The 56,827-nt window shown below is 39.9% G+C and carries 68 protein-coding genes (2 of these 68 cut by a window edge); 59 read left to right on the top strand and 9 right to left on the bottom strand.

The features are described 5' to 3' along the window. The 3 genes in view from ERX37_RS01880 to ERX37_RS01890 are tightly spaced (at most 44 nt apart) and all read left to right on the top strand, a layout consistent with a single transcriptional unit that may run on beyond the window. Positions 1 to 293 carry the end of a helix-hairpin-helix domain-containing protein gene (locus tag ERX37_RS01880; RefSeq protein WP_229713161.1) on the top strand. It extends 334 nt beyond the left edge of the window, so only the last 293 of its 627 coding nucleotides appear in the window; its start codon lies beyond the left edge, outside the window; it ends in the stop codon at positions 291 to 293. 44 nt (positions 294 to 337) lie between these two features. Next, positions 338 to 802, top strand: a complete 465-nt coding sequence (locus tag ERX37_RS01885) for a ComE operon protein 2 (RefSeq protein WP_133428950.1) — start codon at positions 338 to 340, stop codon at positions 800 to 802. A gap of 13 nt (positions 803 to 815) precedes the next feature. Beyond that, positions 816 to 3,068 (top strand): DNA internalization-related competence protein ComEC/Rec2, encoded by a 2,253-nt coding sequence (locus ERX37_RS01890; RefSeq protein ID WP_133428951.1) that lies wholly within the window; start codon positions 816 to 818, stop codon positions 3,066 to 3,068. Between the two features lie 27 nt (positions 3,069 to 3,095). Here ERX37_RS01890 and ERX37_RS01895 read toward each other — a convergent pair whose 3' ends face one another. Further along, the gene (locus tag ERX37_RS01895; RefSeq protein ID WP_133428952.1) at positions 3,096 to 3,230 is read right to left on the bottom strand and encodes a YqzM family protein; all 135 of its coding nucleotides are present in this window, start codon (positions 3,228 to 3,230) and stop codon (positions 3,096 to 3,098) included. Positions 3,231 to 3,284: 54 nt separating this feature from the next. On the opposite strand from ERX37_RS01895, the gene holA reads away from it, so the two are divergent. Further along, a complete protein-coding gene (gene holA, locus ERX37_RS01900) occupies positions 3,285 to 4,286 on the top strand; it encodes a DNA polymerase III subunit delta (protein ID WP_133428953.1) in 1,002 nt (333 codons plus the stop codon). A 27-nt stretch (positions 4,287 to 4,313) separates the two neighbouring features. On the opposite strand, the gene rpsT is transcribed toward holA, so the two are convergent. After that, positions 4,314 to 4,562 (bottom strand): 30S ribosomal protein S20, encoded by a 249-nt coding sequence (rpsT, locus tag ERX37_RS01905; protein WP_133428954.1) that lies wholly within the window; start codon positions 4,560 to 4,562, stop codon positions 4,314 to 4,316. A gap of 165 nt (positions 4,563 to 4,727) precedes the next feature. Between rpsT and lepA the strand changes: the two genes are divergently transcribed. From lepA to recO, 20 genes are all read left to right on the top strand, one after another. Then, the gene (gene lepA / locus ERX37_RS01910) at positions 4,728 to 6,551 is read left to right on the top strand and encodes a translation elongation factor 4 (RefSeq protein ID WP_133428955.1); all 1,824 of its coding nucleotides are present in this window, start codon (positions 4,728 to 4,730) and stop codon (positions 6,549 to 6,551) included. Positions 6,552 to 6,590: 39 nt separating this feature from the next. Then, positions 6,591 to 7,703, top strand: coding sequence for a radical SAM family heme chaperone HemW (hemW, locus tag ERX37_RS01915; protein WP_133428956.1), 1,113 nt, complete (start codon positions 6,591 to 6,593; stop codon positions 7,701 to 7,703). Positions 7,704 to 7,784: 81 nt separating this feature from the next. After that, on the top strand, positions 7,785 to 8,672 hold the full coding sequence (locus ERX37_RS01920) for a hypothetical protein (RefSeq protein ID WP_133428957.1): 888 nt from the start codon (positions 7,785 to 7,787) through the stop codon (positions 8,670 to 8,672). Between the two features lie 13 nt (positions 8,673 to 8,685). Beyond that, on the top strand, positions 8,686 to 9,231 hold the full coding sequence (grpE, locus tag ERX37_RS01925; protein WP_133428958.1) for a nucleotide exchange factor GrpE: 546 nt from the start codon (positions 8,686 to 8,688) through the stop codon (positions 9,229 to 9,231). Between the two features lie 21 nt (positions 9,232 to 9,252). Next, a complete protein-coding gene (gene dnaK, locus ERX37_RS01930) occupies positions 9,253 to 11,079 on the top strand; it encodes a molecular chaperone DnaK (RefSeq protein ID WP_133428959.1) in 1,827 nt (608 codons plus the stop codon). A gap of 77 nt (positions 11,080 to 11,156) precedes the next feature. Next, on the top strand, positions 11,157 to 12,293 hold the full coding sequence (gene dnaJ / locus ERX37_RS01935; protein WP_133428960.1) for a molecular chaperone DnaJ: 1,137 nt from the start codon (positions 11,157 to 11,159) through the stop codon (positions 12,291 to 12,293). 2 nt (positions 12,294 to 12,295) lie between these two features. Beyond that, positions 12,296 to 13,228, top strand: coding sequence for a 50S ribosomal protein L11 methyltransferase (gene prmA, locus ERX37_RS01940; protein ID WP_133428961.1), 933 nt, complete (start codon positions 12,296 to 12,298; stop codon positions 13,226 to 13,228). Continuing rightward, positions 13,228 to 13,962, top strand: a complete 735-nt coding sequence (locus ERX37_RS01945; protein WP_133428962.1) for a 16S rRNA (uracil(1498)-N(3))-methyltransferase — start codon at positions 13,228 to 13,230, stop codon at positions 13,960 to 13,962. The genes prmA and ERX37_RS01945 overlap by 1 nt, the downstream gene beginning before the upstream one ends. Before the next feature lie 125 nt (positions 13,963 to 14,087). Continuing rightward, positions 14,088 to 15,428 carry a tRNA (N(6)-L-threonylcarbamoyladenosine(37)-C(2))-methylthiotransferase MtaB gene (gene mtaB, locus ERX37_RS01950; RefSeq protein ID WP_133428963.1) on the top strand — a complete coding sequence of 447 codons (1,341 nt, stop codon included), beginning with the start codon at positions 14,088 to 14,090 and terminating at the stop codon, positions 15,426 to 15,428. Between the two features lie 104 nt (positions 15,429 to 15,532). Then, positions 15,533 to 15,709, top strand: a complete 177-nt coding sequence (rpsU, locus tag ERX37_RS01955; RefSeq protein WP_133417242.1) for a 30S ribosomal protein S21 — start codon at positions 15,533 to 15,535, stop codon at positions 15,707 to 15,709. 139 nt (positions 15,710 to 15,848) lie between these two features. After that, positions 15,849 to 16,487, top strand: a complete 639-nt coding sequence (locus ERX37_RS01960; protein WP_229713150.1) for an NfeD family protein — start codon at positions 15,849 to 15,851, stop codon at positions 16,485 to 16,487. Between the two features lie 16 nt (positions 16,488 to 16,503). Continuing rightward, positions 16,504 to 17,493 (top strand): flotillin-like protein FloA, encoded by a 990-nt coding sequence (gene floA, locus ERX37_RS01965; protein ID WP_133428964.1) that lies wholly within the window; start codon positions 16,504 to 16,506, stop codon positions 17,491 to 17,493. Positions 17,494 to 17,503: 10 nt separating this feature from the next. Continuing rightward, on the top strand, positions 17,504 to 17,935 hold the full coding sequence (locus ERX37_RS01970) for a hypothetical protein (protein ID WP_133428965.1): 432 nt from the start codon (positions 17,504 to 17,506) through the stop codon (positions 17,933 to 17,935). 54 nt (positions 17,936 to 17,989) lie between these two features. After that, positions 17,990 to 18,394, top strand: a complete 405-nt coding sequence (locus tag ERX37_RS01975; RefSeq protein ID WP_165981939.1) for a hypothetical protein — start codon at positions 17,990 to 17,992, stop codon at positions 18,392 to 18,394. Between the two features lie 46 nt (positions 18,395 to 18,440). Next, positions 18,441 to 19,385 carry a PhoH family protein gene (locus tag ERX37_RS01980; RefSeq protein WP_133428967.1) on the top strand — a complete coding sequence of 315 codons (945 nt, stop codon included), beginning with the start codon at positions 18,441 to 18,443 and terminating at the stop codon, positions 19,383 to 19,385. Next, entirely contained in the window at positions 19,385 to 19,849 is a 465-nt protein-coding gene (gene ybeY, locus ERX37_RS01985) for an rRNA maturation RNase YbeY (protein WP_133428968.1), read from the top strand. Before ERX37_RS01980 ends, ybeY begins: the two co-directional genes overlap by 1 nt. Next, entirely contained in the window at positions 19,849 to 20,199 is a 351-nt protein-coding gene (locus ERX37_RS01990) for a diacylglycerol kinase family protein (protein WP_133428969.1), read from the top strand. The genes ybeY and ERX37_RS01990 overlap by 1 nt, the downstream gene beginning before the upstream one ends. Before the next feature lie 14 nt (positions 20,200 to 20,213). Continuing rightward, a complete protein-coding gene (cdd, locus tag ERX37_RS01995; protein WP_133428970.1) occupies positions 20,214 to 20,618 on the top strand; it encodes a cytidine deaminase in 405 nt (134 codons plus the stop codon). Continuing rightward, a complete protein-coding gene (gene era / locus ERX37_RS02000; RefSeq protein WP_133428971.1) occupies positions 20,618 to 21,517 on the top strand; it encodes a GTPase Era in 900 nt (299 codons plus the stop codon). The genes cdd and era overlap by 1 nt, the downstream gene beginning before the upstream one ends. After that, entirely contained in the window at positions 21,517 to 22,251 is a 735-nt protein-coding gene (recO, locus tag ERX37_RS02005; protein WP_133428972.1) for a DNA repair protein RecO, read from the top strand. The genes era and recO overlap by 1 nt, the downstream gene beginning before the upstream one ends. Before the next feature lie 37 nt (positions 22,252 to 22,288). Here the strand turns inward: recO and ERX37_RS02010 are convergent, their stop codons facing one another. Next, entirely contained in the window at positions 22,289 to 23,674 is a 1,386-nt protein-coding gene (locus tag ERX37_RS02010) for a glycine--tRNA ligase (RefSeq protein ID WP_133428973.1), read from the bottom strand. Positions 23,675 to 23,953: 279 nt separating this feature from the next. Here ERX37_RS02010 and ccpN point away from each other — a divergent pair, with 279 nt between their 5' ends. The 7 genes from ccpN (at position 23,954) to ERX37_RS02045 (ending at position 30,559) form a co-directional block, all read left to right on the top strand. Then, positions 23,954 to 24,586, top strand: a complete 633-nt coding sequence (ccpN, locus tag ERX37_RS02015) for a transcriptional regulator CcpN (protein ID WP_133428974.1) — start codon at positions 23,954 to 23,956, stop codon at positions 24,584 to 24,586. Between the two features lie 10 nt (positions 24,587 to 24,596). Then, entirely contained in the window at positions 24,597 to 25,421 is an 825-nt protein-coding gene (locus ERX37_RS02020) for a pyruvate, water dikinase regulatory protein (protein ID WP_133428975.1), read from the top strand. A gap of 12 nt (positions 25,422 to 25,433) precedes the next feature. Next, positions 25,434 to 27,185 carry a DNA primase gene (gene dnaG / locus ERX37_RS02025; protein ID WP_133428976.1) on the top strand — a complete coding sequence of 584 codons (1,752 nt, stop codon included), beginning with the start codon at positions 25,434 to 25,436 and terminating at the stop codon, positions 27,183 to 27,185. Between the two features lie 15 nt (positions 27,186 to 27,200). Next, complete coding sequence (gene rpoD, locus ERX37_RS02030) at positions 27,201 to 28,307, top strand: RNA polymerase sigma factor RpoD (RefSeq protein ID WP_373282940.1); 1,107 nt, start codon at positions 27,201 to 27,203, stop codon at positions 28,305 to 28,307. 83 nt (positions 28,308 to 28,390) lie between these two features. Continuing rightward, positions 28,391 to 28,750, top strand: coding sequence for a c-type cytochrome (locus ERX37_RS02035; protein WP_133428978.1), 360 nt, complete (start codon positions 28,391 to 28,393; stop codon positions 28,748 to 28,750). Between the two features lie 53 nt (positions 28,751 to 28,803). After that, the gene (locus tag ERX37_RS02040; RefSeq protein WP_133428979.1) at positions 28,804 to 29,481 is read left to right on the top strand and encodes a tRNA (adenine(22)-N(1))-methyltransferase; all 678 of its coding nucleotides are present in this window, start codon (positions 28,804 to 28,806) and stop codon (positions 29,479 to 29,481) included. Further along, positions 29,471 to 30,559 carry a Nif3-like dinuclear metal center hexameric protein gene (locus tag ERX37_RS02045; protein ID WP_133428980.1) on the top strand — a complete coding sequence of 363 codons (1,089 nt, stop codon included), beginning with the start codon at positions 29,471 to 29,473 and terminating at the stop codon, positions 30,557 to 30,559. The genes ERX37_RS02040 and ERX37_RS02045 overlap by 11 nt, the downstream gene beginning before the upstream one ends. A 28-nt stretch (positions 30,560 to 30,587) precedes the next feature. Here the strand turns inward: ERX37_RS02045 and ERX37_RS02050 are convergent, their stop codons facing one another. Next, on the bottom strand, positions 30,588 to 31,553 hold the full coding sequence (locus ERX37_RS02050) for a 4-hydroxy-3-methylbut-2-enyl diphosphate reductase (protein ID WP_133428981.1): 966 nt from the start codon (positions 31,551 to 31,553) through the stop codon (positions 30,588 to 30,590). A 113-nt stretch (positions 31,554 to 31,666) separates the two neighbouring features. On the opposite strand from ERX37_RS02050, the gene ERX37_RS02055 reads away from it, so the two are divergent. The 5 genes from ERX37_RS02055 to ERX37_RS02075 all read left to right on the top strand — a co-directional run bounded on the left by ERX37_RS02055 (position 31,667) and on the right by ERX37_RS02075 (position 35,993). Then, the gene (locus ERX37_RS02055; protein WP_133428982.1) at positions 31,667 to 32,995 is read left to right on the top strand and encodes a DEAD/DEAH box helicase; all 1,329 of its coding nucleotides are present in this window, start codon (positions 31,667 to 31,669) and stop codon (positions 32,993 to 32,995) included. Between the two features lie 11 nt (positions 32,996 to 33,006). Next, the gene (locus ERX37_RS02060) at positions 33,007 to 33,897 is read left to right on the top strand and encodes a deoxyribonuclease IV (protein WP_133428983.1); all 891 of its coding nucleotides are present in this window, start codon (positions 33,007 to 33,009) and stop codon (positions 33,895 to 33,897) included. A gap of 89 nt (positions 33,898 to 33,986) precedes the next feature. Beyond that, a complete protein-coding gene (locus ERX37_RS02065; protein WP_133428984.1) occupies positions 33,987 to 34,751 on the top strand; it encodes a metal ABC transporter ATP-binding protein in 765 nt (254 codons plus the stop codon). After that, positions 34,748 to 35,596 carry a metal ABC transporter permease gene (locus tag ERX37_RS02070; RefSeq protein ID WP_133428985.1) on the top strand — a complete coding sequence of 283 codons (849 nt, stop codon included), beginning with the start codon at positions 34,748 to 34,750 and terminating at the stop codon, positions 35,594 to 35,596. The genes ERX37_RS02065 and ERX37_RS02070 overlap by 4 nt, the downstream gene beginning before the upstream one ends. Next, a complete protein-coding gene (locus ERX37_RS02075) occupies positions 35,586 to 35,993 on the top strand; it encodes a Fur family transcriptional regulator (protein ID WP_133428986.1) in 408 nt (135 codons plus the stop codon). The genes ERX37_RS02070 and ERX37_RS02075 overlap by 11 nt, the downstream gene beginning before the upstream one ends. Before the next feature lie 34 nt (positions 35,994 to 36,027). On the opposite strand, the gene ERX37_RS02080 is transcribed toward ERX37_RS02075, so the two are convergent. The 3 genes from ERX37_RS02080 to ERX37_RS02090 are packed head-to-tail and all read right to left on the bottom strand — an operon-like array spanning position 36,028 to position 38,439. Continuing rightward, a complete protein-coding gene (locus ERX37_RS02080) occupies positions 36,028 to 36,591 on the bottom strand; it encodes a 5' nucleotidase, NT5C type (protein WP_133428987.1) in 564 nt (187 codons plus the stop codon). Beyond that, positions 36,578 to 37,675: a flavodoxin-dependent (E)-4-hydroxy-3-methylbut-2-enyl-diphosphate synthase gene (gene ispG, locus ERX37_RS02085; protein ID WP_188352351.1), complete on the bottom strand. Its 1,098-nt coding sequence runs from the start codon at positions 37,673 to 37,675 to the stop codon at positions 36,578 to 36,580. Before ispG ends, ERX37_RS02080 begins: the two co-directional genes overlap by 14 nt. A 32-nt stretch (positions 37,676 to 37,707) precedes the next feature. Further along, on the bottom strand, positions 37,708 to 38,439 hold the full coding sequence (locus tag ERX37_RS02090) for a DUF1189 family protein (protein ID WP_133428989.1): 732 nt from the start codon (positions 38,437 to 38,439) through the stop codon (positions 37,708 to 37,710). Positions 38,440 to 38,574: 135 nt separating this feature from the next. Between ERX37_RS02090 and ERX37_RS02095 the strand changes: the two genes are divergently transcribed. The 12 genes from ERX37_RS02095 to ERX37_RS02150 all read left to right on the top strand — a co-directional run bounded on the left by ERX37_RS02095 (position 38,575) and on the right by ERX37_RS02150 (position 48,530). Further along, a complete protein-coding gene (locus ERX37_RS02095; protein WP_133428990.1) occupies positions 38,575 to 39,177 on the top strand; it encodes a superoxide dismutase in 603 nt (200 codons plus the stop codon). Positions 39,178 to 39,273: 96 nt separating this feature from the next. After that, positions 39,274 to 41,316 carry a peptidoglycan D,D-transpeptidase FtsI family protein gene (locus tag ERX37_RS02100; RefSeq protein ID WP_133428991.1) on the top strand — a complete coding sequence of 681 codons (2,043 nt, stop codon included), beginning with the start codon at positions 39,274 to 39,276 and terminating at the stop codon, positions 41,314 to 41,316. 157 nt (positions 41,317 to 41,473) lie between these two features. Then, on the top strand, positions 41,474 to 42,451 hold the full coding sequence (locus tag ERX37_RS02105; RefSeq protein ID WP_133428992.1) for a PstS family phosphate ABC transporter substrate-binding protein: 978 nt from the start codon (positions 41,474 to 41,476) through the stop codon (positions 42,449 to 42,451). 65 nt (positions 42,452 to 42,516) lie between these two features. Next, a complete protein-coding gene (pstC, locus tag ERX37_RS02110) occupies positions 42,517 to 43,572 on the top strand; it encodes a phosphate ABC transporter permease subunit PstC (RefSeq protein WP_279523280.1) in 1,056 nt (351 codons plus the stop codon). Then, entirely contained in the window at positions 43,479 to 44,168 is a 690-nt protein-coding gene (gene pstB, locus ERX37_RS02115; RefSeq protein WP_279523283.1) for a phosphate ABC transporter ATP-binding protein PstB, read from the top strand. The genes pstC and pstB overlap by 94 nt, the downstream gene beginning before the upstream one ends. Next, positions 44,161 to 44,811 (top strand): phosphate signaling complex protein PhoU, encoded by a 651-nt coding sequence (gene phoU / locus ERX37_RS02120; protein WP_229713163.1) that lies wholly within the window; start codon positions 44,161 to 44,163, stop codon positions 44,809 to 44,811. Before pstB ends, phoU begins: the two co-directional genes overlap by 8 nt. Before the next feature lie 71 nt (positions 44,812 to 44,882). Then, positions 44,883 to 45,032: a 50S ribosomal protein L33 gene (gene rpmG, locus ERX37_RS02125; RefSeq protein ID WP_133428994.1), complete on the top strand. Its 150-nt coding sequence runs from the start codon at positions 44,883 to 44,885 to the stop codon at positions 45,030 to 45,032. Between the two features lie 68 nt (positions 45,033 to 45,100). Then, on the top strand, positions 45,101 to 45,652 hold the full coding sequence (locus ERX37_RS02130; protein WP_133428995.1) for a 5-formyltetrahydrofolate cyclo-ligase: 552 nt from the start codon (positions 45,101 to 45,103) through the stop codon (positions 45,650 to 45,652). Then, a complete protein-coding gene (locus ERX37_RS02135; protein ID WP_133428996.1) occupies positions 45,649 to 47,058 on the top strand; it encodes a rhomboid family protein in 1,410 nt (469 codons plus the stop codon). The genes ERX37_RS02130 and ERX37_RS02135 overlap by 4 nt, the downstream gene beginning before the upstream one ends. A 1-nt stretch (position 47,059) precedes the next feature. After that, entirely contained in the window at positions 47,060 to 47,251 is a 192-nt protein-coding gene (locus tag ERX37_RS02140) for a YqgQ family protein (RefSeq protein ID WP_188352343.1), read from the top strand. Further along, the gene (locus ERX37_RS02145; protein ID WP_133428998.1) at positions 47,248 to 48,207 is read left to right on the top strand and encodes an ROK family glucokinase; all 960 of its coding nucleotides are present in this window, start codon (positions 47,248 to 47,250) and stop codon (positions 48,205 to 48,207) included. The genes ERX37_RS02140 and ERX37_RS02145 overlap by 4 nt, the downstream gene beginning before the upstream one ends. An 11-nt stretch (positions 48,208 to 48,218) precedes the next feature. Continuing rightward, positions 48,219 to 48,530, top strand: a complete 312-nt coding sequence (locus ERX37_RS02150) for an MTH1187 family thiamine-binding protein (RefSeq protein WP_133428999.1) — start codon at positions 48,219 to 48,221, stop codon at positions 48,528 to 48,530. Between the two features lie 26 nt (positions 48,531 to 48,556). Here the strand turns inward: ERX37_RS02150 and ERX37_RS02155 are convergent, their stop codons facing one another. After that, a complete protein-coding gene (locus ERX37_RS02155) occupies positions 48,557 to 48,796 on the bottom strand; it encodes a DUF2759 domain-containing protein (protein ID WP_133429000.1) in 240 nt (79 codons plus the stop codon). A gap of 93 nt (positions 48,797 to 48,889) precedes the next feature. On the opposite strand from ERX37_RS02155, the gene ERX37_RS02160 reads away from it, so the two are divergent. Then, positions 48,890 to 49,507, top strand: a complete 618-nt coding sequence (locus tag ERX37_RS02160) for an MBL fold metallo-hydrolase (protein ID WP_133429001.1) — start codon at positions 48,890 to 48,892, stop codon at positions 49,505 to 49,507. Positions 49,508 to 49,538: 31 nt separating this feature from the next. On the opposite strand, the gene ERX37_RS02165 is transcribed toward ERX37_RS02160, so the two are convergent. Next, positions 49,539 to 49,787, bottom strand: coding sequence for a DUF2626 domain-containing protein (locus ERX37_RS02165; RefSeq protein ID WP_133429002.1), 249 nt, complete (start codon positions 49,785 to 49,787; stop codon positions 49,539 to 49,541). Positions 49,788 to 49,986: 199 nt separating this feature from the next. Between ERX37_RS02165 and comGA the strand changes: the two genes are divergently transcribed. The 10 genes from comGA to gcvPB form a co-directional block, all read left to right on the top strand. Beyond that, positions 49,987 to 50,961, top strand: coding sequence for a competence type IV pilus ATPase ComGA (comGA, locus tag ERX37_RS02170; protein ID WP_133429003.1), 975 nt, complete (start codon positions 49,987 to 49,989; stop codon positions 50,959 to 50,961). Next, positions 50,948 to 51,982: a competence type IV pilus assembly protein ComGB gene (gene comGB / locus ERX37_RS02175; protein WP_133429004.1), complete on the top strand. Its 1,035-nt coding sequence runs from the start codon at positions 50,948 to 50,950 to the stop codon at positions 51,980 to 51,982. The genes comGA and comGB overlap by 14 nt, the downstream gene beginning before the upstream one ends. A 34-nt stretch (positions 51,983 to 52,016) precedes the next feature. Further along, positions 52,017 to 52,340 (top strand): competence type IV pilus major pilin ComGC, encoded by a 324-nt coding sequence (comGC, locus tag ERX37_RS02180; RefSeq protein ID WP_133429651.1) that lies wholly within the window; start codon positions 52,017 to 52,019, stop codon positions 52,338 to 52,340. Then, positions 52,309 to 52,761 carry a hypothetical protein gene (locus ERX37_RS02185; protein WP_165981941.1) on the top strand — a complete coding sequence of 151 codons (453 nt, stop codon included), beginning with the start codon at positions 52,309 to 52,311 and terminating at the stop codon, positions 52,759 to 52,761. Before comGC ends, ERX37_RS02185 begins: the two co-directional genes overlap by 32 nt. Continuing rightward, positions 52,748 to 52,978: a type II secretion system protein gene (locus ERX37_RS02190; RefSeq protein ID WP_133429006.1), complete on the top strand. Its 231-nt coding sequence runs from the start codon at positions 52,748 to 52,750 to the stop codon at positions 52,976 to 52,978. The genes ERX37_RS02185 and ERX37_RS02190 overlap by 14 nt, the downstream gene beginning before the upstream one ends. After that, positions 52,929 to 53,384 carry a competence type IV pilus minor pilin ComGF gene (locus tag ERX37_RS02195; protein ID WP_133429007.1) on the top strand — a complete coding sequence of 152 codons (456 nt, stop codon included), beginning with the start codon at positions 52,929 to 52,931 and terminating at the stop codon, positions 53,382 to 53,384. Before ERX37_RS02190 ends, ERX37_RS02195 begins: the two co-directional genes overlap by 50 nt. A gap of 154 nt (positions 53,385 to 53,538) precedes the next feature. Next, entirely contained in the window at positions 53,539 to 54,036 is a 498-nt protein-coding gene (locus tag ERX37_RS02200; protein ID WP_229713151.1) for a shikimate kinase, read from the top strand. A gap of 71 nt (positions 54,037 to 54,107) precedes the next feature. Further along, entirely contained in the window at positions 54,108 to 55,190 is a 1,083-nt protein-coding gene (gene gcvT, locus ERX37_RS02205; protein WP_133429008.1) for a glycine cleavage system aminomethyltransferase GcvT, read from the top strand. 11 nt (positions 55,191 to 55,201) lie between these two features. Beyond that, complete coding sequence (gcvPA, locus tag ERX37_RS02210) at positions 55,202 to 56,545, top strand: aminomethyl-transferring glycine dehydrogenase subunit GcvPA (protein ID WP_133429009.1); 1,344 nt, start codon at positions 55,202 to 55,204, stop codon at positions 56,543 to 56,545. Continuing rightward, positions 56,538 to 56,827, top strand: the beginning of a protein-coding gene (gcvPB, locus tag ERX37_RS02215; RefSeq protein WP_133429010.1) for an aminomethyl-transferring glycine dehydrogenase subunit GcvPB. Its footprint extends 1,180 nt past the window's final position; 290 of the gene's 1,470 nt are visible here — the first part of the coding sequence; the start codon lies at positions 56,538 to 56,540; the stop codon falls past the right edge of the window. Before gcvPA ends, gcvPB begins: the two co-directional genes overlap by 8 nt.

Here is a 56,827-nt window from a genome sequence, read left to right on the forward strand (position 1 = left end):
TAACTGATCAGATGGTCATTTATGTCCCTTATAAAGGAGAAGTTAAAGAAGAGAAGTTTGAGATGTATGGCCAGACTACCACAAAAAATGATTCTGAGGGTCAGGTGGTTAACATCAATACAGCGACAGAGAGTGAGCTGCAGAACATCCCGGGTATCGGACCGAAGAAGGCTGCCGATATATTGATGTATAGGGAGCAGCATAATGGTTTCAAGTCGAAAGAGGAGATAAAGGAGATTAAGGGCATTGGTGACAAGACATACATGACACTGGAGCCTTTTATCGAATTGTAATTACTACATTCATCACTTACAATGAGACTATTGGAGGGATTGTGATGGAAAGAATCAAATGGCAGGATTATTTTATGGCACAGAGTCAGCTACTTGCACTACGTTCGACTTGTAACAGACTGAGTGTAGGTGCAACAATTGTAAAGGATAATAGAATTATTGCAGGCGGCTATAACGGGTCTGTTTCTGGAGAAGCGCACTGTATAGACGTCGGTTGTTATATCGAGGAAGGGCATTGTATCAGAACAGTTCATGCAGAGATGAATGCCTTGCTTCAATGTGCAAAATTAGGCGTCTCAACATCCGGCGCTGAGATCTATGTAACGCATTTTCCTTGCATTCATTGTACAAAATCAATCATCCAGGCCGGGATCAGTAAGGTATCTTATGCCATGGATTATAAGAACCATCCTTATGCAATCGAACTGCTGCAGAAAGCAGGCATTCAAGTTGAGAAAATTACATTTGATGCAAGTAAGGTAGCGGAGTACTTTAATATGATTGACTAATAAAGGAGGATACATGTGGTTTAATCTTGCAGTTGCTGCTTTATGTGGTATTTTATACTGGGAATCTCCTTTATGTGCATGTATCCTTCTGATTATTATTATCTATCAATGTATTTTGAAAAAGCAGTCAAACCTTCTTTTGATTATCTTTCCTATGGTGATATGTTCTGCATTTTATACGCATCCTTCTCCAGTACCATCTTTTAATTGGCTGGAAAGTGATCAAGGACGGCTGACGACCGATTTTACGCTGCTGGATGATCTGGTGGTTGATGGTGATCTGTTGAATGGTACGCTTGAAGTAAACCATCAGAAAGTGCATTTCAGTTATTTTATCAAGTCAGAACAGGAGCAAAAAAAGATTGTTCATCATCTGCCTTATTTTCAGCAGTGCAGAAGTATATTGCAGCTGAAAAAACCACTGCCGAATACGAATGGTCTGAAATTTGATTATGCAGAAAGTCTGAATCGACAGAATATCCATTACACGGCTGAACTGGAGCATCTTAATATAGATGACTGCAAGCCGGTTACGCTTGGTATGGTGGATACTGTTAAGCGATACAGGGTAGAACTTGCAGACCGGATGATAAAGACGGACCGGTTTAATATACGTTATGTCACAGCCCTTACTTTAGGAGATATACGCTTCCTATCATCTGAGGAGCTGGATGTGCTTAAAAATCTAGGTATTTATCACTTATATGCTATCAGTGGCTCCCATGTTGCGCTTGTCAGTGTGCAGCTTTATTTTATCTTAAAGCGTCTGTATGTGCCTCTCCACTGGTGTACCGCCTTCATGGTCATTTTAATCCCAGTCTATACTATTCTGACCGGATTATCTCCTTCTGTTATCAGAGCTTCTCTTTTTATTCTTCTATACATGCTGCTTAAAAGATTTGGAATTACCTTGCTTGATAGTTTATCGTTATCTTTTCTGCTTTTTCTGCTAGTGGATGCTTCAGCAATAGCAGATATCGGGTTCCAGTTATCTTACTTCATTTCACTTTCACTCATCTTCACAAGCAATCTCTATCATGACAAAGGTCCTGTGATGCTGCTTATCATAACAGGTCTTATTTCGCAGTTAGCGAGTCTTCCTATTCTCCTGATGAATTTTAATGTTTTCCAGCCGATCGGTATAGTGACCAACTTATTATTCATCCCTTTTTTCACCTACATTATGTTTCCGCTCTGTACAATTATGTTGATTTTTGAGATGCTGTTTTATCATCTGCCTCCCTTTTTTGATGGCTTTTTAATAGCGGTATTTTATATTAATGATTTAATGATTAAGGTCTTTCAGAGGCTGCCGGTCTACCAGTTAACAATAGGCAATCAATGGCCGATGTTTTATTTATTTCTGACAGCTATGGTTCTGACAGCTTGTTATCAGCTGAAAAGGGGCTGGCTCTATTTAATTGTTAGCCTCCTTTTAATATCAGGGTTGATGGCAGGATGGATGTACGTTCAGCCGCATGCAGAACGGATGACATTTATTGATGTGGGGCAAGGGGACAGCGCCATACTGGAGAGCGGCGGCCAGGTGATGATTACGGATACAGGAGGACGTATCGAGTTACCCAAAGAGGATTGGCAGAAGAGAAGAAAGGTGAATGCTGCTATCCATTTTAATGTTTTAGCTTTTTTAAAGGAGAGCGGATATAGTAAAGTGGATTACTTGCTTCTGACACATCCAGATGCTGATCATTTCGGTGAAGCAGTTCACCTCCTTGAAAATATTAAAGTTGATTCTATTATCTTAAATACGGCTGCCCCCGGTAATGAGAAATATCAGCCGCTTATAGAGCTGGCAGCAGAAAGAGGCACTAGGCTGATTGATGCTGGACAAATGGCAAGTTTCCAAGTGGGGAGAGCCCGCGTTGAACTCCTTAACACAGACGGGCATTTCAACGATGAAAATGACAGCAGCATCGTGTCAAGAGTGACTCTTGACCGAATCTACATGCTGATGGCGGATTTGCCACTCGCGGGTGAAACGATATTAGAAGACAGGATATGCAGCAGGCCTGCTGATGTGCTTAAAGTGGGACATCATGGCAGCAAGACAAGCACTTCGGACGTCCTATTGAACTGTCTGAAACCTAAATATGCAGTGATATCAGCAGGAAGAAACAATCGCTTCGGTCATCCTCATACTGAGGTTATTGAGAAGCTGCAGAGTAGAGACATCACTATATTAAACACGCAGTCTGAGGGTAAGGTTGAGTTCACGAATAGAATGACCACAGGAAAAAATCCATAAAAAAAGACTGGAAAATATCCAGTCAGTTTAATTTGCTAACAGTGCAAAAATTTGGGCGATGATATAGATTGTAGCAAATGCACCGAACCCAATGCCCATTGCATATACAGAGTCTTTTACATCATTATTTTTAGATTGTACATCCTGTTCAAAATGATTCATGTCATCAACCTCCAGTTGTTTTAAGTATATGATAATTCTATAAAAAAAGCTATAATGAAATTAAGTTTTATTAAGGGAGTTCTTGATGTGAATACGATTATAATCAATCATGGTGTCATTCCAGAGCTGGTAGCAGAGAAAACAGATGCCATCGTAAAAGAACTGCTGCCAGAAGTAGACGAGTTTAATTTTGCTAAATATGACATGCTGGAGACGCCGGTACAGGCCGTTATAGAGGATGCAATGACCATCCCTTTTCTCAGTGACTTAAAAGTAATAGTCGTTAAAAACAGCTATCTTTTCACAGGAGATAAACCGAGAACGGCTATCGAACATCATCTCGATACGCTCGCTGAATTTATTGAACACTTCAAAGGGCCGAATGTCGTCATCTTTGAAGTCTTAAATGATAAGCTGGATGAAAGAAAGAAAATAGTGAAGAATGTAAAAAAACTGCATCAAGTAAATAAAATAGATGCATTGGATGAAATGGCATTAAAAAAATGGGTTAAACAACAGCTTAACGCGCAGTTCAAGGATATTAAACAGGATGCACTGGATGAGCTCATTCAACTGACTGGAGCAGATTATAAACTTGTGGTGAATGAAATGAAGAAGCTGCTCCTATATATCGGTGATGATGCCATTATCACGAAGTCTCATGTGCAGGCTATCGTTTCCAGAAGTCTTGAACAGAACGTTTTTCTGCTGACGGACTATATTACTACTAATCGTAAAAAGGAAGCCATTGCACTGGTGAAAGATTTGATCAATATGAAAGAAGAGCCGATTAAACTGCTGGCTCTCATCAGTGGACAATATCGACTCTTTTATCAGACAAAGATCCTCAGTCAGAGAGGCTTCAGTGAAGTACAGATTGCTAAACAGCTGAAAGCTCATCCTTACCGTGTTAAATTAGCGCTTAGAAAAGCAGGTAAGATGAATCTGAGTGATATTTTGAAGGTTATGTCAGCTTGTGCTGAAACTGACTATCAGCTTAAATCCTCTTATATGGATAAGGTGCTTATTCTTGAACTCTTTATTTTGAACATATAAAAAAAGCCCGCATCAGCGGGCTTTCAATTATTTAGAACGCATAACTTGTGATTTTAAACGTCCAGCTTTATTTGAATGAATTAAGTTGTTTTTAGCAGCTTTATCAATCTTTTTAACAGCTGAGCTTACTAATTCCTGTTTGTTATCAGCGTTGTTTTCGATCGCAGCTTTCGCGTTTTTAATAGCAGAACGCATATCATTCTTTTGAGAGATATTCGCATCTTGAGCTTTTTGACTAGTCGTCACGCGTTTAATAGCAGATTTGATGTTTGGCATGATGTCACCTCCTAAAAATATTACACGTATGTGTTTCATTGCAACAAGAAATATTTTATCAAAATACAGGACGCATTGCAATCGTAAATTTAAAACTGATTGAAGTAAGGTCTTATAGTTGATATAATCATTAGTATTGAATAAGAAAGAAAGTTGGTTCTCGGAATGAACAATGAAGAACGTTTAACAAGGCAGCAAAAAATAAGAAATTTCTCAATCATTGCACATATTGACCACGGAAAGTCGACTCTTGCTGACCGTATACTTGAAAATACAAAATCTGTCGCTTCACGCGAAATGAAGTCACAGCTTCTGGACTCCATGGATCTTGAACGTGAACGAGGCATCACGATTAAATTAAATGCTGTTCAGCTGAACTATACAGCGAATGACGGTGAAACCTATATCTTCCACTTGATTGATACACCAGGTCACGTCGATTTCACTTACGAGGTTTCGCGTAGTCTTGCAGCATGTGAAGGGGCAATTCTTGTTGTCGATGCAGCTCAAGGAATTGAAGCGCAGACACTTGCGAATGTCTATCTCGCACTGGATAATGATCTGGAACTGATTCCTGTTATCAACAAGATTGACCTGCCTGCTGCAGAACCTGAACGTGTAAAGCAGGAGATTGAAGATGTCATCGGGCTTGATGCATCAGACGCAGTGCTCGCATCTGCTAAAGCAAATATCGGTATCGATGAAATTCTTGAACAGATCGTTGAACTTGTACCCCCACCGGCAGGTGATCCAGAAGCACCGCTTAAAGCCCTGATCTTTGACAGTGCATTCGATGCCTATCGCGGAGTTATCTCATCTATTCGGGTTATTGATGGTACGGTTAAAGCAGGCGATAAAATACGCATGATGGCGACGGGTAAAGATTTCGAAGTCGTGGAAGTAGGGATTAATACTCCGAAACAACTGCCTGTTGCAGAATTAACAGTGGGTGATGTCGGTTATATTACAGCATCAATTAAAAATGTCGCTGACTCAAATGTAGGGGATACGATCACACTTGCTAATAATCCTGCTGCTGAACCGCTGCAAGGTTATAAAAAAATGAATCCGATGGTGTTCTGCGGGGTTTATCCGATTGATACAAGTAAATATAATGACTTACGTGAAGCGCTTGAAAAACTTCAGCTGAATGATGCTTCTCTTGAGTTTGAAGCTGAGACTTCCCAGGCACTAGGTTTTGGTTTCCGGGTCGGTTTCCTTGGGCTGCTGCATATGGAGATTATTCAGGAACGTATCGAGCGTGAGTTCGGCATTGAACTGATTGCTACAGCACCATCTGTTATCTATAACTGTCTGATGACTGACGGTAGTGAGGTCATTGTTGATAATCCGTCAAAAATGCCGGACCCACAGAAGATTGATCAGATTTTCGAGCCCTATGTTAAAGCGAGCATTATGGTACCGAATGATTACGTCGGTTCAGTAATGGAGCTCTGTCAGAAAAAACGCGGTAATTTCCAGACGATGGACTATATGGATGATATTCGTGTCAATATTATATATGAGCTGCCTTTATCTGAAATTGTCTTTGATTTCTTCGATCAGCTTAAATCAAATACGAAAGGTTATGCATCATTTGATTATGAGCTCATTGGTTATCAGGAAAGCCGTCTTGTGAAGATGGATATTCTGCTGAACGGTGAATCAGTCGATGCTCTGAGTTTTATCGTCCATCGCGATTTTGCCTATGAACGTGGCAAGGTCATCGTAGAGAAGCTGAAAACGTTGATTCCACGTCAGCAGTTCGAAGTACCCATCCAGGCAGCGATTGGTCAGAAGATTGTTGCGAGAACGAATATCAAATCTATCGGTAAAAACGTACTTGCAAAATGTTACGGCGGGGATATCAGCCGTAAGCGTAAGTTACTTGAAAAACAAAAAGCCGGTAAAGCAAAAATGAAAGCAGTGGGTTCTGTAGAAATACCACAGGAAGCTTTCCTTGCTGTACTTAAAATGGATGAAGAATAAAAGTGGCTGTCGCCACTTTTTTTTATGGAAGGAGTTCATATGACGAGTCTTTATATACACATCCCCTTTTGTAACCGAATATGTACATACTGTGATTTCAACAAATTCCTGATTAAAAATCAGCCTGTTGATGAATATCTGGACTGCCTTGTGAAAGAGCTGGAAACGATACCTGCAGAACTAGATACAGTCTTTATTGGCGGAGGTACGCCTACATCGCTGAATGATAGACAGCTTGAGCGATTGCTTCAATTTATTCAGTCCCATTTCCGGATTGCTGCTGAGTTCTCAATGGAAGCAAATCCGGATGAATTGACTGCCTCGAAAATTCACCTGATGAAATTATATGGAGTCAACCGTTTGAGTCTAGGGGTACAGACATTTGACGATGAACTATTGAAATTGCTTGGCCGTACTCACCAGTCTGTGGATATTGAACGGGCAGTGGATACTGCTAAATCATCCGGCATTCAGTCTGTCAGTATTGATCTCATGTATCATCTGCCGACACAGACACTGGACCAGGTGAAAATCGATCTTGAAAAAGCACTTGAACTTGATATTGACCATATCTCCAGCTATTCACTCATTCTGGAACCTAAGACACAGTTCTATAACCAGTATAGAAAGGGTATGCTGCAGCTGCCAGACGCGACATTGGCGGCAGATATGTATCGTTATACGATCTCAAGGTTAGCGCAATCTGAGTTTAAACAGTACGAAATCTCGAATTTTGCAAAACCTGGTCATGAGTCGCTACATAATAAAGTTTACTGGCAGAACAAAGAATACTACGGAGCGGGTGCTGGAAGTCACGGTTATATCGACGGACAGCGCTATTATAATATTGCGCCTGTGCCTCATTATATAAAAGCGATGCATCAGGGTGATGCGGTGAAAGAAGTTCATGCAGTATCGAGAGAAGAGTCGATGGAGGAGTTTATGTTTTTAGGCTTACGTCTGAACGAAGGAGTTTCAAAGTCGATATTCAGTGAACGCTATGGTGTAACTATTGAAAGTATATTCGGAGAAGTGCTTCAGCAACTTGAAGCAGCCCGTCAGATTGTGGTCGCTGAAGACCGGATATATATGACGGAAGAAGGCCGCATGGTCGGTAACGATGTGTTCGAAAAATTCTTATTATCTGTCTAGAACTTATGAATTGACATACTTTGACCAATTTGATAAATTAATATTAGCACTTCGGATAGAAGAGTGCTAAAGAGGTGAAATATGCTCACGAATAGACAAGAGACTTTATTGAACACTTTAGTTGAAGACTTTGTTGAAAGTGGTGTACCTGTAGGCTCGAAGACATTGATGACTAACCATCAACTGTCTATCAGTTCAGCTACTATCCGTGCTGAACTAAAAAAGCTTGAAGAGCAGGGATTCATCCAGAAAACTCATATTTCTTCCGGCCGTATCCCTTCATTAGAAGGTTACAGGCATTATATCAGGACGCTGCAGCATGAACATCAGGATGCGATGATTCAGCGAGAAGATGTTGAACAGCTGGCTGATTATATCGCAGCAGATATGCATTATTTTTCAGTGGTGACCGGTCATAAGGAGCGGACATTGAAGTCTATTCATATCGCAGCGGTCAGTCGTTCATTACTGATTGTCCTCATATATAGTGATGGTGATGTTGATCATGAGCAGCTTGATTGGCACGAAACAGTTACAATGGAGGAGATACAGCAGATCAATGAATATTTAAATGCTGTTCTATATGAATCGAATGCTATAAAAGCGCCTTTTAATACACGCCTTGTTTCGTTTATCGAAGAATATGTAGATAAACGACTGGCAGCTCCGGATCCTGTTATACATAGAGCAGGTCAGGAATTTTTATTTGAGGCAGTCGCGCATCATGATGTGCAGCACATCAAAAATCTGCTGTCATTTATTGAATCGGATGCATTTATTTCAAAGCTTATTAGTATGAATGACGATTTAATCAATGTTAGAATAGGACAGGAAATCGATGCGAGGCTGACAAACGTCTCTCTTGTCACTAAACCTGTACATACATCAGATTTTGATGGAAGGGTCGCTGTGATGGGACCGATTGTCATGAGTTATCGCAAAGTTTTTGAAAGTCTGAGTGCACTTTAAGGAGGATATTTGAATGACGGAAGAAAAAAACGTTCAGGAAGAAACCCTTCCAACTGAAGCAGTAACAGCTGAAGCACCCGTTGACAGTGAACCGATCGATATAGATGGGGATGGACTTGAAACTAAAGTAGCAGAACTTGAAGAATCGCTTCAAGCAAGTGAAGAAAAATATTTAAGATTATATGCAGAATTTGAAAACTATAAAAAACGTACGCGTACAGAGCTGGAAACTGAGAAGACATATCGTTCTCAGGCAGTGTTAAGAGATATTATTCCAACATTGGACAATATCGAGCGCGCTCTTAGTCAGACAAGTGCTGATGCATCACTGACTAAAGGTGTACAGATGGTCTATGATAATTTAATCAGCGCTCTGACTGAACATGGACTTGAAAAAATAGAAGCACAGGATCAACCGTTTGATCCAAACTTCCATCAGGCAGTGATGCAGGAAAAAGATGAATCAAAGGATTCAGGTATCGTGCTTGAGGAATTACAAAAAGGCTATAAATTAAAAGAACGTGTACTCAGACCATCAATGGTTAAAGTAAACGAATAATTAAACTGGAGGAATTCTAAAATGAGTAAAGTAATTGGTATTGACTTAGGAACAACAAATTCATGTGTTGCTGTACTTGAAGGTGGCGAACCAAAAGTAATCGCAAATCCAGAAGGTAACCGTACAACACCATCAGTCGTTGCATTCAAAAACGGCGAAACTCAGATTGGTGAAGTGGCTAAACGTCAGGCTATCACAAATCCAAATACAATCATCTCAATCAAACGTGAGATGGGTACAGACCATAAAGTAGACGTTGATGGTAAACAGTATTCACCACAGGAAATTTCAGCGATGATTTTACAGAACTTAAAAGCTACTGCTGAAGCTTATTTAGGTGAAACAGTTTCTAAAGCGGTCATTACGGTTCCTGCTTACTTCAACGATGCTGAACGTCAGGCTACTAAAGATGCAGGTAAAATTGCGGGTCTAGAAGTAGAACGTATCATCAATGAACCTACAGCAGCTGCGCTTGCTTATGGTCTTGATAAAACAGAAACAGATCAAAAAATTCTTGTATTCGACTTAGGTGGCGGTACCTTCGACGTTTCTATTCTTGAACTTGGCGACGGCGTATTTGAAGTACTTTCTACTGCGGGTGATAACCGTCTCGGTGGAGATGACTTTGACCAAGTAATTATTGATTTCTTAGTAGAAGAATTCAAAAAAGAAAACGGCTTAGATTTATCAAAAGACAAAATGGCGATGCAACGTCTGAAAGATGCAGCTGAGAAAGCGAAAAAAGACTTATCAGGTGTTTCTTCTACACAGATTTCATTACCATTCATCTCTGCAGGAGAAGCGGGACCTCTTCACTTAGAAGTCACATTATCACGTGCTAAATTTGAAGACTTATCTCGTGGATTAGTCGAAAAAACTATGGGACCAACTCGTCAGGCATTAAAAGATGCTTCACTTTCAGCATCTGATATTGATGAAGTTATCCTTGTCGGTGGTTCAACTCGTATTCCAGCAGTTCAGGAAGCAATCAAAAAAGAATTAAATAAAGAACCTAATAAAGGTGTTAACCCGGATGAAGTTGTTGCAATGGGTGCAGCAATTCAAGGTGGCGTCATCACAGGTGATGTAAAAGATATCGTTTTACTCGACGTAACGCCACTATCACTCGGTATTGAAACAATGGGCGGTGTATCAACTGTTCTGATTGAACGTAATACAACGATTCCGACATCTAAATCTCAAGTATTCTCAACAGCAGCTGACAATCAACCCGCAGTAGATGTACATGTTCTGCAAGGTGAACGCCAGATGGCAGCGGACAACAAAACACTGGGTCGCTTCCAGTTAACAGATATTCCACCAGCTCCACGTGGTGTACCTCAAATCCAGGTTACATTTGATATTGATAAAAACGGTATCGTTAATGTAACAGCTAAAGATTTAGGCACTCAAAAAGAACAGAAAATCACAATTCAGTCATCATCAGCATTATCTGATGAAGAGATTGACCGTATGGTGAAAGATGCTGAAGCAAATGCTGAAGCAGATAAAAAACGTCGTGAAGAAATCGATACACGCAATGAAGCTGACCAACTGGTCTTCACTGTTGAAAAAACTCTGAAAGACTTAGAAGGTAAAGTGGATGACGCTGAAAAAGAAAAAGCTGAAGCAGCAAAAGAAGAGCTGAAGAAAGCACTTGAAGGCGACGATATCGAAGAAATCAAAACGAAAAAAGATGCTTTAAATGAAATCGTTCAAGCATTATCAATGAAATTATATGAACAAATGGCTGCAGAACAACAAGCTGAAGGTGCTGCAGAGCAACCAGCTGATGACAATGTAGTAGACGCTGATTTCACTGAAGTGAAAGACGACGATAAAAAATAATAATGTACATTAAAAAGTCAAAGTCAATTTATTGACTTTGGCTTTTTCTTAATTGATTGAGAAAAGGAGAATGACGAGTGGCAAAACGAGATTACTACGAAGTACTTGGATTATCCAAAGGTGCTTCAAAAGATGAAATCAAAAAAGCATATCGTAAATTATCAAAAAAATATCATCCAGATATCAATAAGGAAGAAGGAGCAGATGAGAAGTTCAAGGAGCTTTCTGAAGCCTATGAAGTGCTGAGTGATGATCAGAAAAAGGTGCAGTATGATCAGTTCGGCCATGCTGGCATGGGTCAAGGCGGCGGTTTCGGCGGCGGCTTTGGTGGTGCAGATTTCGGTGGCGGTTTCGGTGGCTTTGAAGATATCTTCAGCTCATTCTTCGGCGGTGGTGGTTCAAGACGTGATCCTAATGCGCCGCGTAAAGGGAATGACCTGCAGTATCAGATGGATATCGATTTTGAAGATGCCGTTTTCGGTGCAGATAAAGAAGTGACTGTCCGTAAACAAGTAGTGTGTGACACTTGTGAGGGTACAGGAGCTAAGCCGGGGACTAAAGTTAATAACTGTTCAACATGTCACGGGCGTGGGCAGGTTGCTGTTGAGCAGGAGACACCGTTTGGTAGAATCCGTTCAGAACGTCCATGTCCTGACTGTGGGGGCATAGGTAAAGAATTCGAAGAGACATGTGCAGATTGTCACGGCAGCGGTATTAGAGTGAAGAACGTCACGATAGAAGTTAAAGTTCCAGCTGGTGTAGATAATGGACAGCAGATCCGTATTGCAGGACAGGGCGAACCGGGTATCAATGGCGGTCCTGCCGGCGATTTATATGTTGCTTTCCGTGTGTCAGAACATCCAGACTTTGAACGTGATGGCGACGATATCTTCTACGATCTGAAACTATCATTTGCGCAAGCAGCACTGGGTGATGAGATTGAAGTCCCAACGCTGGATGGTCGAGTCAAACTGACAATACCATCAGGTACACAGACAGGTAAACGTTTCCGTCTGAAAGATAAAGGGATTCAAAATGTCCATGGTTACGGCAAAGGTGATCTATATGTGACAGCCACAGTGGTTACACCGACTAAAATGACTGATCATCAAATAGAGTTACTGCGAGAATTTGCAGAGATTGATGGTGAAGAACTCAACGAGCAGAATGAAAACTTTTTCGAAAAAACAAGACGTTTCTTCAGAGGAGAATAGTTATGGACTATAAAGAAATCACTTTAATGATCAATCATGAAGTGGAGCCTTTTATCGCAGATATTCTGAATGAACTGGGTGCTAATGGTATTGTGATTGAAGATAGCCTTGAACTGCAAAAAGGGCGCATTGAGACATTCGGTGAAATCTATGAGCTTGACCCGGCTGATTATCCTGATAAAGATGTCCGTGTCAAATGTTACTACAGTGAATTTGACTATCGTGCTGAATTGCTTGAACAGATTGAACAGGCTGTGAAATCTTTACAGGATGTCGAAGTCACACGTTTTGAGATTTCAACGGCAGATATTAAAGATGAGGACTGGGAGAATGAATGGAAAAATCATTTTCATGCATTTAAAGCCTCTGAAAAATTTACTGTCGTACCCAGCTGGGAAGATTATCAGTCAGATCCATCAGAAGAAGTTATCCATCTGGACCCGGGCATGGCTTTTGGGACAGGTGACCATGCTACGACTTCCATGTGCCTGAGATTAGTGGAACAGCATGTCAAGAAAGGTATGTCTGTGATTGATGTCGGTACCGGCTCAGGCATACTGAGTATCGCAGCTCATCGAATGGGGGCAGCACCGATTCGTGCAGTCGATCTTGATAAAGTAGCTGTGCGTGTTGCTGAAGAAAACTTTGAAATCAATCAATGCCGAGATGCAATTGAAACAGATACCGGCAATCTTCTTGTAGGCGAAACTGAGAAGCGCGATGTTGTCATTGCCAATATTCTGGCCCATATTGTTGATTTGATGATAGATGATGCTTTTAATCTGTTAAATGATAATGGACTTTTCATCGCTTCAGGTATTATTGATGAGAAGGAAGAAATGATTAAAGACCATATATCAGAAGCCGGCTTTAAAATCGAGACAACGATTCGTGAAAAAGGCTGGGTTGCGATACTCGCGAAGAAGGTGCAGTAATGCAGCGCTACTTTTTAAAGGAACAGGGTGAAATTAACCGGCGATATAAACTGACTTCAAAAGATGATGTTCATCATATTAAAAATGTCATGCGTCAGCAGGTAGAAGATAGATTGATTGTCAACTTTCTGAATGCGAGCTATGAAGTGGAAATCGTTGATATAGCGGACAGTATTGAAGTTGAAGCCATAAAAGAACTCAAACTATCAACGGAGCTGCCGGTCCATGTGACGATAGCAAGTGGCATATTAAAAAATGATAAATATGAATGGATGCTTCAAAAAGCAACTGAGCTTGGTGCAGCAGCGTTTATGCCGTTTCAGGGTGAGTTTTCGGTTGTTAAATGGGATGCGCGAAAAGCTGATAAACGGCTCGAACGTTTCCGTAAAATCATTAAAGAAGCTGCTGAACAGAGCTATAGACAGAGCATACCTGACATTGAATTTGCAGGTCATCTGAAAGATATCGAGCCAGATTTTGATCATATCATCATCGCCTATGAGGAAAGTGCAAAAGCTCAAGAACAGCGGGCTTTTAAACAAGTACTGTCTGATTTTAACCCTGATGATAAAGTGCTCCTTGTCTTCGGACCGGAAGGCGGGCTCAGCGAAAAAGAAATTGAAACATTGGCAGGTGTCAAGGCAGGACTTGGTCCACGGATACTGCGTGCTGAGACAGCTCCGCTCTATGCATTATCGGCGATCAGTTATCATCTTGAACTTCAGGGCGAATAAGACAGGATTCCTCAGAATCCTGTCTTTTTCTCATAAAGAAGCTTGCATTTATTGAAGGAAAGATAGTAAAATGTTAAGGTTATCGAAGTGGACAATGAGAAATTAGAAATAAAGAGGTGGACATTATGTCAACAGTTGCATTCCATACACTGGGCTGTAAAGTCAATCATTACGAGACAGAAGCAATCTGGCAGCTATTTAAAGAAGATGGCTATGACCGGGTAGAATTTGAAACGAATGCTGATGTTTACGTTATTAATACATGCACGGTCACCAATACAGGTGATAAAAAAAGTAGACAGGTAATCAGAAGAGCGATTCGCCGTAATCCTGACGCTGTCATTTGTGTAACAGGCTGCTATGCGCAGACTTCATCCGCTGAAATAATGGATATTCCAGGTGTAGATGTGGTCGTAGGGACTCAGGACCGTAACAAGATGCTTCCTTATATTGAAGAATTTAAAGAAGCCCGTCAACCGATCAATGGTGTTACTAATATTATGAAGAATCGTACATACGAAGAACTGGATGTACCTTATTTTACAGATAGAACCCGTGCATCATTGAAGATTCAGGAAGGCTGCAATAATTTCTGTACATTCTGTATTATTCCATGGGCACGTGGTCTGATGCGTTCTCGCGATCCTCAGGAAGTAGTAAGGCAGGCTGGTCAGCTCGTACAATCAGGCTATCAGGAAATTGTGCTGACAGGTATTCATACGGGTGGCTACGGTGAAGACTTAAAGGATTATAATTTAGCGCAGCTGTTAAGAGATCTTGAGACCATCGATGGTTTAAAACGTATTCGTATTTCGTCGATTGAAGCGAGTCAGCTGACGGATGAAGTGATTGATGTCATCGATAAAAGCACTAAAGTCGTGCGACATCTTCATATTCCACTGCAATCAGGCAGCGATACTGTATTAAAACGTATGCGTCGTAAATATACGATGTCACATTTCTCTGAACGTCTTCAGAAACTGCATGCAATCATGCCGGGTCTGGCTGTCACAAGCGATGTGATCGTTGGTTTTCCAGGCGAGACAGAAGAGGAATTTATGGAAACGTACCAATTCATTGAAGCGCACAAATTTTCAGAGCTTCACGTATTCCCTTATTCGATGCGTACGGGTACGCCAGCAGCACGTATGACCGATCAAGTTGAAGAAAGCATTAAAAATGAGCGTGTACATCGTCTGATCAACTTGTCCGACCAGCTTGCTAAAGAATATGCGAGTAAATTTGAAGGCGAAGTACTGGAAGTCATTCCTGAGGAAAAAGGTTCAGAGAATGGAAGACTGATAGGCTACACAGATAACTATCTGAAGGTTGAATTTGATGGAGATGAGTCGATGATTGGTGAACTCGTTAAAGTTAAAATCATTCAAGCAGGTTATCCGGTCAGTCAGGGACAGTTTGTAACAGTCATTCCTAAAGCAATGAAAATAGCTGCCGCTGGAAGATAAATTCACTATTGACCAGCTAAATCAGTTATATTATAATATTTTAGTACATAGAGTTATTCTATGGATTAATTAGTTCCGTTGATATTTGGAGGGAGGGAAATTTAATGTCTAAAACAGTTGTTCGTAAAAACGAATCTATTGAAGATGCTTTACGTCGTTTCAAACGTACAGTTTCTAAGAGTGGTACAATTCAAGATGCTCGTAAACACGAGTTTTATGAAAAACCAAGTGTTAAACGTAAAAAGAAATCAGAAGCTGCACGTAAACGCAAATTTAAATAATATTTGAACTCCCTCAGATATTATCTATAGATAGCATAGGCCTATGCCTGTGCTTTTTTTATTTACCTTAAAGTTTTCTTAATTTTTAGTCTAAATAGATTCTAGATATTGCCGTTTCATGTATAATAAGGGTGTGGGGGTGAAACAATTGACACTTTCGTCCTATGAAATGATCATACTGCTGCTCATGATTGTGATTTTCCTATCAGCAGTTGCCCAGTTATACGAATCCCGCTTTACGATTGCCGGCTTTATCCTGATTTCAGGTTGTCTTGCATTTGTTATGATGACGGGCATGACAGGAGATCTTGAGATGATTTCGGTTATGCTTTTTGTAGCCGGTGTGATATTTCTGGTACTGGAACTGTTCGTCGTAGGAGCGGTGCTAGGTATAGTGGGTGCACTGATGGTACTTGCCAGTTTTCTGCTGGTGGGTGAGGATATCTCAAGAATGGCTGTCTTTCTGGCAGTCAGTCTGATGTTAGCAGTAATAGAATGGGTGGTTTTAGTGAAATTTTTTGGCAAGAAAATTCCTTTGTTCAAAAATGTTATCCTGACAGATTCAACATCTAAAGAGGCAGGCTATTCCTCCCACGATGATAGAAGCCATTTTGTAGGCAGGGTGGCCAGAACTTTGACACCATTACGTCCGTCAGGCATTATCACGCTGGATGGAAAGCGGATTGATGCGGTCAGTGAAGGTGCATTTATTGAAAAAGACCGCGAAGTCACCATCATTTTTGTCGAGGGAACACGCGTTGTTGTTAGAGCTTTATAAAAAGGAGATGTAGAGTATGGAATTAATCGCTTTATTAATCATCGGCGGGGTTATCCTCGTCTTACTGATGATTTTATTTACATTCGTACCAGTCGGCCTATGGATCTCAGCACTGGCTGCTGGCGTCAAGGTAGGAATTGGAACATTAGTGGGTATGCGTCTGCGTCGTGTATCACCACGCCGAGTTATCGATCCGTTGATCAAAGCACATAAGGCAGGTCTTCATCTGACGACTAACCAGCTCGAGTCACATTATTTAGCAGGGGGTAATGTTGACCGCGTGGTTGATGCGATCATCGCTGCTCAACGTGCAGATATCAACCTGCCGTTTGAGCGCGGAGCTGCGATTGACCTTGCAGGCCGTGATGTACTTGAGGCCGTTCAGATGTCAGTTAATCCGAAAGTCATTGAAACACCTTTTATTGCGGGTGTTGCGATGAATGGTATTGAAGTAAAAGCAAAAGCCAGAATTACAGTACGTGCTAATATTGAACGTCTTGTCGGTGGTGCGGGTGAAGAGACGATTGTTGCCCGTGTCGGTGAAGGGATTGTCTCAACAATCGGTTCCAGCAGACACCACACGTCTGTACTTGAAAATCCGGATATGATTTCGCAGACCGTGCTCGGTAAAGGGCTTGACTCTGGTACTGCATTCGAAATTCTATCTATCGATATCGCAGATGTAGATATCGGCAAAAATATCGGTGCTGATCTGCAGACAGAACAGGCAATGGCAGATAAGAATATCGCCCAGGCTAAAGCAGAGGAACGTCGTGCAATGGCTGTAGCCCAGGAACAGGAAATGAAAGCTCGCGTCCAGGAAATGAGAGCAAAAGTTGTGGAAGCAGAAGCGGAAGTGCCTCTTGCAATGGCAAAAGCGCTGCAGGATGGTAATATCGGCGTGATGGACTACTATAACCTGAAGAATATCGAGTCAGATACGGGTATGCGTAACGCTATCAATAAGCTGACAGATCAGAGTGAACCGACGCCACGTAGAAAGTAGGTGGAAGTGAATGTCCATTGGAGGCATCATCTTTATCATTGGTATTATCATAACAATCGGACAGTCCTTATTTGAGAAGATGGCTAAAAGTGAAAAACAGCGTCCTATCGTTAAAAAAGTTCAGGATTTTGAGCGCCGTGTTCAGCAGAATGTAGAAAGGCTGGAGCAGCGTACGACACTGGAAGCGCCCGTCCTTCAATCTCAACCTGTTAAGGAGAGAACTAAACGGCCGGTACGAGCGGCTGAGAGTGTGCAGAATGATGTTGAAAAAGTTCTGACTGACTCACATTTGACAGCGCATCAGAAAGAACAGCGACTAGAGTCAATAAGAGAGGGAGATCTGACAAGTCAAAAAGATTTTAAGCTGGATTTATCAGAAGAGAGTCTTGTGCATAGTCTGATCATGGCAGAACTGTTATCTCCCCCTAAATCAAAACGATGAGAGAGCCTCGCTCTCTTATTTTTTTGTGCTAAAATATAGGTGAGAGGTGAGGATATGAAGTTTCAGAGTCGGATCAACCCGTTTTTCCTGATGATCAGTTTTCTTCTTATCTGTATACTTATATTCTATTATTTTATCAGCACGCTTTTTCTGTTTAGTCTCACTTTTTTAATGACTGTTCTGTTAATCATCATGCTTCTTAGGGAATACTATAGAATCAATACTTACCTTGAAGTCTATAGAGGTTTCACCCGCATCAAGGTTGATATCATGCAGATTGAAATGATGAATATCGCGATGTACGGCAGTCGCCCTGGTGTTGAAATTTCAGGTAATGAACGACAGATCATCGTCTTTCCGGTAGAAACTGAACTGTTCGTTAAGACGCTGCTCACCATCAATCCTGATATTTATCTGCAGAATCAGCAGAACATGGATGTGCTTAGATGCAACTTCTAGCAGGCTATGGTAAATTTAAGATAATCAATGACAAAGGAGTTTTTGAATGCCACAGACAATTGGTATAGAAGATGTTAATGAAGCACAGGCACTTTTAGGTAATCATGATGAGCATATCACTTATCTGGAAGAGTCTTTTCAAGTTGAGATTCATACGCGAGGCAGTCAGCTGACTGTTACAGGTGAGGATGACAATGTTGAAAAAGCTGAGGCTGTGATTGTTAACTTATTAAAGGTGATTCAAAAAGGAATGAACATCTCCTTAAAAGATGTCCAGTCAGCTGCACAGATGGCTGAAAAAGGGACCATTCATTATTTGACTGATCTCTACGATGAAGAAATTACAAAAGATGCTTTTGGTAAGTCAATAAGAGCAAAAACAATGGGCCAGCGACTCTATATCCATCAAATCAAAAAAAATGATCTCGTTTTTGGTATCGGACCAGCAGGGACTGGTAAAACATTTCTTGCAGTTGTGATGGCAGCTAAGAGTCTTCGTGCCGGTAAAGTGAAACGTATTGTCCTGACGCGTCCTGCGGTTGAAGCAGGCGAATCGCTCGGCTTTCTGCCTGGAGACTTAAAAGAGAAAGTAGACCCATACTTACGCCCACTCTATGATGGCCTTCATCATGTACTGGGTGCTGAACATACAGCACGGTTAATTGAGCGCGGGATTATCGAAGTAGCACCACTCGCATATATGCGCGGACGTACACTTGACGATGCATTTATTATTCTGGATGAAGCTCAGAATACTACCCATGCCCAGATGAAGATGTTTCTGACTCGCTTAGGTTTTGGCTCGAAAATGGTGATTACAGGAGACAAAACGCAGATTGATTTACCGAAAAATACGAAGAGTGGACTGATTGAAGCAGAATCAAGACTCGGTCATGTACCAGGGATTGCAATCCAGGAATTTGAAGCGACGGATGTCGTACGTCATCCACTGGTCGGTAAGATAATTAGAGCATATGAAGGTGATGAATAATGTTAACAGTAGAATTTATTGATGATAACGCAACGATTGAGCCTGCTTTTTTACCAGAGGTCGAAGCATTACTTCAGTTTGCAGCTGAAGAAGAAGGAATAGTTGATGAAGCTGAAGTGGCCGTGTCATTTGTGACAGCGGATGAAATTCAGGCAATCAATCATCAGTATCGTGAAAAGGACAGCGTAACAGATGTCATCAGTTTTGCACTGGAAGAAGGGGAAGATGACTTTGAAGACCCTTCAGAGGTTCGAGTATTAGGAGATATCATCCTCTGTATTGAACGGGCTAGAGAGCAGGCAGCTGATTACGGCCATTCATTCGAAAGAGAACTGGGTTTCCTTGCCCTGCATGGTCTGCTGCATCTTCTAGGTTATGATCATATGACAGAAGAAGAAGAGAAAGTGATGTTTGGACGTCAGGATGCTATTCTTCAAGCTTATGGTCTGACGCGTGACAAATGATGAAGCGATTTATTTATCCATTGCATGGATTTCTGAATTTACTAAAAAAAGACTATAACTTTATCGCTCATCTAGCTGCAGCTTTCCTCGTCGTTCTGGCGGGTATGTATTTCGGGTTGACAACGCTTGAATGGTTATTTATCATCATAGCGATTTTTACTGTGCTCGTCGCTGAAGTGCTGAATACAGCGATTGAATATGTCGTAGACCTGGTGACTGAGGACTATCACGAACTAGCTAAATATGCGAAAGATGCAGCGGCATTTGCAGTTGTACTGGCCAGTCTTATGAGTGCACTTATCGGATTGATTGTATTTTTACCATATGTAATGATGCTGTTTGATCATTAAGGGGGATTGTTTTGATGGAATTTAGACAAGAATGGCTGCATGAAGTAAGAAAAGCACAGAAGAAAGCTTACGTCCCGTATTCAAAATTTAAAGTGGGTGCCTATCTCCTGACGAAGGATGGCAAGGACTTTCATGGCTGCAATGTTGAAAATGCTGCCTACGGAGAAGCGATATGTGCTGAAAGAACTGCGCTTGTATCAGCGATTGCTCAAGGCTATCAACCAGGTGATTTTGCAGCCATCACTGTGACCACTGATGCGGCAGAACCATCTTCTCCCTGCGGGGCGTGCAGACAGGTACTGAAGGAACTATGTGATGATGACATGCCTGTCTTCATGACTAACCCAGCAGGAGATATTATTAAAATGACAGTGGCAGAATTACTGCCGCTTGGTTTCTCAGGAAAGGATCTGAACTAATGACAGAATTTAAATCAGGGTTTGTTGCCATTATTGGTCGCCCTAATGTAGGAAAATCAACATTTATGAATAGAGTGCTGGGACAGAAAGTCGCAATCATGTCCGATAAAGCACAGACAACACGAAATAAAGTGCAAGGTGTACTGACAACAGATGATGCTCAGATTATTTTTATTGATACACCAGGTATCCATAAACCAAAACACGTTCTCGGTGACTATATGATGAAAGTGGCAAAGAATACATTGCGCGAAGTGGATGCTATTCTGTTTATGGTTAATGTAGAGGAAAGTATTGGTCGTGGTGATGAATTCATCATTGAGATGCTGAAAAATAATAAAACGCCTGTCTTTTTAGTGCTCAATAAAATTGATCTGATTCATCCGGATGAGCTGATCAGTGAGATTGAAAAATATAAGGATTTACTGCCATTTGCTGAAATTGTACCTATTTCTGCACTTCAAGGAAATAACGTAGAACGACTGGTGGATGTTATCAGTGGTTATCTGCCGGCAGGACCGATGTATTATCCGAAAGATCAGATCTCAGATCACCCTGAACATTTTATTGTAGCTGAACTTATACGTGAAAAGGCACTGCATTTAACAAGTCAGGAAATTCCGCATGCTATCGGAGTTAATGTAGAGAAGATGATGCGCGAAGGTGAAGACAAAGTAAGAGTAGAGGCTACTATCTTCGTTGAACGTGATTCTCAAAAAGGAATCGTTATCGGCAAACAAGGTAAAATGCTGAAAGAAATAGGGATCCGTGCCAGACAGGATATTGAAAGACTCCTCGGCTCTAAAGTTTACTTAGAGTTATGGGTCAAAGTTCAGAAAGACTGGCGTAATAAGCCGAATTTCATCAGACAGATCGGCTATCGTGAAGACGAGTATTAATGCTGAATAAAGTGAGGGGCATCGTCCTCAGGCGTGTACCTTATGGAGATTCAAATCTTATCATCACGTTTCTTGCTGAACATGGACGCAAGATTGCAGTGATGGCGAGAAATGCACGTAAGTCTAAAAAGTTTGGATCATCTCTGGATCTGTTCTACGAGAATCTATTTATTTTTTCACAGTTTAAAGGAATGGGCTCACTAACATCAGTCGATACGTTGAATAGTCATTATGATTTAAGGACAGATATTTATAAACTGACTTATGCACAGTATATCGCTGAACTTATTGATCGTGCACTGGAGGAAGATGAGGAAAATAAACAGTGCTATCAACTGCTTAAATTCGGACTGGATAACATGGCAGCAGATCATCAGCCAGCTGTTATTGCACTCATGATCAGTCTGAAAGTAATGCCGCTGTACGGTTATAAACCGAACTTTTATATGAGTGAAGTTGATCAATCTACTGATGCACAGTCGTTTACAGCATACTCATTCAAGTATAACAGCGTCATTACCACTGCTCAGCTTGAGTCAGATCCGCATGCAGTCCGCATGAGCAACCGCAGCCTATATCTGCTGAATTTACTGGGAGAATTACCGCTTGAACAGTTCAGTCATATCTCTATTCAGGAAGCGACAGTTAAAGAGATGGAACGCCTGATCTTCAAACTTTATGACGAGTTTACAGGTGTCTATCTAAAATCCAGAAAAATACTGGAACAATTATAAACATAAAACCCGGATGCCTATGCATCCGGGTTTTATATTAGAATTTAACTTTTTCAGCTAAGAAGCTTTTTACTTCTGAAATTGGCATACGGACCTGTTCCATCGTATCACGGTCACGTACAGTGACTTGCTGGTCTTCAAGTGAATCAAAGTCAAAAGTGATACAGTACGGTGTACCGATCTCGTCTTGGCGGCGGTAACGTTTACCGATTGACTGACTTTCATCAAAATCGATATTGAAATCAGCGCTCAGTTCTTCGAATACTTTAATGGCATCGCCAGATAATTTTTTGCTGAGTGGAAGAATAGCTGCTTTATATGGTGCAAGAGCTGGATGGAAGCGAAGGACAGTACGTGTATCGTCACCTTCCATTTGTTCTTCAGTAAATGCATCACATAAGAACGCAAGCGTTACACGGTCAGCACCGAGTGACGGTTCAATGACGTATGGCACATACTTTTCATTTGTTTCCTGATCATGATAGCTGAAGTCATCGCCTGAATGCTCCATATGTTTCTGAAGGTCAAAGTCTGTACGACTGGCAATACCCCAAAGCTCACCCCAGCCAAACGGGAATTTATATTCGATATCTGTTGTAGCATTTGAGTAATGAGATAATTCATCTTCATCGTGATCACGGAGTTTCATATTTTCCTCTTTAACACCGAGATCTTTCAGCCAGTTCGCTGCGAATTCTTTCCAGTAAGTCTGCCATTCCATCTCAGTACCTGGTTTACAGAAGAATTCAAGTTCCATCTGTTCAAATTCACGTGTACGGAAAGTGAAGTTACCCGGTGTGATCTCATTACGGAATGATTTACCGACTTGAGCGATACCAAATGGCAGTTTTTTACGCATAGAGCGCTGAACATTTTTATAGTTAACGAAAATACCTTGTGCCGTTTCAGGACGCAGGAAAATTTCATTTGTTGATGATTCAGTGACACCTTGGAATGTTTTGAACATCAAGTTGAACTGACGAATATCTGTCCAGTTCGCTGTACCCGATTCTGCACAGACGATACCTTTATCATCGATGAATTGTTTCATTTCATCAAAGCTCATGCCGTCAGCGATAAAATGCTCATCACCTTCGACGTTATGCATATAGTCTTCGATTAATTTGTCTGCACGGTAACGAATTTTAGAATCTTTGTTATCGATCATGGGATCGTTGAAGTTCGCTAAGTGACCACTTGCTTCCCAAGTTCTAGGATTCATCAGAATAGCTGCGTCGAGTCCGACATTATAAGGTGACTGCTGAACGAATTTCTGCCACCATGCTTTTTTAACATTATTTTTCAGTTCGACACCAAGTGGACCATAGTCCCACGTGTTGGCGAGTCCACCGTAGATTTCACTGCCGGGAAAGACGAAGCCGCGGTGTTTAGCTAAAGCTACAATTGTTTCCATATTTGTCATATAAATGACCTCCTTATATAAATTAGCGGATAAAAAAAGTCCCAAGGCATTAATGCCTTGGGACGAGTATATTACCCGCGGTTCCACCCAAATTAGTGTTTCCACTCATCTTTAGTATTTAACTGTTCAGGCCAATTATTTTGTTAAGCTTGCACCATCCTTAACTCGCTTATTAAGAATATACCATGTTTTATATAGTAGGACAATCATTAAGTCGATTGATTGTCATTGGGCTATTTAAGTCGTATAATATAATTATCTAATTATGTCCGAATAGGGGTGTTGAATATCGAACTGAATAAACGGCAGAATAAAATTCTGCAGATTGTTAAAAACAATGGCCCTATCACCGGTGAAAAAATTGCTGAGCAGTTAAGTCTCACGAGAGCGACACTGAGACCGGATCTTGCTATTTTAACGATGGCAGGCTACCTTGATGCAAGACCGCGTGTCGGTTACTTTTATACAGGTAAATCCAGCACGCAGCTCTTATCAGCTTCACTGAAAAAATTCCACGTCAAAGATTTTCAGTCGCTACCCGCAGTGATTGATGAGAGTGTATCAGTATATGAAGCCATATGTAAGATGTTTCTGGATGATGCGGGAACATTGTTTATTGTCAATCAGTCGAATGAATTAGTAGGAGTCTGCTCACGAAAAGACCTTTTGCGGGCGACTATGGGAGGGCAGGATATTCATACGACACCTGTTCATGTCATCATGAGCCGCATGCCGAATATTGCTGTCGTCTTTCCCGATGACCTGCTTCTGTATGCCGCCAATCTACTCATCGATCGTGAGATAGATTCTCTACCTGTCGTTGTCCCGAAAGGAAAAGCTTTTGAAGTAACAGGTCGCATTACCAAAACTACCATCACACGTGCCTTTGTCGCACTGATAGAAGATGAATAGGAGACTTTATATGGATGAAATCAGATTGATTATTGCCTCAGACTCTGTCGGTGAAACAGCAGAACTGGTGACGAAAGCTTGTACGTCTCAGTTCAATCAATTAGGAAAAGCACTGGAAATTATCAGATTGCCTTATATCGAAACAGATGAGAATGTAGATGAAGTGATTGCCGTTGCCAAGGAACAGCAGTCCATTGTTATTTATACACTGGTTAAACCGAAAATCAGAAAATATATGAAAGAGCAGCTCGACCTTTATAACCTCGACCACGTCGATATAATGGGACCGCTTATGACCATTCTGACTGAACAGCTGAATGAATCGCCGCTTAATGAACCGGGTATGGTCCATAAACTTGATGAAGACTACTTCAAAAAAATAGAAGCGATTGAGTTTGCGGTTAAATATGATGATGGACGTGATCCAAGGGGGTTACCGAAAGCAGATATCGTGCTACTCGGTGTATCCCGCACGTCAAAAACACCGCTTAGTCAATATCTGGCACATAAGCGGTTCAAGGTGATGAATGTACCGCTCGTACCGGAAGTGGATCCACCTGAGACGCTATTCGAAATTGATCCTGCGAAATGCATCGCACTGAAAATTGATCCGAATAAACTCAATGCAATCAGAAAAGAGCGTCTTGTTCAGCTCGGTCTAAATGATGATGCAAGCTATGCGCAGGATCAGCGGATTTTAGCAGAACTTGAATATTTTGAAACGATTGTGTCAAGAATAGGCTGTCCGGTCATCGATGTCTCCAACAAAGCGATAGAAGAGACAGCGAATGAAATCATCAAAATTGTGACAGCAAATAAAAGTTTTAAGCTATAAGAGGGTGATACTTTGCAGATTAGTCAGGAAACAATTAATGACATCAGAGAGAAAAATGATATTCTCAGTCTTGTCAGTCAATACGTGAGATTAGAAAAAAGGGGACGAAACTATATTGGTTTATGTCCCTTTCATGATGAAAAAACACCTTCTTTCTCAGTGTCACCAGAGAAACAGATCTGTCATTGCTTCGGCTGCAAAAAAGGTGGTAATGTCTTTCAGTTCCTGGAGCAAATTGAGAATATAACTTTCGTCGAAGCGGTCAGAAGGTTAGGCGCTAATGTCGGTATTGAAGTAGCCTCAGAACAAAAAGTGGTCGTCGCTAATGACAATATGATAATGATTGAGATGCATGAATTGCTTCGAGATTATTATCATTATGTACTGAAGGCTACGACTGAAGCTGAGGGAGCTCTGCAATATCTTTATGACCGAGGATTTACTGACGAACTCATCAATAGAGAGAAAATCGGTTACAGCCCGGACATCAGTCATTTTGCCAATGATTTCCTTGAAAAACGAGGATTTGATAAAGCAATTGCCTATGAAGCAGGTCTTTTAGCGCGTAATGAAGAAAATTTCACTTATTATGACCGCTTCAGAGACCGTATTATGTTTCCTATTAATAATGCGCAAGGTCATACGGTTGGATTTTCCGGAAGAACCTATAAAAACCAGGAGCCCAAATATCTAAATAGTCCTGAGACACCTATTTTTCAGAAAAGACATTTGCTCTATCACCTTGATATCGCGCGTAAGTCCATTCGTAAACAGGATGAAGTGCTGCTGCTGGAAGGATTTATGGATGTCATTAAAGTAAACGAGGCAGGTCTTTCCAATGCGATTGCTACGATGGGTACAGCGCTCAGCCGGGAACATCAGCTGCAGCTCAAAAAGCTGGCGGACAATGTAACATTAATGTTTGATGGAGATAGAGCAGGACTGGAAGCGACTTTGAGTGTAGGTGAGACCTTATTATCTGCAGGAAGTAATGTTTATGTCGTACCTCTTCGCCAAGGGATGGATCCTGATGAAATGATAAAAGAGTTAGGGCAGGAAAAGTTTATACATTATGTCAATCATAATAAAATGGCATATGTAAGTTTTAAAATGAGACAGATGACTCAGCAGGTTCTGTCAAATGATCTGGTCTACGAACAGAAGCTGAATGAAATTATGCAAAATATCGGACAAATTAAATCGACAACACTACGTAAAAAAATCTTGCATGAAGCGAGCGAATTGTTTAAAGTGGACTTTGACAGTCTAAATTTTGAGGTTTCTAAATATGTGCCTCAAACGACAGTAGCTGCTGTACCAGTTCAGAACACTTCATATTCTAAACAAGAACGAGCGGAACGGCTCGTTCTTAAGCATTTTTTCTCTGATAAAGCGCTGTTTTTCAAGATGCAGCAGCATGTGACAGATAAACATTTTAAAAAGCCTTCACATCAAGCGATATATCAGGCGCTAACAGGGTATTATGAGAATGAGGACCGATTTAATATTAGTCAGTTCCTCTCCTTTATTCAGGAAGAAGCGCATAGCGATATTATTTCAATCGATGATATGACAATCAACAGTGATCCGACTGTCGATGAAATACATGATTATCTATATGTGATTCATACAGAACAGGAAGAACAGCAAACACTTCAGCAGCTTAAAGGACAGTTAAGTGAAGCTGTTTCTGCTGGTGATATTGAAACGAGAAATCATTTGATGCAGCAGATTATTATAATGAACAGACAGAAGAAACGATAGTCATTTTAGGAGGCAATGTGTATGGCAACGAGTAAAAAAACGAAAAAAGTGCCTGATGTGGCGTTGACATTAGATCAGATAAAAACACAGCTGATTGAAACAGGTAAAAAGAACGGTCAGCTGAGCCACGAAGAAATCGCTGATAAGCTGCAGAACTTTGAGATGGATGCAGATATGATGGATGAGTTCTTTGAACTGATCGCAGAGAATGACATTACATTGATCAATGAAAAAGATGCACAGGATACAGATGAAAAACTTAATCTCAATGATTTATCAGCTCCGCCAGGCGTTAAAATTAACGACCCTGTACGGATGTACTTGAAAGAGATCGGTCGTGTCAACTTACTGAGTGCGGCCGAAGAAGTTGAGCTTGCAAAACGTATTGAGCAAGGAGACGAAGTAGCGAAGGCAAGGCTTGCTGAAGCGAACTTACGACTTGTTGTCAGTATCGCAAAACGCTATGTCGGTCGTGGGATGTTATTCCTTGATCTGATTCAGGAAGGGAATATGGGTCTGATTAAAGCGGTTGAAAAGTTCGACTTTACGAAAGGCTTTAAGTTCTCTACTTATGCAACCTGGTGGATTCGTCAGGCTATTACGCGTGCAATTGCTGACCAGGCAAGAACAATCCGTATCCCCGTTCATATGGTCGAAACGATCAATAAGCTGATCCGTGTACAACGTCAGCTGCTGCAAGATTTAGGACGTGATCCATCACCTGAAGAAATCGGTGAAGAAATGGATCTAACACCGGAAAAAGTGCGTGAAATCCTGAAAATTGCACAGGAGCCTGTGTCACTAGAAACGCCGATCGGTGAAGAAGATGATTCACATCTAGGTGACTTTATCGAAGATCAGGATGCACAGAGTCCGGCTGACCACGCTGCTTATGAATTATTAAAAGAACAGCTGGAAGACGTACTGGACACATTGACTGACCGCGAGGAAAATGTTTTACGCCTTCGATTTGGTCTCGATGATGGTCGTACTCGCACACTTGAAGAAGTAGGTAAAGTATTTGGCGTGACACGTGAACGTATTCGTCAGATTGAAGCGAAAGCACTGCGTAAACTTCGTCATCCGTCAAGAAGTAAACGTCTTAAAGATTTCATGGATTAAAAAATTGTGAAAAGACTTTGACAATGTGCTTTTTTAATATAAAATAGATATGTATATGGTCAATATAAAGGGAGGCAAAATCAATGAATCGTAATCCAGTTGTTCCATTCTTATTAATCCTGCTCATGGGCGTAGGTTTAATCTTCTTTATGTCAGCAGAAGGTGCTAACAAAGAAAAAGAAGGCGCTGAAGGTGGAGAAGGTGCGAAGACAGAACAGAAATTTGATGCAGCTGCATTTGCTAAAGATAACTGTACTTCTTGTCACGGTCAGAACCTTGAAGGTGCGATGGGTCCTAAATTAGCAGGCACTTCAAAACCAGCTGATGAACTTAAAAAAGTGATCCGTGAAGGTAAAGGCGCAATGCCAGCTCACGATGAATCAGTCATCGCTGACAAAGACTTAGACACGCTTGTTAAATATTTAAAAGACGGCGCAAAATAATAAATTAAAAAATCTTTTGCTGAGGCAAAAGATTTTTTTGTTAGGAGTTTAACATGATTGGCAGTAGACTAAAGAGAGTTGCAGCATATGTAGAAGGAAATAGCCTGGCAGATATCGGTTCTGACCATGCTTATCTTCCTATTTATTTAATCAATGAAGGTATTATACAATCAGCTGTAGCAGGTGAAATTGTAGATGGACCTTATCAGGCAGCGGTAAAAAATGTTCAGAATCATCAGCTGACTTCAGTTATCAGTGTACGTAAAGGTTCAGGTCTTGAAGTCATTGATGACGGAGAGGTGGATTGTATTACAATCTGTGGTATGGGAGGTCCGCTGATCGGTGAAATACTCCTCGCGGGGCAGTCGAAGCTTGCATCTGGTCCTCGTCTTATTTTACAGAGTAATATCCATGCGGCTGCTGTCAGAACTGCTTTACAGCGACTGCAATATAAAATTACAGCTGAAGATATTATTAAGGATAAGAAGCACATTTACGAAGTAATCGTGGCAGAAAAGGGGAATATGAACTTAACAGCAGCTGAAATTAAATTCGGACCTTTTCTGCTCAAAGAACAAAATGAATATTTTAACGAGAAATGGTTAAAGGAATATAAACATCTGCAGCATATTTTAGAGACCATTCAGCATAAGGCGGATCAAACAGATAAAGCTAAAGAAATCGAGCAGCAATTAAAACTTTACAGGGAGGCCGTTCACTTTGCAAATTAATGACCTGCTTAGACTCATCAACCAGCATATTCCGTTCAATAGAGCCGAAGACTGGGATAATGTAGGACTTTTGATAGGAGATACTGAAAGTCATGTTACAGGCATTCTGACGACGCTTGATTGTACACTTGAAGTCGTGGAGGAAGCGATAGAAAAAGAGTGTAATACAATTATTGCGCATCATCCGTTAATTTTCAGTGGCATTAAAACTATTCATAATCATGGATATGGTAAGGTTATGCATGCTCTGATAAAGAATGATATCAGTCTGATTGCTATGCATACGAATCTTGATGCGCATCCTAAAGGTGTCAGTGCGATGATTGCAGATTGTATCGGGCTCATCAATCAGCAGATTCTTTTACCATATGAACGAGAAATGAATAAGCTGCAGGTATATGTTCCTGCTGAACATGCAGCACAACTGAAATGTGCCCTTGCTGCGGCAGGCGCTGGACAGATGGGTAACTATACAGAATGCTTTTATCAGACAGAGGGTAAAGGTCAATTCAGACCCGATGATTCAGCAGATCCGTATATAGGAAAATCTAATCAGCTGGAAGTTGTGGATGAACTCAGACTTGAATGCGTGTTCGAACCGAAACTTAAACAAAATATCGAACAGGCACTCCTGTCCAGCCATCCATATGAGGAGCCTGCTTATGACATTTATTCATTCCAGGTGAAAGACAGCTTCGGTACAGGTATAAAAGGTGAAGTACCTCAGGCGGTAGTACTGGAAAAATGGTTGCCTGAAATAAAACAGCATCTTGGCATATCATCACTTCGATTAATCGGTGATCATAAAAAAGAAGTCAAGACCGTAGCCATCATCAGTGGTTCAGGCGTCAGTTATAAGGAACAGGTTCAAAGCCAAGGTGTTGACCTTTTCCTGACCGGTGATATTAAGTATCACGATGCACATGATTTACTCATGATGAACTTGACGACAGCAGATATTGAACATTACTCAGAGGTCGTGATGGTTGAAGGGCTAAGAGATTTACTTACAGCATTGAATGCAGATCTAAAAGTATTGGCATCGGAACAATCATCAGATCCATTTACAGTCATATAAAAAACAATCGTCATGCGACGATTGTTTTTTATAATGTCTGAACCGGTTTTGGATTTTTAATTTTAGGAAGGATTTTTTCGATAGGGACAGAAGAAGACTGTGGTAAAGTTTCTTCCTGCCCAGGCGTATAATTTGAGATAAAGTCGATGACTTCCTTAACGATAGGCGTTGGTGTAGAGGCACCAGCTGTAATAGCAACTGTCTTTTTGCCTTCCAGCCATTCCAGTTTTAGTTCACTGATATCAGAGATACGATAGGCCTCTGTATGAGCAATATCTTTTGAAACTTGAGCCAGGCGATTTGAATTATTACTTTTTGGGTCACCGACTACGATCAGTATATCTGCCTGATTAGCCTGTTCAGCGACTGCTTCCTGACGAACCTGAGTCGCAAGACATATTTCCTTATGCACCTCAATATGAGGAAATTTTTTCTGAAGTTCGACCATGAGATGTGAGACATCCCATTGTGACATAGTGGTCTGATTGGTAACGATTAGTTTATGAACTTTTAGACTCGCATCAAGATCATCGATATCATCAGTATTTTCAACAAGATGAACAATATCAGGTGCAACACCTACCGCGCCTTCTGGTTCCGGATGTCCTTTTTTACCGATGTAAATGACATGATATCCTTCCGCCTTTTTACTTCTGATTAATGCATGTGTATTTTCTACATCAGGACAAGTCGCATCGATGCAGACGAGTCCTTTTTCTTTAGCACGTTTCTTAACGTCAGGAGAAACACCATGGGCTGTGAAGATAACGGTGCCCGTTTCAACTTGCTCCAGTATTTCAAGACGATTTGGCCCGTCCAGTGTAATGATACCATCACTTTCAAAGGCATCAGTGACATGCTTGTTGTGCACAATCATGCCGAGTATATAAATAGGGCGTGGCAGGTTCTTGTCGAGAGAGGCATTGCGAGCGATAACCATCGCATCTACAACCCCGTAACAGTAACCACGCGGTGTTATTTTAACGATATCCATGAGGAGACCTCCTTTTGGTCCTAGTATAGCAAACTTCCTACCATCAATTAAACTATCTTTAACTGGAACTTTCCGCTATAATACTAAAGATGAAGAAATAAAGGAGGATACCAATGGCTAAACATCCATTTGAAAATTTTGAACTTTCATCTGAATTGATTGAAGCGGTGAAAGATCTCAATTTTAACCAGCCGACTGAAATCCAGAGACGTGTCATACCGAAACTGACAAGAGGCATTAACTTAATTGGACAATCACAGACAGGAACAGGTAAGTCACACTCATTCCTGTTACCTTTAATCGATAAAATTGATCCGCTCGTACATGAGCCTCAAGTGATTATTCTAGCGCCGACGCGTGAACTCGCAACACAATTATTTGAAACTGCTCAGCACTTACTGACATTTAAAGAGGATATCAAAGCAGGACTCTATATCGGTGGTACTGACAAACAGAAAGATATCCAGAAATCTAAAGTAGAACCACAGCTTATTATCGGTACCCCTAACCGTATCAATGATATGGCTAAAGAGCATGCGCTGAAACTTCACCTGGCTCAGTCTATCGTTATCGATGAAGCAGACTTAATGATTGATCTCGGTTTTATGCCGACAGTCGACTATATCGCATCCCGTCTCGGACCGAATGCACAGCTTGCTGTCTTCTCAGCTACTATTCCTAAAGCCTTGCATCCGTTCTTAAACAAATATTTGACGCAGCCGGAATTTGTTGAGATTGACCCGACAGAAAAAACCAATAAAAATATTGAATTTTATCTCATTCCGACTAAAAGCAATGATAAAAAAGAGAAACTGGTTGAAGTCATGGCGACAATCAACCCGTATCTCTGTATCATTTTTGCAAACAGTCGTGAACGTGCTGATGAAGTGCTTAACCACCTGGCGGAGCAGGGCATTAAAGCAGGGATTATTCACGGTGGACTTACACCACGTGAGCGTGTGCAGCAAATGAAGCGGATCAAGCAGCTGGACTTTCAGTTTGTTGTAGCTTCTGACCTTGCATCACGTGGCATTGATATCGATGGTGTCAGCCATGTCATCAACTATGATATTTCACAGGATGTCGATTTCTTCACGCATCGTGTCGGTCGTACAGGACGCGGTAACTATAAAGGTACAGCCATCACACTGTATACACCTGAAGAAGAAGACCTGATCAATCAGATCGAGAAAAAAGGGTTTACTTTCATTCATGCTGAAACAAAGTCAGGTGAACTGAAAGAAATCAAGGACCGTACACAGCGTTCCGGTCGTAAGAAGCAGGAAGATAACATAGAACAGAAGTTAAAGCATAAAGTAAAGAGTAAGAAAAAAGTAAAGCCAGGCTATAAGCGTAAATTCCGCTATGAGCTTGATCAGCTGAAACGCAATGAAAAGAAATCATTTGCTAAAAGACGCAATAAAGAAGCAAGAAAGAAATAGGAGGAATCACAATGTTGATGGGTTCTCATGTATCAATGAGCGGCAAGAAAATGCTGCTCGCAGCTTCAGAGGAGGCAGCATCTTACGGTGCTTCAACATTTATGATTTATACAGGTGCCCCTCAGAATACTCGTCGTAAACCGATCGAAGACTTAAATATTGAAGCGGGTCAGGCACATATGAGAGAGCACGGCCTTTCAAACATTGTCGTTCACGCACCCTATATCATTAATATTGCCAATACAATTAAACCTGAAGTTTTTGAACTTGGGGTAGAATTTCTTCAGAAAGAAATTGAACGCACAGAGGCACTTGGAGCGAAGGATATTGTCCTTCATCCAGGTGCGCATGTCGGTGCAGGTGAAGAAGCGGGTATCGCTAAAATCATTGAAGGCTTGAATGAAGTGCTGACGAATGATAATGATGTCCGTATCGCACTTGAAACAATGGCAGGCAAAGGTTCAGAATGTGGTAAGACTTTCGAAGAACTGGCACAGATTTTCGATGGTGTAGAGCATAATGAGCGCTTATCGGTCTGCTTTGATACATGTCACGTACACGATGCCGGCTATGATATTATAGGTGACCTTGACGGTGTATTAACTGAATTTGATAATATCATCGGACTGGACCGAATCAAAGTCGTCCATGTTAATGATAGTAAAAATGTGCAGGGTGCACGTAAAGACCGACATGAAAACTTTGGTTTTGGTGAAATCGGTTTTGATGCACTGCATCGTGTAGTCAATCATGAAGTGTTTAAAGAGATACCTAAAATCCTTGAAACACCTTATGTAGGTGAAGATAAAAAGAACAAGAAGCCCCCTTATCGTTATGAGATTGATATGATTAAGAACGGTCAATTTGATCCGGCATTACTTGAGAAAATCGTTAATCAATAAACTTTTTACGCAAGGACGAGATTTCGTCCTTGCGTTTTCATTTCGATTTACATTATGATAAAGTGTATTGGTGAATGGAGAGGTGAAGAATGGAACCTATATTCGAAATTAAACATGTTGACTACCGTTACCCGGATAAAAGAGCATTACAGGATATCAATCTTAAAGTATTTTCAGGTGATTTTCTTGCTATTGCTGGACCTAATGGATCAGGTAAATCCACGCTGCTCAAATTGATTCTTGGTATACTGCCTATGCAGTCAGGCGAAATTTTAGTGAACGGCGAGCCGCTTACTCAGCAGAAGTCAGAACGGATCGGCTACGTCTCACAGAAGGCGAATGCCGGTAACACAGGCTTCCCTGCTACTGTCAAAGAAGTCATCACGAGTGGTCTTATACAGGAAAAGAAGCTCTTTCAGCGCTTCTCGCGTCAGGACCGCGCCCGAGTGGATGTCCTGATGGAGCGACTGAATATTACTCACCTCGCTGAAAAGAATATTTCACAGTTATCTGGTGGTCAGCAGCAGCGTGTTTTTATCGCACGCGCACTTATTTCTAATCCGAGTATCCTGATTTTAGATGAACCGACTGTCGGCATTGATGCGAAGCATGTCGCCGAATTTTATGAACTGTTGACACAGTTAAAACAGGAAGGGATTACGATTCTGATGGTCACGCACGATATTGGTGTTGTGGCAGACACTGCTACCAATGTAGCCTGTCTCAACCAGCATCTGCATTTCCACGGGACAGTCCAGCAGTTCAAATCGCTGGATGAAGTTGAAATCTCTAAAATTTATGGCCATCCTGTGCAGTTTGTTGACCATGATCATAATAGGGAGTGCTGCGTATGATAGATGCATTGCTGAACTTTGACTTTATGCGCTACTCTTTTATATGCGGTATGCTGATCGGCATTCTGGCACCCTTGATTGGTACGTTTATTGTGGTCAGACGGTTATCGCTTATCGCAGACGCTCTGAGCCACGTGACGCTAGGCGGTATTTCCTTCGGTATGCTGGCAGCTAAATGGCTGGCACCTGTCGTTATCAGTCCCATCTGGTTTGGTATATTGTTCTCTGTAACAGGCGCACTGCTGATTGAGAGGCTGAGAAGTGTCTATAAACATTATCAGGAACTGTCCATTCCGATTATTATGTCTCTTGGTATCGGACTGAGTGTTATATTCATTTCACTTGCTGACGGCTTTAATCAGGATTTATTCGGTTATTTATTTGGAAGTATCAGTGCAGTGACATTAATGGATTTAATCACGATACTTATTATTTTTATCCTCGTTATCAGTTTTATCGTTTTACTTTATAAAGAACTGTTTGTATTATCTTTTGATGAGGAGTATGCTCAGATTACGGGAGTCCCTAGATTTCTGCATATTTTATTTATGCTGATGGTGGCGCTTGTTATATCAGCATCGATGAGAGTCGTCGGTATTTTACTCGTCAGCAGTCTGATCACACTGCCTGTAGCAAGTGCGATGAGATTTGCCCGGGGGTATAAGGAACTGATGCTCTGGAGTGTTATTTTTGGGGAACTGTCAGTGATATTAGGACTGATTCTGGCATTCTATATGGATATTTCTCCAGGTGGTGTGATTGTGCTGCTACTCATCCTGATTTTAATCAGTGCGATTTACTATCAGAAAAAACGTGAACAAGGGGGACTGGCTGATGAAAATTGAAGAAGCCATTCAGACATTAAAAAATAACGGCTATAAATATACGGATAAAAGACGTGATATGATCACGATTCTTGCTGAAGAAGATAAATATATTACTGCAAAAGCTATTCAATTCAAGATGTATGAGATGTATCCAGGAATTTCGTTTGATACAGTTTATCGAAACTTGCACCTTTTCTCTGAACTGAATATTATAGAGGCCACTGAATGGAATAATGAAAAACAGTTCAGATTATCATGTGCACATCATCATCATCATCATTTTATCTGCGAATCCTGCGGACAGACAAAAGTGATTGAACATTGTCCGTTGGAAGTATTTAAAAATGAGTTGCCAGGCGTTGAAATCAAAAATCATAAAATAGAGCTGTACGGTCTTTGTGAAAAGTGCCAATAAGAAAAGGAAGCGATCCATAGAGGATTGCTTCCTTTTATAATGTCTGCATGATTTGCTGTGCTTCCTGCCAAGTATAGACACGATGGACGTCCGCTGGCAGTTCAGATTGATTATAGGGGGTATCAAATAAAATAACAGGAATATTTAATGCTTCATTGATTTCGATGGCATTATCAAGCTTATCCTCGAGAAAAACGTCTACTTTCAGCTCGCGGGCTTTTGCAATTTTATCATGGCTTCCTGTCAGTTCGATATGATGAAATGGAACATCATGCTTATCAAACCAGTCTGCTGTGATCTTATCAAGATAATCATATCGTGCACTTATATAGTACAGTTCATAGTGCTGAGACCAGTCAGTCAGGACGGATAATGCACCTTCAGCGATAGGAGAGTGGGTGTATATCTCTTCCTGATGAGTCATAAACCAGTCATACATCTCATGATCTGATTTATTAAGCACTGCGCCTAGATCATAGGCAGTGATATCTTCATACTTTAAATTTTCATCGAATGATTTTTGCAGGTACGGGACGAGAGAAGTAGGACAAGTCACCGTACCATCTATATCGATACCGAGTCGTTTAATTTTGCACAAGTTCTTCAGCCTGCTTTTTATAATATTCCTCGGCAAGTTTGTCGATTTCCATTTTTAGTTCATCAACCATTGTCTCTTCAGGCACTTTTCGGACGGTCTTACCTTTCATAAAGAGCAGACCTTCACCACGTGCACCAGCGATACCGATATCAGCTTCACGCGCTTCACCTGGACCGTTCACCGCACAGCCAAGTACAGCAACTTTAAGAGGCGCTTTAATTGTTGAAATATATTCTTCTACTTCATTAGCAATTGAAATCAAGTCAATTTCAATACGTCCACATGTCGGACAGGAGATTAAAGTTGCGGCATTACTTGCCAGACCAAATGATTTAAGGAGTTCACGGGCAACCTTCACTTCTTCAACAGGGTCTGCAGATAATGACACACGCAGCGTATTACCGATACCGAGACTCATAATAGCACCGAGTCCGGCTGCAGATTTTACAGTACCTGCGAAGAGCGTACCACTTTCAGTGATACCTAAGTGAAGAGGATAGTCAAAGGCTTGAGCCGCTTTAGTATAAGCTTCAATTGCCAGTCCGACATCACTTGCTTTCATTGAAACGATGATGTCATGGAAATCAAGATCTTCTAAGATTTTGATATGGTGCAGGGCACTTTCCACCATGCCATCAGCAGTGGGATAACCATATTTTTTCAGGATATGCTTTTCAAGTGAACCTGCATTGACCCCGATACGGATTGGAATACCTTTTGCTTTACATGCCTTTACTACTTCTTCGACTTTTTCCCGACGACCAATGTTACCAGGATTAATACGGATTTTATCAGCTCCGCCTTCAATAGCAAGTAAGGCAAGTTTATAGTCAAAGTGAATATCCACAACAAGAGGGATATCAATCTGTTTTTTGATTTCAGCGATTGCGAGCGCATCTTCTTCTTTTGGACAAGCGACCCGGACGATTTGACAGCCTGCTTCTTCAAGACGTTTGATTTCAGCTACAGTTGCTTCGACATCATGAGTCTTAGTCGTTGTCATACTTTGGATGATCAGCTCATTTGAACCTCCAATAGTAAGGTTACCAACTTTGACAGGGCGTGTATTACTTCTATGCGTGATTTCAGACATAATGATGTCTCCTTTATTATGGTTTAACGTGCTTTTTTGTTTCCAGGTAGATGATAAACGGTTAAACACGTAAGTAAAATTATTATACACCATGACAGTGGATAGGATAAAGTATTCGGTACTAGAAGTCCTATATATTGAAGAAGGACAGGAATTGTCAGTAAAAAAGAAGTAATTTTAAGCCAGTTCATAAACCGGGACTTCTTTTTAAAGAGTAGCGCTGCAAGATGTGCTACTAAGCTGATAGAGATTAATTTAATTAAAATGATGAATAACTGAATTAAAATTAATGCTAATAAGACCAGCATAAAATAAAAATAGACTGATGAAGTAAATGTTTTAAGCGTATCGATAAGAGAGGACCGGTCTGTTATCGTGCTGATATTTTGATAGGAAATAGGGTCTAAACCAGGGATATGTATTTGATTTCTGCTGAATGTAAATGCGTTGTCAGAAAGAATGGATTCTTGTTCGGTAAAAATCACAGAGCCTTGATTGAGATGAATCACTGTCTTCTGATGGTCCGGAAGTTCTAAATGTCCATTCTGAATGGTGAACGCTGGTATAGCATCTGACTTTTCCTCTATCAGCTGAGATAAGGAAGTCATGGATTGATAGAAGTGACTTGCAGCTGGCGCAGCAAGAAGAGTGGCTAGAATGATAAGATGTAAAAAAACATAGCGTAGTGGCGTCGTCCGGTAGAGCGGATATTTTTGAGGTGTGAATAAACGTTTAAGTGCTAGCAGATATTTCATGTAATCTCCTCCAACTGAAAATTTACCATATAATGAAGTGTCTTGCTATTTATTTTCTGAAAGCAAACTATTTGAGCGTTCTATAAAAGCTTGATATGATAAAGATGTACTTAACTTCAGAGGAGGATGAATATTATGGCTTTTGAATTACCAACATTACCTTATGCATACGATGCATTAGAACCACACATTGACAAAGAAACTATGGAGATTCACCATACTAAGCATCATAACACTTACGTAACAAACTTAAATGCAGCAGTTGAAGGTACTGAGTATGCTGATCAATCATTGGAAGAATTAAATAAAAACATTGACGCTTTACCAGCTGATATTAAAACAGCAGTTCAAAATAATGGCGGCGGTCACTATAACCACACATTATTCTGGCAACTTCTTGCAAAAGAGGGCGGAGAACCTAAAGGTGAAGTATTGGACGCAATCAATGCTAAATTTGGTTCATTCGAAAAATTCCAGGAAGAATTCGCGACTGCAGCAACTAAACGTTTCGGTTCAGGCTGGGCTTGGTTAGTCGTTAATAACGGTGAATTAGAAGTTGTATCTACACCTAACCAGGACAATCCACTTAAAGAAGGTAAAACACCTATTTTAGGTTTAGATGTCTGGGAACACGCCTATTACTTAAACTACCAGAACAAACGTCCAGATTACATTAAAGCATTCTGGAATGTTGTAAACTGGGATAAAGTAAACGAACTTTATAACGCAGCAAAATAATAGTAAAGAGGCTTCGGCCTCTTTTTTTTGTCTAAAGAATAGAAATCGGCGCGCATTTGATTTAATATTAAGAGATAAAGTGAGAAGCGGGGATTTATTTTGAGAAGATTGAAACAAGAATCAAATGAGCTGAAGCAGAAGCGAACGACCCAACGTCGACTGAATGTAGTTTTTGTAGCCGTTATGACATTGATGACACTGCTGATTCTGCGACTAGGTTATTTGCAGATTGTGAAAACAGATGACTATAAAAAAGCAGTGGCGAGTAATGAAAACATTGAAATTAATGAATCGGTGCCTCGAGGACGTATATATGACCGCAATGGCAAACTCCTGGTAGACAATACGGCTAAAAAAGCAATTACATATACAAGAGGTAGAATGACGACGACAGCAGAAATGATTGATGTGGCTCGTGAACTTGCTAAATTCATAAGCATGCCGACCGATAAACTGACGGATATGGATAAACAGACTTATTATATACAGACACATCGAGACGAAGTAAGTCAGCTAATGGAGAAAGAAGCGGCACAGTTCAATGAAAATATGATCAGTCAGGCTGATTACGATAAAGCACTGTATAAAAAAGTAGGTCCACACGTCAAACTGTCGGAAAGCGAACTCGAGATTGCTGCATTGTACAGTAAGATGGCTGCAGGAAGTCAGTTGACACCCCAGACTATTAAAAATGAGGAGGTCTCTGAAAAAGAGTATGCCCTCGTGTCTCAGAACCTTGCGAAACTACCGGGTATCAATACCTCAATGGACTGGGACCGGAAATATTTGTACGGCGATACATTGAGAACAATGTTTGGCAAGGTCTCTTCAAAAGAAGAAGGGCTGCCTAAAGAGAATATAGATTATTATTTAGCACGAGGATATGCGAGAAATGATCGTGTCGGACAAAGTTACCTTGAATATCAGTATGAAGATGTATTAAGAGGACATAAGAAAAAAATGAAGTATGTCACTGATAAGTCTGGTCAGATCACCAGTTCTGAAGTCATCGATCCAGGCTCAAGAGGCAATGACATTATTTTATCGATTGATATCGATCTGCAACAGAAAGTAGAGAAATTGATTGTTAAACATATTGCGACTTTACGAGCAGCAGGAGCTAAAGATATGGATAAAGTGCTCGTCGTAGTCCAGGATCCAAATAACGGTGATATCCTTGCCCTTGCAGGTAAGCAAATCAGTCCATCTGGTGAGGTTACTGATTATCACTACGGTACATTTACATCTCAATATGCAGTCGGTTCATCCGTCAAAGGGGCAACGCTGCTGACAGGTTATCATCAAAAAGCGATACATTTAGATGAAGAGATGGTTGATGAGCCTTTAACATTTGCTGGTGGCGTGAATAAGCGTTCATATTTCAACCAGAATGGCAAAGTAGTGATCAATGATAAAGAAGCATTGATGCATTCATCAAACGTTTATATGTTTAAGACAGCATTAAAAATAGCAGGCTTAAATTATACGCCTGGCATGGCTCTGCCTGACAATATTGCTCAGGCTGGACAAACTTTAAGAAAAGGAATGAATCAGTTCGGGCTCGGGGTAAAAACAGGTATTGACTTACCTAATGAAGTAGCAGGTCAATCAGGACATCTGACGGATAATGCCGGTAATTATCTTGATCTTGCAATTGGTCAGTATGATACGTATTCACCCCTGCAGTTATCACAATATATCTCAACCATCGCGAATGATGGCTATAGAATACAGCCTCATCTCGTCAGAGAAATCAGACAGCCTTCAAAAACTGAAACATTAGGACCCGTTAAAGAAGTGATTGAAGGTAAAGTCCTGAATAGAATCAATAATTCCCAGAAGGAAATTGATCAGGTGAGAAGGGGATTTGATATGGTTTTCAACCAGATTGAAGGAACGGGTTACAATAGCTTCCATGATACAAATGTGAAATCAGCAGGTAAGACTGGGACAGCAGAAGTATTTCAGAACGGAGAACCAAGAGTTAATGCAACCTATATTGGTTATGCGCCGGCTGATAAACCGGAAATGTCCTTCTCGATCATTTATTCTAATCAACCAGTACCTCCACCATGGTTACCTGGCGGAGATTTGGGTAAAGAGATTATTAATATGTATTTCTCATCAAAAAGTAAATAGAAAAAATCAGGCGATTCGATATTGTTTTTCGAATCGCTTTTTTATCTTTACATAATCTTTACAATATATTCATTATTAATTAACAAAGCTATTGTAAAGTTAAGTTGTAATAAAAAATAAAAACATTTTCTGTCTACATTTGGGAGGAAACTTAGAAATGAAAAAATGGCAATTAGTAGGTTCAACTACTGTATTAGGTACTGCGTTATTCTTAGGAGCATGTGGCGGAGCTGCTGAAAAATCAGAAGACACTAGCAAAGATGCAGGTAAATCAACTGAGTCAACTGAAACTGCTTCAAAAGATCTGAAAGGCGAAGTTAAAGGGGACGGTTCAAGTACTGTTGCGCCAATCGTAGAAAAAATTAACGAAGAATTTAATACTCAATATCCAGATGTAACAGTTTCTATCGGTACTTCAGGTACAGGTGGCGGATTCGAGAAATTTATTAACGGTGAAACAGATTTCTCAAACGCTTCACGTGACATTAAAGACGAAGAGAAAAAAGCATTACAAGACAAAAAAATTGACTACACTGAATTTAAACTGGCTAATGACGGTTTAACAGTTGCAGTTAATAAAGAAAATGATTTCGTTGAATACTTAACATTCGATGAACTGAAAAAAATCTACTCTGGCGAAGCTAAAACTTGGAAAGACGTGCGCGCAGATTTCCCTGCTGAAGAAATCAAAGCATTCTCTCCAGACCAATCACATGGTACTTATGACTTCTTCAGTGAAGAAGTTTTAGATAAAGCTGATATTAAAGCTGAGAAAAACGCAGATACAAACGTTATCGTATCTTCAGTTAAAGACAATAAAAATGGTATCGGTTTCTTCGGTTATAACTTCTACCAGGAAAACAAAGACAATTTAAAAGCTGTTAAAATTCAAGGTAAAGACGAAAAAGAACCAGTTGAAGCAACAGAAGAAACAGTTAAAGATGGTTCATACTCACTTAGCCGTCCACTGTTCATCTACGCTAAAAATGAATCACTTAAAAACAATGAGGCATTCAAAGAGTTCATGAAGTTCACAATTGAACATGCTGCTGATGCTTCAAAAGAATCTGGTTATGTGCCACTTGAAGATAAAGACTACGACGAAGCACTTAAAACTTTAGATTCAGTAAAATAATTTCTAAAAATTTTTAAGGGGCGAACCTCGTTCGTCCCTTTTTTTAAATTAAGGAGTCTAAATTTATGAGAGAAAAATTATCCGTTCAACAGATGATTGAACAGAATAAAGGAAAAGGGTCAAAAGGATTCATCGAAAAAATGATTCCAACCATCCTGCTTCTGATTGCCTCGGTATCGGTTTTAACCACAATCGGTATTTTAATTACATTGCTGACAGAGACTATCACTTTCTTTTCACGAATTCCATTTACAGAATTCTTGTTTGAGAAGGACTGGGCAGCATTCAGTAGTGATCCTAAGTTCGGTATCTGGGCTTTAATTTTAGGAACTTTAAAGGTAACATTTATTGCTACATTATTTGCTGTACCGGTTGGACTGGGTGCTGCACTTTATTTAAGTGAGTATGCAAGTGATACAGTACGACGAATTATTAAACCAATCCTTGAAATACTTGCAGGTATTCCAACGATTGTTTACGGTTTCTTTGCATTAACATTTGTTACACCTTTACTTCGTTCTGTTTGGCCCGATTTAGGCAGTTTTAACTCAATTAGTCCAGGGCTTGTTATCGGTGTCATGATTATTCCGATGATCGCAAGTTTAAGTGAAGATGCTATGAGTTCTGTACCACAAGCTATCCGTGAAGGTGCACTTGGTCTTGGTTCAACTAAATTAGAAGTAGCACTTAAAGTTGTTTTTCCGGCGGCTTTATCTGGAATTCTTGCATCAATCGTTCTTGCCGTATCCCGTGCTATCGGTGAAACGATGATCGTGTCACTCGCAGCGGGTAGTACGCCTGATTCTTCATTCAGTCTGACGGGTTCAATTCAGACGATGACAGGATTTATCGTACAGGTTGCAACTGGGGATGCTACATATGGAACAGATATTTACTTCAGTATTTATGCAGTAGGTTTCACTATGCTTCGACAGAACACGATCTTAATCAGACAGCACAGAAAAATATTGTCTATCAGACTAATAATCTTGACCTTTGGTACGGAGATCACCATGCTCTTCAAAATATCAACCTTGATATTATGGAAAATGAGGTTACAGCTATCATCGGGCCTTCAGGGTGTGGTAAATCTACTTACATCAAAACACTTAACCGTATGATTGAATTAGTACCAAGCGTAAAAACTTCTGGGGAAATCCTCTATCGTGGAGATAACATTTTTGATAAGAATTATAAAGTTGAAAAACTTAGAACACGTGTCGGCATGGTGTTCCAAAAACCTAACCCGTTCCCAAAATCAATTTATGACAATATCACATACGGTCCAAGAATCCATGGTATCACAGATAAAAAGATTCTGGATGAGATCGTTGAAAAATCTCTTCGTGGTGCAGCCATCTGGGATGAAACGAAAGACCGTCTGACTCAAAATGCTTATGGTTTATCAGGTGGTCAACAGCAACGTATCTGTATTGCACGTTGTTTAGCCATTGAACCCGATGTTATTCTGATGGACGAGCCGACATCAGCACTTGACCCTATCTCAACACTCAAAGTTGAAGAACTGGTACAGGAAATTAAAGATCAGTATTCTATTATTATTGTGACACATAACATGCAGCAGGCAGCACGTATTTCTGATAAAACTGCTTTCTTCCTGAATGGTTATGTTAATGAATATGATACAACAGATAAAATCTTCTCTAATCCAGCTGATGAACAGACGGAGCGTTATATTTCAGGGAGATTTGGTTGATATGAGAGAAAAATACGAAGAAGCCTTAGATCAACTAAAAGATACTGTACTTGCTTTAGCGAAAGAGTCTTACCATGCTATCGATAATTCAATGAACGTTCTTGGCTCGGAAGATATCAATATTGCTAGAGAAATCATCATACATGATAAAGAAATCAATAAAATTGAGACTGATATCAATGATCAAGTGGCGACGCTTATTACAAAACAGCAGCCTATCGCGACAGATTTACGTATCATGTTAGCCAGCATTAAAATTGCATCTGAATTAGAGCGTATTGCTGACAGTGCGGGTGGTATCGCTAAAATTCGAATTCGTGTGAAATTTGAAGATGAATATATTCTTGCACGTCTGAAAACAATGGGTAAATTAAGTATGCTGATGCTTGAAGATTTATTCGATGCTTATGAAAAACAAGATGTCAACCTGACAAGAGAGATCATTGACAGAGATTCTGATATTGATGATCTTTATAAAGAGATAGTAAATACAACATATCTGATTGATAATGATCCTTTCGTTGCTGGACAGGCACAATTGGCGGCTCGTTATCTCGAACGTATCGGTGATCACATTACAAATATTGCTGAGAATGTATATTACTTCATTACGGGTGAACAATACGATAAATTTGAAAAATAACGCTGGAAAATGTAATGAATTGGTGTTATTATATAAAGGTCGTATGTAACAAAGAGTAAGGAGGGAATATAATGCGCGTTAATGTAACTTTAGCATGTACAGAATGTGGCGAACGTAACTACATCACTAAGAAAAATAAAAGAAATAACCCAGAGCGTATCGAGATGAACAAATTCTGTTCACGTGATAACAAAAAAACTTTACACAGAGAAACAAAATAAACAGACACTGGTGTGTCTGTTTTTTTTGTATCCACTTTAAATCATGTATAATTAGAGTTGAGGTGATAATGATGAATAAAAAAGAAGTGAGAAAAAAAGTACTGGATTATTTAAAGAATAAAGAAAAGTATAATGAAGAAGTTCAATTGATGCGAACATTGTTTGAGCTTCCTGAATGGCAGAGTGCGAAGTCAATCGGGATCACACTCAGTATGCCTCATGAAATCAGCACTGAGGAAATTATTAAATATGCTTTAGTACAAGGCAAGAAAGTCTTTGTACCTAACTGTCATTATGAAAATAAAACGATGGATTTTGCCCGCTATACTTCTCCCGCTGATTTGCATGAAGATGAAAAAGGAATCCTTGCTGTCAAGAATTCTGATGAAATCAATAATGATGTCGAGCTGCTCCTGGTGCCTGGTCTTGGCTTTAATTCAGATGGTTACCGTGTCGGATACGGTGGAGGTTATTATGATCGATTTTTATCAACTTATGATGGTCCAACTGTCAGCCTCATATTAGAAGAACAATTAATGGATATACCGACAGATGATTACGATCAACCTGTTCATAAAATGATAACTGAAAAACGTATTATCAATGGAGTACGTCAATGATAACAGCTAAACAGCTATGGGCAACACTCTATAGAATTACTCAATATTCAAAGTTTGAACTGAAGCAGCCTGATGAACTGCTGATGGTCAACAAAAAAGAGAAACGAGTTATCCGTTTTGTCACCGACAAACAGACTGTTCAGTCCCTTGATTTTCTCATTCAAAAAATTAATGATAATGCAGTCAGTCGTATAGGCTTCATCCCGAAAAAAATTGATATATATTTAGTTAACCAGCCGGTGCCAGCAGGTCTCTCAGATAGCAGGGTAGAAGTACACGAGCTAAGCAAGCAGGCAGACCTTCAAACTATGTCGATATCGAAGCCATATCAAGTGCTAAGTAAAATCAAAGCAAGACAGTCGGAGAGCTTTTATAGGAAGCGGATGGTATCTGATAATATTATTGACCGGGCCATGATAAAATTTACGCCAGTGACTCTATTGCTGCTGCTCATCAATATTGTCATTTTTCTGTTCAATCTAGCGCTATCATTCAATGATAAAACGACTGATTTTATTGAAACTGGTGGACTTAGCCATTTTAATTTTGTTCATGGCGAATATTTTAGAGTCATATCCTCCATGTTTTTGCATTTTGATTTTTCGCATCTTCTTTTTAATATGATGTCGCTCTACATATTCGGGAAACTTGTTGAGTATTTCTATGGTTCATTACGATTTATAGTGATTTATATAGTAAGTGGTCTGTTCGGCAACTTATTGTCCCTGTCTTTTGAGACAACTGCATTTTCTGTAGGAGCAAGTGGTGCAATCAGTGGTTTACTAGGCGCATTATTTGCATATATGCTGGTCAGCCGTCGCTTCGATAAAAAAATGCTTATTCAGACAGCTATAGGACTGATTATTTTTCTGTTGCTCAGTAATCTATTCTCGAACGTTAATAATTGGGCTCATTTTGGTGGCCTATTCAGTGGTTTCTATATGGGTCTTTTGCTCTATACTTACCGTCAATCGCGACAATATTGTTACATGATGATCGCGGGTCTCTTCTTTATTACTATACTGCTGTTCATGAATATTTTTAGTGTGAAGGAAGAACATATTTATAATGATATGACACGGCAAGCTATGCAAGAGGGAGATTTTAAAAAGGCTGAGAAAATCTCAAGAGCAGTTTTTGACAAAGGTTTTGAAGATGATGAGACCTATCATCTCAATGGTCTGATTAAATCACATAATATTTCCCTTGCAGAAGGAATTGCAGAGTGGAAAAAAGGTCTTAAAATATATCCTGAATCTCCTACGCTCAACTATCAGATGGCACTTGCAATGCGCGCCACTGATGATTATAAAGAAGCCGATAAATATTTAAAAAATGCAGAAAAATATATAAAAAAACAAGATATAAAAGACCTCAAAAAAGAACTGAAAGTTTTTGGTGATTGATATGCAAACCTTTTATGATGTTCAACAGTTACTCAAAAAATTTGGACTGATTATTTATTTCAAGGATGAATTGAATACCATTGAAATGATGAATCAGGAATTGAAAGATTTACATCGGAGCGGCCTGATTTCTAATGAAGAATTCATGCAGGCACGTCTCATACTAAATCAGAGAAAGATGGGGAAATTATGATTATACTGGCTGCTGATATCGGTGGTACAACATGTAAACTCGGTGTCCTATCAGAGGAGCTGACTATACTGCATAAGTGGGAGATTCCGACGCAGACAGGTCAGGAGGGTGAAAGGATTTTAAGAGATATATATGAATCTTTTAAAAAGAATGCAGCACATAAACACTATGATATGGATGAAGTCCTTGGAATAGGCCTGGGGGTTCCTGGTCCTGTTGACTTTGACAAAGGCACTGTTAACGGTGCTATTAACCTTAACTGGTCCGGCGTAAAACATGTCAAAGATGAATTTGAGAAACTAAGCGGAAAACCTGTTTTCATTGATAATGACGCCAATGTAGCGACTTTGGGTGAAAAATTCAAAGGAGCTGGACAAAATGAAGCTAACGTCGTCTGTCTGACATTGGGTACAGGTGTAGGCGGCGGTATTATCGCGAATAATGAACTGGTTCACGGTCATAATGGGTCGGGCGGGGAGCTCGGTCACTTTAAAGTGGATCAGAAAGAACGTTTCCAGTGTAATTGCGGACTCAAAGGCTGTCTTGAGACAGTCGCAAGTGCTACTGGAGTCATCAATCTTACTTATCATTATTATAAAGAACTGCAGTTCAAAACGAGTCTGGAAGAAGCTATTCAAGCAAAGGAAGTACAGGCTAAAATGGTGTTCGATGCTGCAAAAGATGGGGATGAGTTCGCTACATATGTGATCAGAAAAGTTGCGAGTCATCTTGCTTATGCCATTAGTGTAATCAGTGTAATGACTAATCCAAAATATATTATCATTGGAGGCGGGGTTTCTAAAGCAGGTCATTTCCTGATTCAGCACATTGAAACCGAGTATCAAAAAATGACATTTAAACCGGCGCTGAAAGGTACTCAGATTGTAACAGCAGAACTTGGAAATGATGCAGGTATGATTGGAGCCGCAGGGTTAATCAAACAATATGTGAAGTGAGGGTATAAATTATGGCAATTGTAGATGTAGTGGTCATTCCGTTGAATGAGAAATCAGTGAGTGTCAGTGAGTATATTGCAGACATACAAAATATTCTAAAGGCTAAGAAGGAAAAAGGACTGATTGACTATCAGTTGACACCGATGAGTACTTTGATTGAAGGTGACTTATCAGTATTGCTGGAAGTAATAGGTGAAATTCACGAAGCACCTTTTAATAAAGGAGTTAAACGTGTATGTACTAACATTCGAATTGACGACAGACGTGATATTACAAGAAAAATGAGTGATAAACTGGACTCAGTCAATAAACATCTCAAATAAAAAAAGACGATAAATATCGTCTTTTTTTAGTGGTGTAAAATAGGATAACCATAAGTCAGAATAGTAGCGATTGAAAAGAAGCCGAATGATGCGGCAGCTAATAAACCGAAGATGATTCCTAGAATATTTTTAGTTTTGAATGAATACATTAACCCTTTAAGCGCCAATAAGAAAACTAAGAACATTAGAATCGCGAAAAAGTTTACACCGATATGAATATCGATGCCGAAAAGTTTGCCCAATTTGCCTGTATCAATAAATGGCATAGTATGACCCCCAACATTATTTCATTTATTATCACTAATTATTGTATAATTAATATTAGCGTTTGTCGAGTTTAATTTTAAGGAGACTAAAGGATGAAAATACATGTATTATGTCTGGGTCCTATTCAGACAAACTGTTATTTTGTAGAAAATGAAGAATCAATTCTTGTCATTGATCCGGGTGCCGAGTATGAGAGAATAGAAAAACAGCTTGAAGCAATCGGTAAGCCTGTTGCAGCTATCTTGCTGACACATGCCCATTTTGATCATATTGGGGCGGTTGATGCACTTGTAGCAGATACTGAGGCAACGGTTTATATTGGTCAGGAAGAACAATACTGGTTAGCTGATCCAGAATCAAACGGTTCACTCAAATTTAAATCTTATGGCTTAGACGAGATTGTATCAAGAACTAAACCGGAAATCATCAGACCCGGTAAGAAGTCCGTCGGAACGTTTAAATTTGATGTTATACATACACCAGGACATTCACCTGGCAGTGTCAGTTATATCTTTAAAGATTTTGCAGTAGTAGGGGATACATTATTTAAAGAAGGTATCGGCCGCACTGACTTAAAGGAAGGTAATCTGCAGCAATTGATGAATAGCATCGATCAACTGCTTGAACTGCCAGATGAGATGACGATATATCCGGGACATGGACCTAAAACAACTATTCAGTATGAAAGTGATAATAATCCATATCTATAAAAAAAGCCTCAAGCATATGCTCGAGGTTTTTTTATTTATGCATCCCGAAACCTGGTTCCAATAGGAATGTAGAATAATAAGTGAAGCCGACCCAGCAGATAACTAGATATGCTGCAAAGATATACATATACATTCTTTCAGAAAGATTTAAATAGCCAAGAAGGATGAAGAAGCCTGTCTGCGCAACAAATATGAAAGCAACGATATCCATGCCGCCTACATAGAACATTACTGCAAAAATAGCTGTCCAGAATCCTAAAGTTTTATAAACTTTATCCATTTAATGTTCCCCTCTCTAATCAATCAGTTCATGTCACTTATTATTATAAAGTTTGTCACAATAGATGTAAACCTAATTTTGACTTCAAAATAAAGGTAAAAGACCTCTTAAATATAAATTAAAAAATTTATTCATTCAATATTTGATAAACATTAAAGATTTCTTCTTATTTTTTCGATTATTAGTCAGGGAGGGATTTATGAAAGAAATCGTAGAAGAGATTATTGCAGGTGGAATCAGAAGGCAGGCTTCGGATATTCATTTTATTCCATCTTCTGGCGTAGTCTTCCTGAAGATGAGACTGGATGGTCAGATTGAACTGATTGATCAGATGGAGATTGACGACTATGAAAAAATGCTCGCATATATGAAGTTTGTCTCAAATCTTAACGTAAGCGAGCGTAAGAAAAGTCAGAGTGGGATGCTTGAACATATTTTTGAAGGCAAACTTTATCATATTCGCCTGTCTACATTACCGCAATCTGTAGGCAGTGAAGCCATCGTGCTTAGGATACTGAAAGCAGAATTTACAGCGCATCATCTGCTGGAGAATCATCTGCTCTATGCCATGATGAAATTGTCCCATGGCCTGATATTGATTACCGGTCCAACTGGAAGCGGCAAGAGTACATTGATGTACCATCTGCTTGCCTATGCACGTGATCAACTCAACCGTCAGATTATCACAATAGAAGATCCTGTTGAACAGACGCTGAGCGGGACGATTCAGGTGAATGTTAATGACAAGGCGGGTATCACCTATCGTAATTCTTTTAAAGCAATACTGCGCTGTGATCCTGACATTATTATGATTGGTGAGATAAGAGATGAGGAGACGGCCAAACAAGTCATTAATGCTGCACTAAGCGGCCATCTCGTCCTGTCAACGCTGCACGCCAGTCATTCATTAGGAGCTGTTGAACGGCTGCTTGAGATGGGGGTTCAAAAATCCGAAATTCGTCAGGCAGTGCAGCTCATTACTAATCAGCGACTAGTCAAATACAGTGCTGGCAGACAGCTGGTGCTGGAATTTCTCAGTCAGAGCCAGATACACAGTTATTTAGAACATAAGAAAATAGCTGATTACATCACGCTTGACCAGCAGATTGAAGATTTATATCGTGACTCGACAATTCCTCTATCAGAACTGGAGAAACATCGTGTGGTCTTCTAATAAATTAAAACAATATGATGATGATTTTTTGATTAGATTATCAGAACTCAGTGACAGTGGCTTTACGCAGTACGAAGCGGTCAGCTTTCTTTTCAGTCAATATGACAGTGTCAAAACAGATGTAAAAGAAGAGTGTCTTCATCAGCTGAAGGAAGGCAAGCAATTAAGCGATATACTGGCCGGCTTGAATTATAGCAATCAGACGATACTGCAAGTTTACTTTGCTGAGCAGTATGGAGATATCAATCATTCACTGAAAGAGTGCTACCAGTACAGCCTGTCACAGAAAAAAAGCAGACAGCAGTTTCTTAAAACCATTCAATATCCTCTTATCCTCATGATCATTTTTTTTGGACTCATCATGGTTGTGAATCAGACGGTACTGCCCCAATTTAAAAGTATGTATGATTCAATGGGTATAACCATTTCTGCTGAACTTCAAGTGATGACTTCTATCTTATTTATGATGCCAAGAATAATAGTTATCCTATTTTTCGTCATCATAGTTTTGCTGATTCTCTACTTTCTAGTCTATAGACGCGCAGCGATTGCAACGAAACTATGGCTGTTAAGAAAGATTCCTGTTATTAACAGCTTATATCGCAAGTTATTGACGTATCGATTTTCTCTCGAGCTTTCTTTTTTTCTATCGAATGGCATCACGATGCTTAAGATTATCGAAATATTTAAACAGCAGGATAAAGATATCATTCTTAAATACATCGGCGAACAGATTGATGATGCATTATTACAAGGATATCCATTGCCAGATGCTGTAAGCCGTATCAATCTGTTTGAAAAATCCATGATTCATTTTATTCATCATGGTGAACGGAACTCCAGATTAGAGATTGAACTTAAATACTATTCCGATTATATTTTCAGGAAATTTGAGCTGCAGATTATGCAATATATTAAATGGATTCAACCGGTTGTATTCTTTTTACTTGCATTGCTGATCATTACGCTATATCTCGTTATTATTTTACCGATGCTACAGATGATGAGCGGCATCCAATAGGAGGAGAACAGTATTGAAGAAATTAAAGGCTAAAATGAAAAATGGTGTTAAAAAAACCTTCAGAAGTGATGATGGATTTACATTGATTGAGATGCTGCTTGTTTTACTCGTGATATCAGTACTGATTATTATCATCATTCCGAATATCGCAAAGCAGTCTGATAATGTACAGAATACAGGATGTACGGCTCAAGTGAAAATGGTGCAGGGGCAGATCGAGGCTTATAAACTTCAATCCGGTAAAATACCAGCCACTGTGGATGAATTAGTGCCTGATTTTCTGAAAACGAATCAGACGTCATGTAAAAATGGTAAGAAAATAAATATTGTTAATGGCGAAGCAGTTGCAGAAGGCTGATTCGGCATTTAGTTACATCGAAATGCTGCTCATCATATTAATCATGCTCATCATGATTCATGTGGTGAGCTATCATTCATTTGATACTAAAAAAGCAGCAGTCGCTGAAAGCAATCAGGAGTTTCTATCAGTCATCACTTATTATCAGACGCTTGCAATGTCATCGGGTCAATCTATCACACTATCTTTTTTACCTGGTAGTGAAGATGTGCTGATTGAATCACAGAAGTTAGGTATTGATACGAAATATCATCTTCACAACGGCTATATTTACAGAGGAAATAGTATCTATAATTCGGAAATTACTTTTAGAGGAGATACAATCAATCGCGGGGCAACTATCACCTATTTTATTAACCAGCAACGCTTTGAACTTGTTTTTCAGCTGGTGAGAGGAAGGATTCGGATTGAAAGCAAATAAAGGCTTTCTACTGGTTGACTCGATGCTTGCAATGTCTATCGTTGTTCTCATCTGCATGGTCATTTTACCGATGCTACAGACGATGCAACATCACTATGAACAGGCATACCAAGAAGTGCAGCATTATAGAGAATTTTATGTAGAGATAAAGGGAGGTGCGCAAGTTCATGAAGTACAGCGGCAGTTGTGTACACAGCAGAGATGTATCCCTGAATGAAGGATTTACACTTATTGAAATGTTATTGAACCTTGCGATAGCAGTGACATTAATCAGTATTTTCCCTCTGATTATTTCGAATATCGCAAATTTCAAGGCGATATCAAGCGATAATAATGATATCAATGTAGAGCTGTGTCTGAGGGACATTCTATCTGAAACAAGACAGATGTCTCTTGCCATTGAAGGAGGTAGTCTGATTGGTACTGACAATAGCACACATAAGACCTACAGCTATTCATTTCATCAGTTGAGGCTGGTGAGAAAAGTAGACGGAAGTGGCTATATCATCCTACTTGAACAAGTTAAAAATGCAAGATTTTTTAAAGAAAATAACCATTTCTATATACAGCTGGAATGGAAGGATAAATGGAGGATGAAGAATGAAAAGTTTCAGATCAGATGAAGGTATTATGTTTCCTTTTGCGCTTATACTTTTGATGATTGTCTTGTTCTATGTCAGTTCCTATAGTGTCAGATATACGGTAAAATTAAATACACTGGATAATATTAAAATGTATTATAAGCAGGAGATATCAACGGAATTGAGGGATAAATAGGTGGCTATTGTACTGATAGGTTTCATGGGCGCTGGTAAAACAACACTTGGACAGGCACTCGCTGAACAGTTAAATATAAAATTGATTGATCTAGATGGCTATATTGAAAATAAAGAAGGACGCACAATTCGAGAGATATTTAAGGAGGAGGGAGAGGAGAAGTTCAGAACGTTAGAAACGACTGCCTTAAGACACTGGCTGGATGAAAATGTAATCATTGCAACCGGTGGAGGCATTGTAGAGAAAGAGCAGAACATACATAGTCTGAAAAAAAATAAATATAATATTTGGTTGAACCCGAGCTTCGATGAAATGTATAAACGTGTCAGCAATGACTCAAGCCGACCTAATGCATCGGGTTCTTCATATTTACAAATTAAAGAGTTGTACAACAGCCGCTATTCACGATATAATGAAATCGCATTCATACAAGTGGATACGAGTCATTCGATTGCTGTATGCCTCGGCGAAATCATTTCAGCGATTTATCCTGACTGAAGATAGGTCCATCTTGTAGCAAAACCTATTAGAGATAATAGGTGAATCAAACATTTAATGGAGGAGAAAAAATGACAGAACTGAAGAAGACCCCTTTGTATGACAAATATATTGAAGATGGTGCTAAAGTAATTGACTTTTCGGGCTGGGCACTGCCTGTTCAATTCTCCAGTATTAAAGAAGAACATATTGCTGTACGTGAAAATGTCGGTATGTTTGATGTCAGCCACATGGGCGAAATCATTGTAGAAGGTGAAAAAGCACTTGATTACCTTCAATATGTTCTTACAAATGATATTTCAAAAGTAACTCAAACAAAAGCTATCTATGCGATGATGACAAATGAACAAGGTGGCGTTGTTGATGACCTTGTTGTTTATCAGCTAGAAGATAATAAGTATTTATTAGTTGTCAATGCCGGTAATACAGATGTTGATTTCAAATGGTTAACAGATCATAAAATTGATGGCGTTGAAGTGAAAAATGTTTCTAGTGAATATGGACAAATTGCGGTTCAAGGACCTAAAGCGAAAGAAATCATGGAAAAATTAGTGGCAGTTGATATCAGTGAACTGAAAATGTTTGGCTTTATTCAAGATGTTGAACTTTTCGGTAAAACAGTCATTCTTTCACAATCAGGCTATACAGGTGAACATGGCTACGAAATCTACTGCTATGCACAAGATACAGTAGATATCTGGAACGGATTACTTGAACAAGGTGTTGTTCCTTGTGGTTTAGGTGCCCGTGATACATTACGTCTTGAAGCAGCATTACCCCTTCATGGACAAGACATCACACCATCTATTTCTCCGATCGAAGCAAAAATGGGCTTCAGCGTTAAGCTGCAAAAAGGTGATTTCATTGGTCGTGATGTAATTGCTAAACAGAAAGAAGACGGTCCTGAAAGAAAATCAGCTGGACTTGAACTTCAGGAACGTGGTATCGCGCGTACGGATTATGAAGTCTTCAATAAAAATGATGAAAAAATAGGTTACGTGACAAGTGGTACACAGTCACCATCAACTGGCCGTTCAATCGCTTTAGCTCTTATTGATATAGCTGAGACTGAGATTGACAACGAAGTATTCGTTCAAGTCAGAAAAAATAAAGTACCTGCTAAAGTCGTGAAAACACCATTCCATAAAAACTAAGGAGAGAGATTATGAGCCATCGCTATATTCCATTAACTGAAACTGATAAGCAGGAAATGTTAGAAACAATCGGGATTCAGTCAGTCGACGAATTATTTGCTGATATTCCTGAAAAAGTTCGTTTTGACGGACCTCTTAACATTAAAGAAAGAAAATCAGAAACTGGGTTATTAAGAGAATTATCTGCACTTGCAAATAAAAACGTAACAAGTGAAACACATGCATCATTTTTAGGTGCGGGTGTATACGATCACTATATGCCGATTGTAGTGGATCATGTTATTTCACGTTCAGAGTTCTATACAGCATACACACCATATCAGCCGGAAATTTCTCAGGGTGAATTACAAGCTATCTTTGAATTCCAGACGATGATTTCAGAATTAACAGGTATGGATGTTGCGAACTCATCTATGTATGATGGAGGAACTTCATTCGCTGAAGCGGCGATGCTTTCTTGTGGCCATACACGTAAAAAGAAAATCGTTGTATCAAAAGCTGTAAATGATGAATCTCGTGCTGTATTACGTACGTATGCGAAAGGTCAGAACCTTGAAGTCGTTGAAATTGATGTCAAAGATACAGTGACTGATTTAGATGCGCTTAAAGCAGCTGTTGACGCGGATACTGCTTGTGTAATGGTACAATATCCGAACTTCTTCGGCAGTATTGAAGATCTTGAAGCGATCAAATCATTTACTGAAGGCACAAAAGCATTATTCGTTGTTTCAAGTAACCCGCTTGCATTAGGATTATTAACACCTCCAGGTGAATTCGGTGCTGATATCGTAGTAGGTGATGCACAAGTATTTGGTATTCCTGCGCAGCTCGGCGGACCACACTGTGGTTACTTCGCAACAACAAAAGCATTAACGCGTAAAATGCCTGGTCGTCTTGTAGGTCAAACGCATGATGATGAAGGACAACGCGGATTTGTATTAACATTACAAGCACGTGAACAACATATTCGCCGCGATAAAGCGACTTCAAATATTTGTTCAAACCAGGCGCTTAATGCTCTTGCTGCATCAGTAGCGATGAGTGCATTAGGTAAAAACGGTGTCGTTGAAATGGCTGAACAGAATTTATACAAAGCAAATTACATGAAAGATAAAATGATTGAAGCTGGATTTACGATATTACCAGGTACATCATTCAATGAATTTGTTGTTAAATTCAATAAACCTGTTCCTGAGATTAATGAGCAGCTTCTTGAAGAAGGATTTATCGGTGGATATGATTTAGGCCGTATCGAAGATAAATATGAAGGACATATGCTGATTGCGGTTACTGAGCTTCGGACTAAAGAAGAAATCGATACATTCATTGAGAAAGTAGGTGCCTATAATGCTTAAAGGAGCAACTCCGTTAATTTTCGAACGTTCTAAAGAAAATCGTTTCGCATATTCATTACCACCACTTGAAGTAGAAGGCAAAAAAGTTGAGGATATTCTGGATAGCAAATTTATCCGTAAAGAAAAAGCGATGTTACCTGAAATTGCTGAACTTGACTTAATGCGTCATTACACTGAACTTTCAAATAAAAACCACGGTGTAGATACAGGTTTTTATCCATTAGGTTCTTGTACGATGAAATACAATCCGAAAATCAATGAGCGTGTAGCTCGTATGGCAGG

The sequence above is a fragment of the Macrococcus hajekii genome, assembly GCF_004359505.1.
Lineage (GTDB): Bacteria > Bacillota > Bacilli > Staphylococcales > Staphylococcaceae > Macrococcus > Macrococcus hajekii.

What these genes read in the sequence shown, in the direction of transcription:
- ERX37_RS01945 (WP_133428962.1), top strand. Translation starts at nt 13,228, where the DNA reads ATGCAGCGCTACTTTTTAAAGGAACAGGGTGAAATTAACCGGCGATAT.
- ERX37_RS01970 (WP_133428965.1), top strand. Translation starts at nt 17,504, where the DNA reads ATGTCCATTGGAGGCATCATCTTTATCATTGGTATTATCATAACAATC.
- lepA (WP_133428955.1), top strand. Translation starts at nt 4,728, where the DNA reads ATGAACAATGAAGAACGTTTAACAAGGCAGCAAAAAATAAGAAATTTC.
- ERX37_RS02105 (WP_133428992.1), top strand. Translation starts at nt 41,474, where the DNA reads ATGAAAAAATGGCAATTAGTAGGTTCAACTACTGTATTAGGTACTGCG.
- rpsT (WP_133428954.1), bottom strand. Translation starts at nt 4,562, where the DNA reads ATGCCAAACATCAAATCTGCTATTAAACGCGTGACGACTAGTCAAAAA.
- ERX37_RS02155 (WP_133429000.1), bottom strand. Translation starts at nt 48,796, where the DNA reads ATGCCATTTATTGATACAGGCAAATTGGGCAAACTTTTCGGCATCGAT.
- ERX37_RS02140 (WP_188352343.1), top strand. Translation starts at nt 47,060, where the DNA reads ATGCAAACCTTTTATGATGTTCAACAGTTACTCAAAAAATTTGGACTG.
- gcvT (WP_133429008.1), top strand. Translation starts at nt 54,108, where the DNA reads ATGACAGAACTGAAGAAGACCCCTTTGTATGACAAATATATTGAAGAT.
- rpoD (WP_373282940.1), top strand. Translation starts at nt 27,201, where the DNA reads ATGTGTATGGCAACGAGTAAAAAAACGAAAAAAGTGCCTGATGTGGCG.
- grpE (WP_133428958.1), top strand. Translation starts at nt 8,686, where the DNA reads ATGACGGAAGAAAAAAACGTTCAGGAAGAAACCCTTCCAACTGAAGCA.
- comGC (WP_133429651.1), top strand. Translation starts at nt 52,017, where the DNA reads ATGAAAAATGGTGTTAAAAAAACCTTCAGAAGTGATGATGGATTTACA.
- recO (WP_133428972.1), top strand. Translation starts at nt 21,517, where the DNA reads ATGCTGAATAAAGTGAGGGGCATCGTCCTCAGGCGTGTACCTTATGGA.
- ERX37_RS02165 (WP_133429002.1), bottom strand. Translation starts at nt 49,787, where the DNA reads ATGGATAAAGTTTATAAAACTTTAGGATTCTGGACAGCTATTTTTGCA.
- prmA (WP_133428961.1), top strand. Translation starts at nt 12,296, where the DNA reads ATGGACTATAAAGAAATCACTTTAATGATCAATCATGAAGTGGAGCCT.
- cdd (WP_133428970.1), top strand. Translation starts at nt 20,214, where the DNA reads ATGGAATTTAGACAAGAATGGCTGCATGAAGTAAGAAAAGCACAGAAG.
- dnaK (WP_133428959.1), top strand. Translation starts at nt 9,253, where the DNA reads ATGAGTAAAGTAATTGGTATTGACTTAGGAACAACAAATTCATGTGTT.
- ERX37_RS02050 (WP_133428981.1), bottom strand. Translation starts at nt 31,553, where the DNA reads ATGGATATCGTTAAAATAACACCGCGTGGTTACTGTTACGGGGTTGTA.
- ERX37_RS01890 (WP_133428951.1), top strand. Translation starts at nt 816, where the DNA reads ATGTGGTTTAATCTTGCAGTTGCTGCTTTATGTGGTATTTTATACTGG.
- pstC (WP_279523280.1), top strand. Translation starts at nt 42,517, where the DNA reads ATGAGAGAAAAATTATCCGTTCAACAGATGATTGAACAGAATAAAGGA.
- ERX37_RS02020 (WP_133428975.1), top strand. Translation starts at nt 24,597, where the DNA reads ATGGATGAAATCAGATTGATTATTGCCTCAGACTCTGTCGGTGAAACA.
- ERX37_RS02060 (WP_133428983.1), top strand. Translation starts at nt 33,007, where the DNA reads ATGTTGATGGGTTCTCATGTATCAATGAGCGGCAAGAAAATGCTGCTC.
- ERX37_RS01975 (WP_165981939.1), top strand. Translation starts at nt 17,990, where the DNA reads ATGAAGTTTCAGAGTCGGATCAACCCGTTTTTCCTGATGATCAGTTTT.
- ERX37_RS01895 (WP_133428952.1), bottom strand. Translation starts at nt 3,230, where the DNA reads ATGAATCATTTTGAACAGGATGTACAATCTAAAAATAATGATGTAAAA.
- ERX37_RS01920 (WP_133428957.1), top strand. Translation starts at nt 7,785, where the DNA reads ATGCTCACGAATAGACAAGAGACTTTATTGAACACTTTAGTTGAAGAC.
- hemW (WP_133428956.1), top strand. Translation starts at nt 6,591, where the DNA reads ATGACGAGTCTTTATATACACATCCCCTTTTGTAACCGAATATGTACA.
- ERX37_RS01980 (WP_133428967.1), top strand. Translation starts at nt 18,441, where the DNA reads ATGCCACAGACAATTGGTATAGAAGATGTTAATGAAGCACAGGCACTT.
- rpmG (WP_133428994.1), top strand. Translation starts at nt 44,883, where the DNA reads ATGCGCGTTAATGTAACTTTAGCATGTACAGAATGTGGCGAACGTAAC.
- era (WP_133428971.1), top strand. Translation starts at nt 20,618, where the DNA reads ATGACAGAATTTAAATCAGGGTTTGTTGCCATTATTGGTCGCCCTAAT.
- ybeY (WP_133428968.1), top strand. Translation starts at nt 19,385, where the DNA reads ATGTTAACAGTAGAATTTATTGATGATAACGCAACGATTGAGCCTGCT.
- floA (WP_133428964.1), top strand. Translation starts at nt 16,504, where the DNA reads ATGGAATTAATCGCTTTATTAATCATCGGCGGGGTTATCCTCGTCTTA.
- ERX37_RS02145 (WP_133428998.1), top strand. Translation starts at nt 47,248, where the DNA reads ATGATTATACTGGCTGCTGATATCGGTGGTACAACATGTAAACTCGGT.
- ERX37_RS02130 (WP_133428995.1), top strand. Translation starts at nt 45,101, where the DNA reads ATGATGAATAAAAAAGAAGTGAGAAAAAAAGTACTGGATTATTTAAAG.
- mtaB (WP_133428963.1), top strand. Translation starts at nt 14,088, where the DNA reads ATGTCAACAGTTGCATTCCATACACTGGGCTGTAAAGTCAATCATTAC.
- ERX37_RS02160 (WP_133429001.1), top strand. Translation starts at nt 48,890, where the DNA reads ATGAAAATACATGTATTATGTCTGGGTCCTATTCAGACAAACTGTTAT.
- ERX37_RS02135 (WP_133428996.1), top strand. Translation starts at nt 45,649, where the DNA reads ATGATAACAGCTAAACAGCTATGGGCAACACTCTATAGAATTACTCAA.
- ERX37_RS02090 (WP_133428989.1), bottom strand. Translation starts at nt 38,439, where the DNA reads ATGAAATATCTGCTAGCACTTAAACGTTTATTCACACCTCAAAAATAT.
- ERX37_RS02075 (WP_133428986.1), top strand. Translation starts at nt 35,586, where the DNA reads ATGAAAATTGAAGAAGCCATTCAGACATTAAAAAATAACGGCTATAAA.
- comGA (WP_133429003.1), top strand. Translation starts at nt 49,987, where the DNA reads ATGAAAGAAATCGTAGAAGAGATTATTGCAGGTGGAATCAGAAGGCAG.
- ERX37_RS02010 (WP_133428973.1), bottom strand. Translation starts at nt 23,674, where the DNA reads ATGACAAATATGGAAACAATTGTAGCTTTAGCTAAACACCGCGGCTTC.
- ERX37_RS01990 (WP_133428969.1), top strand. Translation starts at nt 19,849, where the DNA reads ATGAAGCGATTTATTTATCCATTGCATGGATTTCTGAATTTACTAAAA.
- ERX37_RS02035 (WP_133428978.1), top strand. Translation starts at nt 28,391, where the DNA reads ATGAATCGTAATCCAGTTGTTCCATTCTTATTAATCCTGCTCATGGGC.
- holA (WP_133428953.1), top strand. Translation starts at nt 3,285, where the DNA reads ATGAAATTAAGTTTTATTAAGGGAGTTCTTGATGTGAATACGATTATA.
- ERX37_RS01885 (WP_133428950.1), top strand. Translation starts at nt 338, where the DNA reads ATGGAAAGAATCAAATGGCAGGATTATTTTATGGCACAGAGTCAGCTA.
- ERX37_RS02195 (WP_133429007.1), top strand. Translation starts at nt 52,929, where the DNA reads ATGAAGTACAGCGGCAGTTGTGTACACAGCAGAGATGTATCCCTGAAT.
- ERX37_RS02040 (WP_133428979.1), top strand. Translation starts at nt 28,804, where the DNA reads ATGATTGGCAGTAGACTAAAGAGAGTTGCAGCATATGTAGAAGGAAAT.
- ERX37_RS02070 (WP_133428985.1), top strand. Translation starts at nt 34,748, where the DNA reads ATGATAGATGCATTGCTGAACTTTGACTTTATGCGCTACTCTTTTATA.
- ERX37_RS02065 (WP_133428984.1), top strand. Translation starts at nt 33,987, where the DNA reads ATGGAACCTATATTCGAAATTAAACATGTTGACTACCGTTACCCGGAT.
- ERX37_RS02150 (WP_133428999.1), top strand. Translation starts at nt 48,219, where the DNA reads ATGGCAATTGTAGATGTAGTGGTCATTCCGTTGAATGAGAAATCAGTG.
- ERX37_RS02095 (WP_133428990.1), top strand. Translation starts at nt 38,575, where the DNA reads ATGGCTTTTGAATTACCAACATTACCTTATGCATACGATGCATTAGAA.
- rpsU (WP_133417242.1), top strand. Translation starts at nt 15,533, where the DNA reads ATGTCTAAAACAGTTGTTCGTAAAAACGAATCTATTGAAGATGCTTTA.
- ERX37_RS02055 (WP_133428982.1), top strand. Translation starts at nt 31,667, where the DNA reads ATGGCTAAACATCCATTTGAAAATTTTGAACTTTCATCTGAATTGATT.
- gcvPA (WP_133429009.1), top strand. Translation starts at nt 55,202, where the DNA reads ATGAGCCATCGCTATATTCCATTAACTGAAACTGATAAGCAGGAAATG.